At 57.6% G+C, this 46,189-nt stretch carries 39 protein-coding genes and 2 pseudogenes; 25 read left to right on the top strand and 16 right to left on the bottom strand.

Features of this window, described 5'->3' with window-relative positions:
- Window positions 1-98: 98 nt before the first annotated feature.
- The 7 genes and pseudogenes from ACUTJJ_RS11400 (at window position 99) to ACUTJJ_RS11370 (ending at window position 8,300) form a co-directional block, all read left to right on the top strand.
- Window positions 99-2,314 (top strand): annotated as a pseudogene (locus tag ACUTJJ_RS11400) (Tn3 family transposase).
- Window positions 2,315-2,605: 291 nt separating this feature from the next.
- Window positions 2,606-3,244 carry an aldehyde dehydrogenase iron-sulfur subunit PaoA gene (gene paoA / locus ACUTJJ_RS11395; protein WP_445542222.1) on the top strand — a complete coding sequence of 213 codons (639 nt, stop codon included), beginning with the start codon at window positions 2,606-2,608 and terminating at the stop codon, window positions 3,242-3,244.
- On the top strand, window positions 3,241-4,191 hold the full coding sequence (locus tag ACUTJJ_RS11390; RefSeq protein WP_445542221.1) for an FAD binding domain-containing protein: 951 nt from the start codon (window positions 3,241-3,243) through the stop codon (window positions 4,189-4,191). Before paoA ends, ACUTJJ_RS11390 begins: the two co-directional genes overlap by 4 nt.
- A gap of 3 nt (window positions 4,192-4,194) precedes the next feature.
- The gene (paoC, locus tag ACUTJJ_RS11385; RefSeq protein WP_445542220.1) at window positions 4,195-6,393 is read left to right on the top strand and encodes an aldehyde oxidoreductase molybdenum-binding subunit PaoC; all 2,199 of its coding nucleotides are present in this window, start codon (window positions 4,195-4,197) and stop codon (window positions 6,391-6,393) included.
- Window positions 6,394-6,442: 49 nt separating this feature from the next.
- Window positions 6,443-7,366 carry an XdhC family protein gene (locus ACUTJJ_RS11380; RefSeq protein WP_445542219.1) on the top strand — a complete coding sequence of 308 codons (924 nt, stop codon included), beginning with the start codon at window positions 6,443-6,445 and terminating at the stop codon, window positions 7,364-7,366.
- 50 nt (window positions 7,367-7,416) lie between these two features.
- Window positions 7,417-7,746: pseudogene (locus tag ACUTJJ_RS11375) on the top strand (radical SAM protein); the annotation flags it as partial.
- A 56-nt stretch (window positions 7,747-7,802) separates the two neighbouring features.
- A complete protein-coding gene (locus ACUTJJ_RS11370) occupies window positions 7,803-8,300 on the top strand; it encodes a nucleotidyltransferase family protein (RefSeq protein ID WP_445542218.1) in 498 nt (165 codons plus the stop codon).
- 187 nt (window positions 8,301-8,487) lie between these two features.
- On the opposite strand, the gene ACUTJJ_RS11365 is transcribed toward ACUTJJ_RS11370, so the two are convergent.
- The 3 genes from ACUTJJ_RS11365 to ACUTJJ_RS11355 form a co-directional block, all read right to left on the bottom strand.
- Window positions 8,488-8,913: a copper resistance protein gene (locus tag ACUTJJ_RS11365; protein WP_445542217.1), complete on the bottom strand. Its 426-nt coding sequence runs from the start codon at window positions 8,911-8,913 to the stop codon at window positions 8,488-8,490.
- 317 nt (window positions 8,914-9,230) lie between these two features.
- The gene (locus ACUTJJ_RS11360; protein ID WP_445542224.1) at window positions 9,231-9,722 is read right to left on the bottom strand and encodes a cytochrome b; all 492 of its coding nucleotides are present in this window, start codon (window positions 9,720-9,722) and stop codon (window positions 9,231-9,233) included.
- Window positions 9,723-9,841: 119 nt separating this feature from the next.
- Complete coding sequence (locus ACUTJJ_RS11355) at window positions 9,842-10,366, bottom strand: NUDIX hydrolase (protein WP_445542216.1); 525 nt, start codon at window positions 10,364-10,366, stop codon at window positions 9,842-9,844.
- Between the two features lie 470 nt (window positions 10,367-10,836).
- Here ACUTJJ_RS11355 and ACUTJJ_RS11350 point away from each other — a divergent pair, with 470 nt between their 5' ends.
- Together ACUTJJ_RS11350 and ACUTJJ_RS11345 are read left to right on the top strand one after the other, a co-directional pair.
- A complete protein-coding gene (locus tag ACUTJJ_RS11350; RefSeq protein WP_445542215.1) occupies window positions 10,837-11,250 on the top strand; it encodes a hypothetical protein in 414 nt (137 codons plus the stop codon).
- A complete protein-coding gene (locus tag ACUTJJ_RS11345) occupies window positions 11,193-11,687 on the top strand; it encodes a molybdopterin dinucleotide binding domain-containing protein (protein WP_445542214.1) in 495 nt (164 codons plus the stop codon). Before ACUTJJ_RS11350 ends, ACUTJJ_RS11345 begins: the two co-directional genes overlap by 58 nt.
- Before the next feature lie 222 nt (window positions 11,688-11,909).
- Here ACUTJJ_RS11345 and ACUTJJ_RS11340 read toward each other — a convergent pair whose 3' ends face one another.
- From ACUTJJ_RS11340 to ACUTJJ_RS11315, 6 genes are all read right to left on the bottom strand, one after another.
- The gene (locus ACUTJJ_RS11340; protein WP_445542213.1) at window positions 11,910-13,247 is read right to left on the bottom strand and encodes an LLM class flavin-dependent oxidoreductase; all 1,338 of its coding nucleotides are present in this window, start codon (window positions 13,245-13,247) and stop codon (window positions 11,910-11,912) included.
- 10 nt (window positions 13,248-13,257) lie between these two features.
- The gene (locus tag ACUTJJ_RS11335; protein ID WP_445542212.1) at window positions 13,258-13,980 is read right to left on the bottom strand and encodes an ABC transporter ATP-binding protein; all 723 of its coding nucleotides are present in this window, start codon (window positions 13,978-13,980) and stop codon (window positions 13,258-13,260) included.
- Window positions 13,977-14,828, bottom strand: coding sequence for an ABC transporter permease (locus ACUTJJ_RS11330; RefSeq protein WP_445542211.1), 852 nt, complete (start codon window positions 14,826-14,828; stop codon window positions 13,977-13,979). The genes ACUTJJ_RS11335 and ACUTJJ_RS11330 overlap by 4 nt, the downstream gene beginning before the upstream one ends.
- Window positions 14,829-14,841: 13 nt before the next feature.
- A complete protein-coding gene (locus ACUTJJ_RS11325; RefSeq protein ID WP_445542210.1) occupies window positions 14,842-15,822 on the bottom strand; it encodes an ABC transporter substrate-binding protein in 981 nt (326 codons plus the stop codon).
- A gap of 360 nt (window positions 15,823-16,182) precedes the next feature.
- Complete coding sequence (locus ACUTJJ_RS11320; RefSeq protein ID WP_445542209.1) at window positions 16,183-17,637, bottom strand: ATP-binding protein; 1,455 nt, start codon at window positions 17,635-17,637, stop codon at window positions 16,183-16,185.
- Window positions 17,638-18,174: 537 nt separating this feature from the next.
- Complete coding sequence (locus tag ACUTJJ_RS11315) at window positions 18,175-20,457, bottom strand: KAP family P-loop NTPase fold protein (RefSeq protein WP_445542208.1); 2,283 nt, start codon at window positions 20,455-20,457, stop codon at window positions 18,175-18,177.
- Between the two features lie 493 nt (window positions 20,458-20,950).
- Between ACUTJJ_RS11315 and ACUTJJ_RS11310 the strand changes: the two genes are divergently transcribed.
- On the top strand, window positions 20,951-22,204 hold the full coding sequence (locus ACUTJJ_RS11310; RefSeq protein WP_445542207.1) for an ATP-binding protein: 1,254 nt from the start codon (window positions 20,951-20,953) through the stop codon (window positions 22,202-22,204).
- A gap of 288 nt (window positions 22,205-22,492) precedes the next feature.
- Here the strand turns inward: ACUTJJ_RS11310 and ACUTJJ_RS11305 are convergent, their stop codons facing one another.
- Entirely contained in the window at window positions 22,493-23,593 is a 1,101-nt protein-coding gene (locus ACUTJJ_RS11305) for a citrate synthase/methylcitrate synthase (protein ID WP_445542206.1), read from the bottom strand.
- A gap of 94 nt (window positions 23,594-23,687) precedes the next feature.
- Between ACUTJJ_RS11305 and ACUTJJ_RS11300 the strand changes: the two genes are divergently transcribed.
- On the top strand, window positions 23,688-24,869 hold the full coding sequence (locus ACUTJJ_RS11300) for a citrate synthase family protein (protein WP_445542205.1): 1,182 nt from the start codon (window positions 23,688-23,690) through the stop codon (window positions 24,867-24,869).
- Window positions 24,870-25,764: 895 nt separating this feature from the next.
- On the opposite strand, the gene ACUTJJ_RS11295 is transcribed toward ACUTJJ_RS11300, so the two are convergent.
- The 4 genes from ACUTJJ_RS11295 to ACUTJJ_RS11280 form a co-directional block, all read right to left on the bottom strand.
- Complete coding sequence (locus ACUTJJ_RS11295) at window positions 25,765-26,025, bottom strand: hypothetical protein (protein ID WP_445542223.1); 261 nt, start codon at window positions 26,023-26,025, stop codon at window positions 25,765-25,767.
- Between the two features lie 172 nt (window positions 26,026-26,197).
- Window positions 26,198-26,950, bottom strand: coding sequence for an HpcH/HpaI aldolase family protein (locus tag ACUTJJ_RS11290; protein WP_445542204.1), 753 nt, complete (start codon window positions 26,948-26,950; stop codon window positions 26,198-26,200).
- Window positions 26,947-28,647 (bottom strand): aldehyde dehydrogenase family protein, encoded by a 1,701-nt coding sequence (locus ACUTJJ_RS11285; RefSeq protein WP_445542203.1) that lies wholly within the window; start codon window positions 28,645-28,647, stop codon window positions 26,947-26,949. The genes ACUTJJ_RS11290 and ACUTJJ_RS11285 overlap by 4 nt, the downstream gene beginning before the upstream one ends.
- Before the next feature lie 112 nt (window positions 28,648-28,759).
- The gene (locus ACUTJJ_RS11280) at window positions 28,760-29,221 is read right to left on the bottom strand and encodes an Lrp/AsnC family transcriptional regulator (RefSeq protein WP_445542202.1); all 462 of its coding nucleotides are present in this window, start codon (window positions 29,219-29,221) and stop codon (window positions 28,760-28,762) included.
- A gap of 140 nt (window positions 29,222-29,361) precedes the next feature.
- Here ACUTJJ_RS11280 and ACUTJJ_RS11275 point away from each other — a divergent pair, with 140 nt between their 5' ends.
- Genes ACUTJJ_RS11275 through ACUTJJ_RS11235 form a run of 9 tightly spaced genes read left to right on the top strand, consistent with a single transcriptional unit; the run spans window position 29,362 to window position 39,202 of the window.
- Window positions 29,362-30,912 (top strand): ABC transporter substrate-binding protein, encoded by a 1,551-nt coding sequence (locus tag ACUTJJ_RS11275; protein WP_445542201.1) that lies wholly within the window; start codon window positions 29,362-29,364, stop codon window positions 30,910-30,912.
- A gap of 21 nt (window positions 30,913-30,933) precedes the next feature.
- Window positions 30,934-31,878, top strand: coding sequence for an ABC transporter permease (locus ACUTJJ_RS11270; RefSeq protein WP_445542200.1), 945 nt, complete (start codon window positions 30,934-30,936; stop codon window positions 31,876-31,878).
- A complete protein-coding gene (locus tag ACUTJJ_RS11265; protein ID WP_445542199.1) occupies window positions 31,875-32,690 on the top strand; it encodes an ABC transporter permease in 816 nt (271 codons plus the stop codon). The genes ACUTJJ_RS11270 and ACUTJJ_RS11265 overlap by 4 nt, the downstream gene beginning before the upstream one ends.
- Window positions 32,691-32,693: 3 nt before the next feature.
- Entirely contained in the window at window positions 32,694-34,373 is a 1,680-nt protein-coding gene (locus tag ACUTJJ_RS11260) for an ABC transporter ATP-binding protein (RefSeq protein ID WP_445542198.1), read from the top strand.
- Window positions 34,370-35,926: a serine hydrolase domain-containing protein gene (locus ACUTJJ_RS11255; protein ID WP_445542197.1), complete on the top strand. Its 1,557-nt coding sequence runs from the start codon at window positions 34,370-34,372 to the stop codon at window positions 35,924-35,926. Before ACUTJJ_RS11260 ends, ACUTJJ_RS11255 begins: the two co-directional genes overlap by 4 nt.
- Window positions 35,919-36,776 (top strand): creatininase family protein, encoded by an 858-nt coding sequence (locus tag ACUTJJ_RS11250; RefSeq protein WP_445542196.1) that lies wholly within the window; start codon window positions 35,919-35,921, stop codon window positions 36,774-36,776. Before ACUTJJ_RS11255 ends, ACUTJJ_RS11250 begins: the two co-directional genes overlap by 8 nt.
- Window positions 36,769-37,464, top strand: a complete 696-nt coding sequence (locus ACUTJJ_RS11245) for an RraA family protein (protein ID WP_445542195.1) — start codon at window positions 36,769-36,771, stop codon at window positions 37,462-37,464. Before ACUTJJ_RS11250 ends, ACUTJJ_RS11245 begins: the two co-directional genes overlap by 8 nt.
- Window positions 37,464-38,357, top strand: a complete 894-nt coding sequence (locus tag ACUTJJ_RS11240) for an N-formylglutamate amidohydrolase (protein ID WP_445542194.1) — start codon at window positions 37,464-37,466, stop codon at window positions 38,355-38,357. Before ACUTJJ_RS11245 ends, ACUTJJ_RS11240 begins: the two co-directional genes overlap by 1 nt.
- Before the next feature lie 11 nt (window positions 38,358-38,368).
- Window positions 38,369-39,202 carry an alpha/beta hydrolase gene (locus tag ACUTJJ_RS11235; RefSeq protein ID WP_445542193.1) on the top strand — a complete coding sequence of 278 codons (834 nt, stop codon included), beginning with the start codon at window positions 38,369-38,371 and terminating at the stop codon, window positions 39,200-39,202.
- Window positions 39,203-39,232: 30 nt separating this feature from the next.
- On the opposite strand, the gene ACUTJJ_RS11230 is transcribed toward ACUTJJ_RS11235, so the two are convergent.
- Both ACUTJJ_RS11230 and ACUTJJ_RS11225 read right to left on the bottom strand, forming a co-directional pair.
- Window positions 39,233-40,111 carry a sucrase ferredoxin gene (locus ACUTJJ_RS11230; protein WP_445542192.1) on the bottom strand — a complete coding sequence of 293 codons (879 nt, stop codon included), beginning with the start codon at window positions 40,109-40,111 and terminating at the stop codon, window positions 39,233-39,235.
- A gap of 6 nt (window positions 40,112-40,117) precedes the next feature.
- Window positions 40,118-41,062 (bottom strand): GntR family transcriptional regulator, encoded by a 945-nt coding sequence (locus tag ACUTJJ_RS11225; protein WP_445542191.1) that lies wholly within the window; start codon window positions 41,060-41,062, stop codon window positions 40,118-40,120.
- A gap of 873 nt (window positions 41,063-41,935) precedes the next feature.
- On the opposite strand from ACUTJJ_RS11225, the gene ACUTJJ_RS11220 reads away from it, so the two are divergent.
- From ACUTJJ_RS11220 to ACUTJJ_RS11200, 5 genes are all read left to right on the top strand, one after another.
- Window positions 41,936-42,868: a LysR family transcriptional regulator gene (locus ACUTJJ_RS11220; RefSeq protein WP_445542190.1), complete on the top strand. Its 933-nt coding sequence runs from the start codon at window positions 41,936-41,938 to the stop codon at window positions 42,866-42,868.
- A gap of 126 nt (window positions 42,869-42,994) precedes the next feature.
- On the top strand, window positions 42,995-43,798 hold the full coding sequence (locus tag ACUTJJ_RS11215) for a carbon-nitrogen hydrolase family protein (RefSeq protein WP_445542189.1): 804 nt from the start codon (window positions 42,995-42,997) through the stop codon (window positions 43,796-43,798).
- A gap of 15 nt (window positions 43,799-43,813) precedes the next feature.
- Complete coding sequence (locus ACUTJJ_RS11210; protein WP_174010606.1) at window positions 43,814-44,479, top strand: RraA family protein; 666 nt, start codon at window positions 43,814-43,816, stop codon at window positions 44,477-44,479.
- A 61-nt stretch (window positions 44,480-44,540) separates the two neighbouring features.
- Window positions 44,541-45,581, top strand: coding sequence for an ABC transporter substrate-binding protein (locus ACUTJJ_RS11205; protein ID WP_445542188.1), 1,041 nt, complete (start codon window positions 44,541-44,543; stop codon window positions 45,579-45,581).
- A 238-nt stretch (window positions 45,582-45,819) separates the two neighbouring features.
- The coding region (locus ACUTJJ_RS11200; RefSeq protein ID WP_445542187.1) for an ABC transporter ATP-binding protein at window positions 45,820-46,189 on the top strand (370 nt) is incomplete at its 3' end.

The raw sequence follows: 46,189 nt of genomic DNA, 5'->3' as shown, positions 1-46,189 counted from the left end.
GGAATCTGGTCGGGCTGACAGAGCGGATAGCCTTTCTGCGGCAGCTGGAGATCGATCCGACGTTACAGGCGCGCATATCAGCAGGACGGTGGGGCCAGATGATCCGGGAGGGTAACGCAACCCCGGCCTGGCTTGCCAACGACTTCAATGCCAGCCGTCACCACGCTCTGATTGTGGCTCAAGTCATCAAGCTTTGTCAGAAGCTCACGGACGATGCGGTGACGATGTTCATCAAGCTGATGGGTAAGTTGTTCTCGCAAGCCAACAACCGAAAGAAGCAGCGGCAGATGGACTGCAGAGCGAACACCGCCAAAGCGCTGCGCATGTTTCTCGATACGATCACCGCGCTGCAGTCCGCCAACAACAATGGTCGGAATGCAATGGATGTTCTCGACCAAAGAGTCGGCTGGGATCGACTGCTTCGGATGAAGCCTGAGCTCGAGTCGATGGTCGACGACAACGAGGCGCCGTCGTTGATCGTAGCAGCCGAGCAATATGCGACCGTCCACAAATACACTGGTGCATTCCTTCAGGCATTCACGTTCCGCTCGGCGCTTCGCCACGATCCACTTCTAGCGGCAATTGCGCTGCTTAAACGGCTTCATGCCGAGAAGCGACGGACGCTCCCTGATCGCGTCCCGCTCACCCACCTAAGCCAAACTGACCGGCGGCTCATCTTCGAACGAGAAAACCCTGATCTCCGACTCTACGAGATCGCAACGCTCGCTGCTTTGCGAGACCGGCTTCGATCTGCGGAGATATGGGTCGACGGCAGCCGATCTTTCCGGCCCATTGACGAGCATTTGATGCCGCGAACAACATTCATCACGTTGAAGGAGGAGGATCGTCTCGGATTAGGTGTCCAAGCTGATGGCGCGCAGTGGCTTGCCGAAGCGCGTCAGATGCTCGACTTCAACCTGCAGCGTCTGGCGCACAGGGCACGATCCGGAAAGCTCGAAGGAGTTCGTCTTGAGGCCGGAACGTTGATCATCACACCAACCGCCAGCGAAATCCCTGCGGCCGCCGAGGCACTGAATGCCGAGATCAGCGATATGTATCCGTTGGTCGAGGTTCCCGATCTGTTAAGGGAAGTGCATGAATGGACCGGCTTTGCGGATCAGTTCACGCATGTTCGGACCGGCGACGTACCAAAAAATGTCTCTGCAATGCTCGCTGGTGTACTGGCCGATGCTACGAACCTTGGCCCCAAACGAATGGCGGGCGCTTCCAAAGGGATTAGCGCTCACCAGATTGGGTGGATGCGCACATTCCACGCGCGATCGGAGACATACCGCACGGCTCAAGCGTGCATCACCGATGCCCAACCCAGCATCCGCATTCGCGTCTTTGGGGCAATGGCACAACATCTTCGTCAGACGGCCAATTCTTCCGTGCGAGCGACCGAGCCGCAAAGCGCGGCGATGTCAATTTGCATTACGGTAGCGAACCCGGATCGAAATTCTATAGCCATCTGTCAGATCAATACGGCTACTTCAGCATTTTGCCCATCAGTCCCACCGAGAGCGAGGCGGCCTATGTGCTGGACGGGCTCTTCGATCAGGACACGGTACTCGATATCCAGGTGCACTTTACCGACACTGGCGGTGCCAGTGATCATATATTCGGGCTGTTCGCCTTGATCGGAAAGCGGTTCTCACCAAGACTGCGTAATCTCAAAGATCGGAAGTTCCATACGTTCGAGAAGGGTGATGCATATCCGGCTCTGTCGAACCACATCGGGGCGCCGATCAATGCCAATCTGATCCTCGACCATTGGGACGATCTGCTCCATCTTGCGGCGTCGATCACGACGCGGTCCGTGGTGCCATCTACCATCCTCAAGAAATTGTCCGGAACGCCAAAGCAAAGCCATCTCGCGAGGGCGCTCCGCGAATTCGGCCGTATCGAAAGGTCGCTCTTCATGATCGAATGGTACTCAAGTCCGGCACTACGGCGGAGATGCCAAGCTGGTCTCAACAAGGGCGAGGCCGCTCATAAGCTGAAACGCGCTGTGTTCTTCCACGAGCGGGGCGAAATCCGCGACCGGTCGTTCGAGAGCCAAGCATTCCGCGCCTCTGGTCTCAACCTCGTTGTCAGTGCAATCGTCCACTGGAATACAGTCTATCTCGACCGCGCAATCACGCAGTTGAAGCGAGAGGGTCGAAATATTCCCGATACTTTGTTGAAGCATATTTCGCCGCTCAGTTGGGAGCACATCAACCTTACCGGCATCTACACCTGGGATGCCGAACACCAGATGCCCGACGGATTTCGATCGCTTCGACTGCCAGCAGGGGTACGGCTAATCGCATAAGTTCCCCTTCCGTTCGCTCTTAGCGTACGATTTCGGACTGCTCTTGTTCCCGCCCCTATTATTCGGGTCCGGGATAACCCAATTGTGCGCCAAATGCGCTGATCACCGGGAACAAGTTTGCGGCCTGCAACTTCCGTTAAATGGGCCGCGCGATCATATTGCATTTATGAACCTAGCTAATAGGTGCATGCGAGCGAAAAGGGGTAATCCTCCTCAATTGCGGCTCTAGATTCGGAGTGGACGTGGGGCTCTTTCCCTGCACGTTCCGTAATCGGAAGCCAGGAGATCGAAATGCCGACATCAATCCAACTGGAACTTTCCCGACGAGAACTACTTGTATCGTCGGCCGCGACGGTAGCGGTCGCAGCGGCCGCTACGGATGTCCGGGCGGCAGATACGAGGGGAAAAGCCTTGCAGAACACTACGGAAGTCGCCCTTGATGTCAATGGGCAGGCACAGCGCTTGACGCTGGACAATCGCACCACGCTGCTGGATGCCCTTCGCGAGCATCTGCATCTGACCGGTACCAAGAAGGGCTGCGATCACGGCCAATGCGGCGCCTGCACGGTGATCGTCGATGGACGCCGCATCAATTCCTGCCTGTCGCTGGCCGTGATGCATGAAGGCGACAAGATCACCACGATTGAAGGACTTGGGGAGCCCGGCAATCTGCATCCGATGCAGGCGGCCTTCGTCAAGCACGATGGCTTCCAGTGCGGCTATTGTACGCCCGGACAGATCTGTTCCTCCGTGGCGATGCTCGAGGAGATCAAGGCGAACATCCCGAGCCACGTCACCGAAAATCTCACCGAACAGGCGGCCCTCACGTCCGAGGAAATCCGCGAGCGCATGAGCGGCAATATCTGTCGGTGCGGGGCCTATTCCAACATTCTCGATGCGATCAACGAGGTAGCGGGAGTGCCGGCATGAGAGCGTTTACCTATGAACGGGCATCGACGGTAGAAGCTGCGGCAAACGCGGCAGCCGGCAACCCGGAAGCAAAATTCATCGCCGGCGGCACCAATCTTCTCGACCTGATGAAGCTCGAGATCGAAAAGCCGTCGCATCTGATCGATGTCAACGGCCTTGGCCTCGACACGATCGAAAAGACGCCGGAAGGCGGCGTGCGCATCGGCGCGCTGGTGCGCAATACCGATCTCGCGGCCGATGAGACGGTACGCCGCGACTACGGACTTCTGTCGCGCGCGCTTGTGGCCGGCGCATCCGGTCAGCTGCGCAACAAGGCGACAACCGCCGGCAATCTGCTTCAGCGCACGCGCTGTCCCTATTTTTACGATCCCAACCAGCCCTGCAACAAGCGCCACCCGGGCAGCGGCTGTTCCGCCATCGGCGGCGTCACCCGCCAGCTCGGCGTCGTCGGTGTGAGCGATGCCTGTATCGCCACCCACCCGAGCGACATGGCGGTGGCTATGCGGGCGCTGGATGCGACCGTTGAAACCGTGAAGCCGGATGGTGCCAAGCGCGCGATCCCGATCGCCGATTTCCATCGCCTGCCGGGCGATACGCCACATATCGAAACGGTGCTGGAGCAGGGCGAGTTCATCACCGGCGTCACTCTGCCGGCGCCGATCGGCGGCAAGCAGATTTACCGCAAGGTCCGTGACCGTGCCTCCTATGCGTTCGCGCTGGTCTCGGTCGCAGCCGTCATCCAGCCCGATGGCAACGGGAAGGTCGCCGTCGGCGGCGTGGCCCATAGGCCTTGGCGTGTCGAAGCCGCCGAGGCCGAACTTCCGAAGGGCGCGCGGGCCATGGCATCAGCGCTTCTGGCGGATGCGCGGCCAACCGAGCAGAACAAGTTCAAGATCAGCCTGACCGAGCGCACGATAGGCGCCGTCCTGTCAGAGGCGAGGGGATAAGTCATGCAGTTCGACAAACCAGCAACGACCAATCCGATCGATCAGCTCAAGGTCGTCGGCAAACCGATCCACCGCATCGACGGCGAGCTGAAAGCCACCGGTCGCGCCATGTATGCCTATGAGTGGCACGATCCTGATCTGCGTTATGCCTATGGATATCCGGTCGGCTCGGCCATCGCCAAGGGACAGATCACCGCGATCGACAGCGCCGCGGCAAAGAAGGCGCCGGGCGTTCTCGGCGTCGTTACCACCCTCGACGTCGGCGATCTGCAGAAGGGCAAGCTCAATACCGCCAAACTTTTCGGCGGCAGCGCTATCCAACACTACCACCAGGCCGTCGCGGTCGTGGTGGCGGAAACCTTTGAGCAGGCTCGCGCAGCAGCGGCTCTGATCCGCGTCGATTATGCGGCGGAAAAGGGTGCGTTCGACCTCAAGGCCGAAATGGCCAATGCCGAGACGCCGGATCCTTCCACGGAACCGGAAAGTGCGGCTGGCGATTTCCAGGCAGCCTTTGCGGCAGCCCCGGTGACGCTCGATGCCGAATACACAACGCCCGACCAGTCGCATGCGATGATGGAGCCGCATGCCTCTATTGCCGCGTGGAACGGCGATGAGGTGACGGTCTGGACCTCCAGCCAGATGATCGACTGGTGGCGTTCGGATTTTGCCATCACGCTCGGCATGGACAAGGAAAAGGTGCATCTGATGTCGCCGTTCATCGGCGGCGGCTTCGGCGGCAAACTGTTTCTGCGCGTCGATGCGGTTCTGGCGGCATTCGCGGCCAAAGCTGTCGGGCGTCCCGTCAAGGTCGCGCTGCCGCGCCCGATGATCTCCAACAACACCACCCACCGTCCGGCAACGATCCAGCGCATCCGCATCGGTGCGGAGCGTGATGGCAAGATCACCGCGATCGGGCATGAAAGCTGGTCGGGCGATCTTCCGGGCGGCGGACCGGAGACGGCTGTGATGCAGACACGTCTGCTTTATGCCGGCGAAAATCGCATGACCGCGATGAAGCTGGCGACGCTCGATCTGCCGGAAGGCAATGCCATGCGCGCCCCCGGCGAAGCGCCGGGCCTGATGGCATTGGAGATCGCTGTCGATGAGATGGCGGAAAAGCTCGGCGTGGATCCGATAGAGTTCCGCATCAAGAACGACACCCAGGTCGATCCCGAAAACCCGGAACGGCCGTTCTCGCATCGCGATCTCATCGGTTGTCTCAGGCTCGGGGCCGAAAAATTCGGCTGGAACCAGCGCGCCCGTGCTGGCGCACGGCGAGAGGGCAACTGGATGATCGGCATGGGCGTTGCGGCGGCCTTCCGCAACAATCTCGTGATGCCGTCCGGCGCACGGGTGAAACTCGGCCAGGATGGCGTGGTCATCGTCGAGACCGACATGACCGATATCGGCACCGGCAGCTACACGATCATCGCCCAGACGGCCGCCGAAATGATGGGCGTCGGTGTGGACAAGGTCGCGGTGCAGCTGGGTGACTCTCGCTTTCCCGTCTCGGCGGGATCGGGTGGTCAGTTCGGCGCGAACTCCGCGACATCAGGAGTCTACGCGGCCTGCGTCAAGCTGCGCGAAGCAGTCGCCAGCAAGCTCGGCTTCAACTCGGCGGATGTGGTGTTCGAGAACGGCGAAGTCCGCTCAGGCAACCGCGCTGTGGCGCTGGCGGAAGCGGCCGGACCTGATGGGCTTGTTGGCGAGGATACGATAGAGTGGGGCGATCTCACTAAGACGCACCAGCAATCGACGTTCGGTGGCCACTTCGTCGAGGTCGGTGTCGATATCGCAACGGGCGAAACGCGTATCCGTCGTATGCTTGCCGTTTGTGCGGCCGGCCGCATTCTCAATCCGATCACGGCGCGCAGTCAGGTTATTGGTGCGATGACGATGGGTGCCGGCGGTGCTTTGTCGGAAGAGCTTGCGGTCGACACCCGCCATGGCTTCTTCGTCAACCACGATCTCGCCGGCTACGAGGTGCCTGTGCATGCGGACATTCCGCATCAGGAGGTGATCTTCATGGACGAAACGGACCCGTACTCGTCGCCGATGAAGGCGAAGGGCGTGGGCGAGCTCGGGCTGTGCGGCGTATCGGCGGCGATCGCCAACGCTATCTACAACGCGACCGGCGTGCGTGTGCGGCATTACCCGATCACGCTTGACAAGCTGATTGGCGATTTGCCGGACGTTGCCTGATCATAGGCGGTGGCCGACCATGGCCACCGCACTTTCCCGAGGACTTAAGTTGAGCGACACTGTGATCACGACGACGCCGAACCCCGTCCGGGCAGACTCGGTCGACAACCCTGCCGATATTCTTGGTTTTGCCGTTGAGGCAGCGCAGCACGGTGGCGCCGCCCTCGCGACCCTCGTCGAGATAGGAGGTGGTGCCGCCCGAGCTCTTGGTGCGCATGTCGCCGTTGCATCCGACGGGCGGTTTTGCGGCTATGTTTCAGGCGGGTGCGTTGAGGCGGCCGTCGCGGCCGAGGCCCTGGAGGCGATCGCTGAAGGCCGGGACCGGATCGTCAAATTCGGCGACGGCTCACCGTTCTTCGATATCATTCTACCCTGTGGCGGGGGCATTACCATCGCCATTCATGTAATTCGCGACGCTGACGTGGTGAGACAGGCTTTGCGCGATCTGGCCGAGCGCAAATCAGTGGCACTGGCTTATATGACGGACACCCAAAGTCTTGTGCGCCTAGAAAAAGTGCCCCCGCGTTCGGGTTGGCGCGACACGGAGTTCGTGTCCGTCTATCGTCCAGCCACCCGTGTCGTGATCTCAGGCCAGACGGGTGAGGCGGAGGCTGTGCAGCGTTTGGCGGAAGCCTCTGGTTATGAGGTAAAGATTGTCGACTCGGGTACGGCATCGCAGGCGACTGCTTTTGATGCATTCACTGCAGTGGTGTTACTGCACCACGAGCTGGATCTCGAGGAAGACGTCCTCGGGAAAGCTCTCGCATCCCCGTCTTTTTACGTCGGCGCTCTCGGAAGCACACGCACGCATCACCGACGCATTGAACGGCTGAAATCAAACGGCATTCCTTCAGAAGCTTTCGATCGTATCAAAGCGCCCATCGGCTTGTTCGGCCCGACACGGGACTCGACGGCTCTTGCCCTTTCCGTTCTGGCCGATATCGCTGCTGCGAGACTGGAGACGTTTGGATGAGTACGACGCTTTTAGGAAGGGCGGAGGCTCGTTCAGACTCCAAGGCAGGCATGCCGCATCTGGCGCCTATGATTGACCCGTTCGGTCGCGCGGTCACCTATCTGCGCGTCTCCGTCACCGACCGTTGCGATTTCCGCTGCACCTATTGCATGGCGGAAAACATGACCTTTCTGCCGAAGAAGGATCTTCTCACGCTCGAAGAGCTGGACCGCCTGTGTTCCGCCTTCATCGCCAAGGGCGTGCGCAAGCTGAGACTGACCGGCGGCGAGCCGCTGGTGCGCAAGAATATCATGCATCTTGTGCGCTCGGTCGGCCGCCATATCGAAACCGGCCATCTGGATGAACTGACGCTCACCACCAACGGATCGCAGCTCGCCCGCACAAACTGTTAGCCGAGTTCGATGGTGTTCCGCTAGTGAGAAGATCTGCGGAAACGATGCTCCGTTCAAAATTGGATTGTGTGACTGTCGTGACTGGACATCGATCTTTTGAAATCGAAGCGGCACTGTGGGGGCTGCCGCTCTTTTCAGCTTTCAACAAGGAGTTCGTCCAAGGGATGGGCACTTCGCTCGCTTGTGGTTTTCGGAACATATCACACGCAAACTTGGATGGCGTGCTTGTCATGCTTGCTGACATGCCAGACATCACCGCCGCTCACATCAATGAACTCCTGATGGCATTCCAATCCAGCGAAGCCATGGTGGTGCGAGGCTCGGATAGGGGAAAGCCTGGGAATCCGGTCATCATGCCATCCGCATTGTTTTCTAACATGTGCAAACTAGATGGTGACCAAGGTGCCAGGGACGTGCGTCGACGACGATTAGTTCCCATTCGGTTGGTCGATATTGGGTTCGCTGCCTTAAAGGACGTTGATACTACTGACGAGGTTTTAGCGGCAGGCGGCAGGATAGAGGCGAGCGAGCTACCTCAATAGGATAGTCTGCTGAAAAAAGAATCCAAACTGAGACAACCGCGGGGCGCGGGTCCATATCCCCTCAAGACCTTAACTCAACCCATTTGGTCTACTCGTGCTGATACCATTGAGAAAGGCGCGCGGTAAGCGGACGCCGCTTTAAATTCAGCGTGAGGGATCGGCGACATAAAGGCCGCCGATCCTGTGCTCACTTGACTGCTGTCAATAGTGCATGCATTCCAGCCTCGTAGTGACCTTTGATGTTGCATAGCAGGAGGTACGAACCAGGTGTGAGTTTGGTCTTCAGCGACCCGTCGGAACCCGGCTTGAGCTCAGATACCTCACCCAGGCTTTTGAGCTGGTGTTCGTCGACACGGTGCTTGCTTTGCAGAACCGCTACTTTCTGGTCAGCAGATTTGAGTTTGACAAGAACCATTTCGTGTTCCTCAGTCATCGCATCGTTGTGGACCTGGAATATCACATCGCCAGCCTTCACGGTCGGCTGATCGACGGTCAATGACATCGTGCCACCACCTTCACCTTCTTCCATGACCTTGACAATCGTTGCGGCAAAAGACGGCGTTGCAACGCAAAGTAAAGCGCCTACCGCCAAGATATTTTTGTAGTTCAGCATGCGGCCATTTCTCCTCAGTGTTAGCCCAGCGCCTCGGGAGGTACGAGCGCAAACTGATGCCCACCTGAAACTATAAACATCATGGAAATCGGCGGACGTGCGCGTGGCCTGTTCAGCTGAGAGAGCTAACCGGTTCCGTAGCTCGGTTTTAGATCGCTTGCGCTTTACGATGCGGGGCAGGCTTCAGGTGCCGCGCACAACCTGTCCTTCAGCCATTTACTCCCGCCTGCGTTCATCGGCTTTGAGCGTGGGTATCGCATTTTCCAATGCCAATCGCGTCCGTTGCTCTGAAACCGTTTGCAGCCGACGATACAAGTTCAGCCGACTGTCATTCGGCGCAGAACATTTGTCCGGAAATAGAAGTGCTGGACAAGCGCTCCAAGGGCATGTGCCGCAATAACGGCCCAGAGCATGGCCTTCAAAATATCTGCGTGAATCGAGCCAGCTACATCGATCCCGAAGTAGTACGCTGCAATCCTCGAAACTGGCATGAGGTACATCAGTGCGTAAAGCAGAAGGTGAACGATCTTGGCTATCAGGTGAAGTGCCAGCGGTTGACCTGCAGGCTCAGCCGGAACACCAGTCCGCCACCGCAGGACAAGGCGAATAATGGCAAGCAATATGATGGCAATTCCGAAATATGCATGAAAGTTCGCGCTCGAGACATCCGCAGCCGTTGGCGTCTGGCCGTGTCGGATCATGCGGTGCCAGGCGTTCATGGCGTCTGGAAACAAAAGGTTGAAGATCACTAGAAGAGCGACCGCCCAGTGAAGGAAACATTGAAAGATGGAATAGGAGTGCGGCTTCATGCAGATGCTCCGTCGAGTTTCTGGATTAGTCGCCGCATCAGCTGACGGATACCTGAAACCCAGCATTGCCGATGCAATATCCTTGCTAAGCGGTACCGGCGGCTGAGCCATTTCCCTGGTCAGGTGCCTTTACGTTTTCCTCTTGGCTTAAAATCGACGAGCAACGACTTCAGCTCCAACTCGCGTACGCGCCGGGCCGCTTCATCCGGCTCCACCCATGCGATACGGCGCTGGCCCTTCTCTTTGAACTCTTCTTGTTGAACGGTCACCTCGATTTGGAAGAGGTCGACGATCTTTGGAGCAACGTCGCCATCATCGAGGACTTTAAGGTAGGTGTACCGGCCGACGGCTGTCTTTCGCACAATGCCTCTGACCCCAGCTTCTTCCCAAGCCTCAACCGCGGCGGCCTCGTGGGGCTTTTTCTTTTTCATCGGCCAGCCCTTGGGTACGATCCATCGACCGGTGTCTCGCGATGAGATGACAAGTACCTCGACCTTCGAGGTCTCCCCCACATAGCGAAAACAGACTGCACCGTATTGCTGCCGGAACGCATCGGAGAACAGCTTCTCTCTTTCCCCGGCGAGCTGTGCTAACAGAGACGGACGCTTCTTTGGAATATCGGCGGTCTGCTTCTTACCCACCATATGGATCATCCGTGAACCACCACATGGTAGCTGCCGACGACGGTGGCACATAGGGCAGACACTCGCTTTGACTCTCGCAGAGAACCGCATCCACAGGATTGATGATAATCATGACTCGATAGCGTGGAAGATTTCGCGCCGCCTAAGCTGCGATAGTCCTGTTCTCGGCCTTTATGCTCTGAGACACACGGTGACCGCTTCTGGCGCGAAGCGGAAGGCGGCAGGAGACCCGAGGTGACCACTTGCTAACCACGAGGAGCCTTTGCAGCGGCCGTTCAAATCTCAGAACCCTCAGTCGTATCAATCCGACGGGCTAGCTTGGCAAGATCAAGGAACACGACTCCGATTCCCATCAAGATCGGATAATGTTCCAGCTATTCCCAGAGCAAAATAGCATATTTGATTTCAACTGCTTAGATGAGAAAAGAAGCGGGTCGGCGATCTGCCGCCAACCCGCTTACGAAAGGGTCTTGAGAACCCTGCCTGACGGGATGACGGATTACGACGTCTTTGCCCGGTTGGCCAGGCGGCTGGATGTCGAAGAGGCGTTTACCGAGGGAAGTTCAACCGAGGACTGGTTGCGACATCTGTACGGTCAGGCGACCGAAAGCGCCGGAGCGGCGGGGTTTCCGCTTCCCGAGTTCGACGAATTCTGGCAGGGGGGTCCGATTGTCTTGCCTGAGCCCAACAGCCAGCCGAGCCTGCTGGAAGATTTCCGTGCCGATCCCCTCGCCAACAGGCTGAAGACGCCATCCGGGCGGATCGAAATTCTTTCTTCGACAGTCGAAAGCTTTGGTTACGACGACTGCCCCGGTCACCCCCGTGGATGGAACCGCACGAATGGCTGGGCGCGGCAAAGGCTGCGCATTTCCCTTTTCATCTGATCTCAAACCAGCCAGCCGGCAAGTTGCATAGCCAGTACGACAATGGCAGCGCATCGCGTCAGCTGAAATCGCAGGGCCGGGAACAGGTCAGGATGCATCGTCAGGACGCTGAAGCAGTTGACCTTGTCGAAGGTGATGTCGTCAAGCTGTTCAACGAGCGAGGTGCCTGTCTCGCAATTGTTTCGATTGCTGCAGACATTGTGACCGGAGTGATCCAGATGTCGACCGGTGCCTGGTTCGATCCGCAGACAAGCGCCGAAGGGCATTCACTGGAAGTGCATGGAAACCCGAACGTCCTGACGCAGGACGTTGGCACGTCCAAGCTTGCGCAAGGGACCTCTGCTCATTCCTGTCTGGTGGGGATCGAAAAATACCCCGGTGTCGTCCCGGAGATCACCGTCTTCGACCAGCCGGAGTTCAGCGTGCGCCTACTTTGAAAGGGTGACTTGCGCCGACGCTATGGCGTGCGCGCGGGTTCCATAACAGTGACTTATGCCGCAAACGACGCGCCCGCGTGAACCGGCTTGAATTTCAATTATCTATAGAATTTGATTCAGCAGGTCGGAGGTTCCTATCCACTCAAGAGCTGATGAAAAAAGCCTGAGCGGCTCCACCTCTGTCTGGATCAGCTTGGATCCGAGTGATCAAGAAGTTTAATATTAAGCCGATCGCGCCAGTGCACTTGGCCACGCCACAGCGTTCAGCCCGAAATGCGAGCGCAGCGTGCTGCCTTCATAGTCATGCCGGAACAGGCCGCGCTTTTGCAGAATTGGAACGACCTCGTCAGCAAAGAGTGCAAGCTGACTGTTGATGATCGGCGGCATCACGTTGAAGCCGTCAGCAGCACCAGTCTTGAACCAGTCTTCGACAATGTCGGCGACCTGTTCCGGCGTACCCGTTGCCACGAAGTGCCCGCGGGCACCCGCGAGCTTGCGAAGCAATTGCCTCAGGGTCAGGTTTTCCTTGAGCGTCATATCGATATAGCCGACCACCCGGCTTCTCGAGGCCTCGACGGCGTTCGGGTCCGGGAAGTCGTCCGCGGTCAGCGGGCGGTCCAGCGGCAGGCTGCTGAAGTCGTGGCCACCGAAACGTGCCGAGAGACGCGTCAAGCCGACATCCGTGCTGGTGAGATCGTCGAGCTCCTCCCAGACCTGCTCAGCTTCCCTGGTGGTAGACCCGATCGCCGCGCTGATGCCCGGCAGGACAACGATGTCGTCCGGGCTGCGCCCGTAACCGACAGCCCGGCTCTTCACGTCCGTGTAGAATGCCTTGGCGGAGTCCTTCGTCATGTGAGCGGTGAAGATGGCCTCGGCCCATCTTGCGGCAAAGCCGCGGCCCGCATCGGATTGTCCGGCCTGGATGTAGACCGGGCGGGACTGAGGGCTTTCCGGAACGTTGAGTGGGCCTTTCGTACGGTAGTGCTGGCCGGCATAGTCCGCCGGCGTCATCCGATCTCGATCGAGATATCGTCCGCCTTCGCGATCGTCGAGGACCGCGTCGGCCGGGAAGCTCTTCCAGAGGGCATCGACCGCCTCCACGAACTCCTCCGCCAGCTTGTAGCGGTCGCCGTGATCGACATTCTGCTGGAGCCCGTAATTCGCCCCTGCCTCAGGAGCCCAGGACGTGACGATGTTCCAGCCTGCGCGGCCGTTTGAGAGATGATCAAGCGTCGCGAACTGGCGCGCCAGCGTATAGGGCAGACTGTAGGTGGTGGAGGCCGTTCCGATGAGGCCGATTTTCTGTGTATGGGCTGCAAGCAGGGAGAGAAGGACGATCGGCTCGAGCGATCCCGAGGATGCAAGGCCGCTGCTGTTGCCGGCCGCCAGCGTGTCGGCAAGGAACACGGCATCGAACTTCGCCCTTTCGGCAATCGACGTGGCCTCGACATAAAGAGCAAGATCGGTGAGAGCCTTGTGGTTAGACTTCGGGTGCCGCCACGCGCCTTCGTGGTGACCGCGGGACATCAGGAACAGGTTCAGGTGCAGATGGCGCGACATCGGGTGCCTTTCAAATGCTGTCGGCTTCGACGCCGAGGCTCTTAAGCAATTTGGTTCGGAGGGAGGAGACTTCGGCTTGGTGTTCGTGGCGAGGATGGGGAAGCGAGATCGCGTGATCTTCGGCGATGCTTCCATCTTTCAGGACAAGGATACGGTCGGCCAGAAGCAGGGCTTCGTCCACATCATGAGTGACCAGAATGATTGTCGGTCTCTTGCGCTCCACGAGGCGCATCAGCAGAACCTGCATCTTCAGGCGGGTAAGCGCATCAAGTGCACCGAAGGGCTCGTCGGCAAGTAAGAGGTCCGGCGTGCGCAGCAGGGATCTCGCCAGCGAAGCACGCTGCTTCTGCCCTCCAGACAGCGTGGAAGGCCATACGTCTGCCTTGTCGGCAAGCCCGACATCCTCGAGCATGGTGGCCGCGGCAGCTTTAGCGTCCGTGCGGCGCAGACCGAGCGTCAGGTTGTCGATAACCGTTTTCCACGGAAGAAGGCGGGAGTCCTGAAAGAGGACCGAGATGCTCTCCGGCGTGCTGAAATGCCCCCTGGTTTCGGCGTCGTCGTCGAGCCCCGCAAGAGCCCGCAGCAGTGTCGTCTTTCCCGAACCGGATTCGCCGAGCAGGGCGACGAACTGTCCGGCGGGGATATCCAGCGAGATCCGGTCGAGGACAGTCTTGCCCTTGAAGCTGCGGGATAGGTCGCGAAGGACCACAGCGTGGGTGACATGTGCGTTCATGAGCCGAGAGCCCGTCTGTAGGAAAGCGCTCTGGTTTCGATGAACCGTACGACCGCGTCGGAGAGGAGGCCGAGCAGGGCATAGATGATGATGCCGACAACGATGATGTCCGTCTGGCCCCAGTCCCGAGCCCGGTTCATCAGGTAGCCGATGCCCGTCTGGGTGTTGACGAGCTCGAGCACGACCAGGGCCGTCCAGCAGAGGGCGACGGCGAGCCGCAACGAGACGAAGAAGCCGGGCAGGGCACCGGGCAGCGCGACATGCCGGATGAACTCAGCGCGGGTCAGCCCAAGAGTGCGGGCGAGCTCGACAAGACCGATATCAATGCCACGCAGCGCCGCATGGGTGTTGATATAGACCGGAATGAGGACGGCGGTGAAAATCAGGAAGACCTTCATCGCCTCGCCGATGCCAAGCCAGATGATGACGAGCGGAATGAGGGCGAGTGTCGGCACCGCCCGCTTGATCTGCACGAGGCCATCGATGAGCGCTTCCCCGGTGCGCGTCAATCCGGAGAGAAGAGCGAGGATCACGCCGGTGATGACGCCCAGAAAAAGCCCTGAATAGGCGCGGGCTGCCGAGGCTGCGAGATGCGGCAGCAGGCTGCCGTCCAGCAGCATGTCGTAGCCCGTCGCGATTGCTGTCGAAGGTGCCGCGAGCGTGCTCGGAGACAGCAGGCCCAGACGGGAAGCGGCTTCCCAGACGATCAGGACGATGGCAGGACCCAGCAGCCGCAATCCAGGTGGCAGTTTGGCAGGCACGAGCCGCGTCGACCTCTTGCGGACAGCAAGATATAAGTGCCGATCCGTCTGCCCTTTCACAATCCTGTCGGTTGAAATGTCCGTCATGCGACCTCCGATATCAGCGAGACTGCTCGATGACCGCGTCGAACGTGTCTACGAAAGATCCCTTGGCGTCAAACTGCTCCTTTAGGGACCCGGCCTGGTAGAGGATGTCGATCAGTTTCTGATGGTGGGGGATCGCCTCGACCGACGTCTGGAAGACGAGCGGCGACTGACCGGCGAGGATTGCCGCGGCGTCATCCGGGGAGACGCGCTGGAAGTCAGTATAATAGAACTTCGCCCAGTCCTTGTCGTGTTCGTTGCTCCATTTTCCGGCCTTCACGAAAGCGGCCAGAAACTGCTTGATGGCCTCAACCTTCGCGGGATCAGCGAGCGCTTCGGGACGGGCATAGAAGTAGGACGTGCTCGGCAGCAGCCATCGCTCCTCAGGGTCGAGTACAGGGCTTGCCCCTGCTTGTTTGGTGAGCCGCGTGACGAAGGGTTCCTGCAAGACGGCGACGTCGACGGCTCCGGAGCGCAGTGCATCGGGAAGATCTGCCACGCGGAGATTGACGAGCGTGACGTCCTCAAGTTTCAGGCCCGCCCTGTTCAATGCCTCGATCAGGAATACCTGGCGGCCCGATCCTTCGACATAGCTGAGTTTCTTCCCCTTAAGCTCGGACAGCTTCTCGATCTTGAGACCCGGGCGGCTCGTCAGTCGATACTGAGCGACCTCACGCGTGAACGTCCCGACAATCGGCAGAAGCGTTCCCGATGCGCGCGCCTGAATAGGTGGAGTATCGCCGACATAGGCGATGTCCAGAGCGCCTGCCCTGATCGCCTCGAGAATGGCCGGTCCGCCGGCAAAGTTGGGATATTCTACATCAAACCCAAGGGACTCCTGCTCGCCGCTCGCCTCCAGCAGGTTGCGCACCAACTCCGATTGATCGGCCACGATGAGCTTGGTTGTCGGTTCCGCGGCGTCGGCAACGGGAGCAACCAGGGTAAAGGCGAAAAGAAGTGCGGCGGCAGAGGTGCGCAAGAAAATTCTACGATACAAGGAATTCGCTCCGATTTCAGCCTGCAAGGTTGCGCACGGCCGGTTAGGTTGGAAATTCCTTTCACTTTATCAATACTCGACTAAGTCGATAGGGTTACCTGATGCGAGTTATCGCGGGATCCGGCATTTCCGTTCTCTTGTCGGAGGTATTTGATAGATGAAAATTCCAGATAGCCTTCTGGGAAGGCGCGAGGTTTCGCGATATAGCCGGAGTTAGGCCCGTCATTGATGACCTGCAGGGCGCCCGTTGACCGGGCGAAGTGCCATCCAATGATAAGCACTACGCTCCCAAGGCCAGAAGACTGCGGGTCGTAAGTTCGTATCTGCTCAAGGCGTTAGGCAATGACGTGCCGGAAATGCTTAAGCTGCCCAGTAGGGCACGTATCGTGCATTGCGCTTGCCTTGGTCAGGATCGGCAGGAGCGATGCGGCCGAGTTTGATTGACTCGGCGATTACGGCGGAGACAGCCTGATACTCCTCCGGAGCCAGCGAGAAGCGCTCCCGGAGCGTCGCGTTGCTCATATAGTCATGGGTGAGCCAGCGCAGGACGCTGTGGAAGAAACATGCCCGCAACTTCTCAGCCTTCGACATCTGGCCGAAGAGCTTCGGCGCAAACAACACGACGCGCATCGAATTTTCAGACGAGATAAAGTCCGGAGCGGGCAGGTGCTGCGCCTCGATTTCGATCAAAGTCTTGTCAAGGCCGCCCCCGCGCTCCTCGCAAAGCCCGAACGAACGCATGGTGGCAGCCAGCTTCTCGTTTCTGGAGCGGCGCTCGTCGAGAATGCGGTCGGTGCTGATCAAGGAATTGCCCGGATTGGTGACTTCGAGGCGGTTCTCATAAATTTCGACGACAGGGCCGACCCCGGTTGCCATGAAATCCTGGTGGATGAGGGCATTGGCGATCACTTCGCGAACAGCCGTTTCAGGAAAATGTGGCGCCATGCGCCGTACGCCATCAACGTATCGCTCTTCTTTTGGCAATCGCTCCATCAGAAACCGCATCATTCCCGTAAAGCCAACGGCGTATCCCTTCTTACCCTCCTGCTCAAAGTCTGAGCGAGATTTATCGCGGCCGGCGTACTTGACGATGCGAACAGTCTTTCCCGCGATGGACGGAAATACAGTGACATCACGCGCCAACATGATTGCGCCCAGATTGGTGATGTCGAACCTTCCCTCGAGATTGTCGAGCAGGAAGCCTGCATCGACCATCTTTCGAATGATCTCCTGGGGATTCTTCGGCTTGGGTTCGCCCGTCAGATCATAAATCGGGTCGGCGTCGAGCATCGCGAAGACATCGTCCGCGGTGACGTTCGATGAGGCGACTGCGGTTTCGAAACGCCGGCGGCCGGTCGCTATCCAGAGAGCTCGCTCGTGCTCGGGAAATTCGGCGAGTTTTTTCTTGTTTTCGCCGATCCGGACAAATTCCGTGCCGGCGAATTTTACAGGCCGTTCATAGGACGGCTCAATGGCGATGACGGAATAGGCCAAACCATCACAGACAAAGTCGAGAACCTCAGTGAGTACGCGCGGCTCGACCATTCGGGCCAGCCAGTTGGTGAAATCCTCATTGCCTTGTTTGAGTTGCTGCAGGCGAAGCTCTGTGCCAACCCTGTTCCTCGAACGGTCTTCGATTCCGAATACAAGGAAGGCGCGATCTCGCCCCGCTAGCATTGCCGAATTTGCAAGCGCGGACACATATTCCCCGATTTCGCGCGGGTCCTTGTTGTTGACCTTGAATTCCAGCCATGCGCTTTCGGTGGGTTCTTGCAGCAATCGGTTGAGAAGCGCGCAGGGGTCGTGAATCGGCATGGTGAGTCCTCTTTTATCCCCATTATATCAGATTCGGCCGGTTCAGAACCTATTTCCAATTGAAGTCCGCGAAGAATTGCAAACAAAAACAAAGTGATGCCGTAAAGCCCTCGACGTGGATTTTTATCCGCGTTTTGATGGAAGGGCTTATGACGATCGCTTTGCAGAGAGAGGGGTCAGCCGTTCCTTTTTATCCTGATTTTGTCAGAATCTGAGCCTCTTGGCCATCCGATATGAGTAAAAACAACTAGATAGGAGGTCAAACGAAGGACGGCTTATATCACCGTCGTTGGTAGAGGATCAGCGCTTTATAGAGCTTGATACTACGCTTAGAGCATCTGGAATTTAGATTTGAAGTGCCACATTTGGTCAGCTGTGACTGGCGTCATGCCGGAGGACTGCGGTACCACTTCCATGGACACGATCCCAAATTATAATCTTCTGGCAGCTGGTATCGGACGCGCAAGGTTCGCGGAGCAGTGTGTGTGTCCCAAGAAATAGATTCTATCGACCGGAAAAACCGAATCAGCGGTCAAATTAGACTCCAGATCGCGCGCCGGGATCATCCTCCGGCGCCTTTTGAAACCGCTCCAGGATCTGCCGTTCCGAAGGGGCGAGATCGGATTTTCCAAGTAGATCCGACACCCGCGTCCGGAAGCGTGCGATGTCGAGCAGGGCCCCTAGCGATTTGAGGTTGACATACTCGTAGGTTCGCGAAACTCGGTCACCGAGCGAGCCAAATCCTCCCAAGTCATAAGAAAAGGACTGGCTAATGACGGCATCGGCCATCTTCAACACGAAAGCGTCGTTGTCGAGTTGGACATCAGTCCAGGCGCGAACTTCATCGGGCGTCGCGCGGTCACGCCAGCGATATAGAATGAACTCGATATCCGGCACCTGCAAAAGCGTTCCGTCCTCCGCAGCCACGCGGATACGATTGGCCGAGAGTTCGACAAGCCAATCGACCGTCTCGTCATCGACAAAATTCTCGGATCCGCGGTCTTCGTCCGTACCACGCTTGAGCTTCAGATCCTGGCATCGCCCTGTTAGATCGATGAGCCAGCTGACGCTCGATGTAGGCGCGGCCTCACGGATCATCGCCGTTCTGGTCTGAAGATCGAACCGGTCGAGGAGCAGCCCGTTGAGCAGCCAGTGAATACGAAGGTGGTTCGACCCGTAGTCACCGAAGCCGCGGGAGACATCGGAATTTAAATTGATTTCGTCAGCGACGATAAACAGGTCCGTCAAAAACGGGCGAACATCTCCCTCGGCAATGTCGGCTGCGCGTATCCGCAGCTCCTGCAGCGCCAGTGCGACTCGAGTTCCCTTCTTCCGCCGGCGGGGCGTCCTGGCGTATTGCCTAAGTGCGGCGGCAGTCATCCCCAGCTTGCCTGCATTGGCGACAAGCGCATCGCTCTCACTTGCTGTAATAGCATCATCGAGTACGGCAAATGCGAAATAGGTCGAGAAATGGGGAGGGGAGCAGATCAACCTGTCGCGCGTCCACCGGCTATCGTCCGAATACCACATGTTTCCCCAGATCGAGTCGAGGCGAGGAAACAGGCGACGGAGCGCGATCTTTATTTCCTCTCGCCGCCGCGGTGGCAGGCCATCAAGGAAAATCGCATCATATTCCTTTTTGAGTTCTTGCTGATTGTGGTTTCGCTCTGATTGACGACCGACAAGCATGCTTGCGTGGTTCCGGATCGCTTGATGGAGTTCTGGTAGGAAAACGCGCAACGCTTCGATCGCGAGAAAGTCGGCTCTGTCGACATTTTCCTGTACAGCAGGCCATGAAACCTTGATCGAATTCGATAGGCGAACGGCATCGCGCGGCGTTTTTATAAGCGGTGCAACGACGTCATAGAACACATTCCAGAACCGTTGGATTTTCGCTTCCGGCGGGGCGGCCATCACCGACTCGACGGTGGATAGCAATTGTTTGCACAGGTCATCGGGATCAGGGTTTGGCAGGTCGAATGCACCTTGGATGACCTTTTCGAGATAGCTTGCCCCTTCGGCCGGGAAACGTTCAGCAACCATCTTTTCGGCAAGGTGCCGGTCGAACGCCAGCAAGTATATGACATTGGGCAACCGTCCGACGGACTTTATCAGCTTGAAGACCTGCAAGGCATCATCGGTGCCGAGCCGGTCTATGTCATCGAGAATTATCAGGAACCTCTTGTCTTGGTTGGCAAGTGCCTCGGCAAGCTTCCGATGTTCCTTTTCCACGGTGCTGTCTAACCGCGAGAATTTTTCGATCAAGGATGCGCCGCCGGCGACGGCGGCACCTGCGGCGGGAGTTGCCGCTAGCGAAGCGAGACCACCAAGCAGCGGCCCTGCCGAAGACAGGCGACTGCCCAAGGTCGCCATGGCCTCTCGTGCCTTTTCATCGAGGGATTTTCCGACGGTCGCCCTCAGTTCCTGGAAGAACGAGATCGTTAAAGCTTCCGCGCCAGAAAACCACCATGGGTTAAAAACGGTCGGGACGACCTCCTCTTTTGCCACACTGTCGGAAAGATGATGAAGAATGAGATTGACGGCGCTACTCTTGCCCGCACCCCAGGCTCCATTGATGGCATAGACCAGACCGTCCTTCGCGTCAGCTGCCACTATGCTCTTAGCGATCGCCTGGGCGAAGGGATCAATACCAAAGGCATCGTGCTCAGGGAGTTTAATAGGGGAGTCGCCGGACAAGCTGACTGCGGGGACGTCGGCGGCGTTAAATAGCGTCTCCGAAATAGTTTCGGACTGCTTCTCCGTTTTTGACACCTCAACATCAACCTTTGCGTTGAAGAAACGATCTATCCAGCCCCGCATTGCCCACCCCAGCCTCAGACACCTCTCCGAAATAAGGGACAGCGAACGGCTTCACAATATGTGTGCCGCGAGAGCTGCGAGTAAGTCGGAAAAGTTGTTAGGGGGTGTGTTCGCAACGCAAAACGGGAGGACGTGACCTGAACGACGGCGCGATGAGATTGTTTGCGAGGATTTGCTCTCGATCAACGCCGCGAATGCAGCCTGATCTGAGATTTTGTGCTGCGAGATGCTGGAGGCCAATGCGTGGAATTTTCGATAGATTTCATCTGGTCAAATGTCCAGGTCGCCGGTTCGTATCCTTTCAAGGCGAACACCGCCGCAAATTGTTTCCATTTTCAAGTTGCGGACGTAGCTTGCCGGGAAGTCTCTCCGTCACTGATTTCGAAAAATGAACCGGAAACCTCAGTCTTGAGTTTGAATTGGACGAACGGATTATTTAAATCAGACGGGAAATCGCTTTAAATTAGACGACAATTGGTTTATGAATTGCCGTATGAAAACTGATGGCGTCACCCGCTTGTATATTGAACGTAAAGCGAAGCCAATCGTTGATGCGGCTCTTGCAGACACGCGTGTTGTTTTGATCTCTGGGCCGCGACAAGCAGGTAAAACAACGCTTGCGCGGCAATTTTCAGACCCAGATCGCCCCTACCTGACGCTAGATGATGCAGGCACATTAAGCGCTGCGCGAGCCGATCCAACAGGGTTCATTCGAGGCATCGACAAGGCTGTCATCGACGAGATACAGCGCGCACCTGAGCTGATGCTCGCCATCAAAGAAAGTGTGGATCGGGATGAACGGCCTGGCCGATTCCTTTTGACTGGGTCCGCGAATCTAGCGACGGTTCCAGCTATAGCTGACTCACTTGCCGGCCGGATGGCGGTCGTACCACTATTGCCATTTGCTCAAGCCGAGATCCAATCAACCTCTGGGCAGTTACTCGATAAAATTTTCAATGGCGACGAACCGGCGATCGGAGAGAGAGCCGTGTTCGGCGACGATCTTATGGAGATTGTTCTGAAGGGAGGATATCCGGAGGCATTGCGTCGTCCGACGGCTGCCCGCCGGGCGGCATGGCTTGAAGACTATGTCGCTCTCATTCTTGATCGAGATGTCCGTGATATCGCAAATATCGACCAACTCGATCGGTTGCCAAAGTTGCTGAATATGCTTGGTGAGCATGCAGGCCAGCTCGTGAACCATAGCAGCTATGGATCGGCATTGGGATTGTCGAGCGTCACCGCAGGCAAATACGTAGCTATACTGGAGCGCCTTTTCTTGGTGCGCACACTTCCGCCTTGGTCGAACAATCGATTGAGCCGGCTCGTAAAAACCCCAAAGCTGCATTTTGTCGACACCGGTCTTCTCGCGAGCTTGCGAGAGGACGGCCTGGATAGTCTTCGACGCGACAAGACCCGGTTCGGCGCGCTACTGGAGAGTTTCGTTGTATCTGAACTGTTGAAGCTTGCCTCCTGGTCAGAGCGCCGTTTGACGTTTTCACATTATCGAACAAAAGATCAGGATGAGGTCGATATCGTGATCGAAGACCGCCGTGGTCGCGTGGTTGGAATTGAAGTCAAAGCATCCGCTACGGTCAAATCAGATGATTTTAGAGGTCTTCGCCAACTCGAGCAGGCGGTGGGTGATCGTTTTGTGCGGGGACTGGTTTTACATGACCATGATCGTGTAACGCCGTTTGGGGAGAAGCTGCGCGCTGCACCGCTTTCTATCCTTTGGACAATGTAGCTGCACTGCAGAACCACCATTGAGCCATTATTCGAACCGCTAACTGCGGTGGGTCTCCCGATGGAGCACCTCGAACTTTCATAAACCGTTGATGCCAGGTCTTTGGATTCGGGGATATGCGCGCGAATCCTTTCAACTGCAAATGTGGTCTTTAGGCCGGCAGTTGGGCCAAAGTGGCCGCCGACCAACGCAACAAGCGAGACTGCTTATTATTGGGGGCTTGAGAGATGTAACCTCTTTCCCGATGAAGCCAGGTGGTATTTATGTTCCCCAATGCTACGCAAAATCTCACCTTGGATGCGGACCGATATAGCGGGATTGTGGGCGAATGAGGCGTCCTGTGCGCTCCTGTTCCAATACATGGGCGGTCCAGCCCGCCATACGCCCGGCCGCAAAGACATTGGTGAAGCTATCGCGCGGAAAACCCACGGCTTCCAGCACGAGTGCGGTATAGAATTCGACATTGGTCTGCAGAGGGCGCAGAGGCTTCTTTTTCTTGAGAAGTGCTAGTGCTGCTCGCTCCACTTTACTGGCAAAGGCAATGCGGTCAGAGCCCTCCTTCAGGGTGGAAACAGCGTGTTTCAGCACGTCGGCGCGCGGGTCACGCACGCGGTAGATCCGGTGGCCGAATCCCATAAGACGTTCTCCGCGCCCTAGCGCATCCAGCAGCCAGGGTTCGATTTCTGCCTCGGTGCCAATGGCGTCAAGCATATCCAGCACCGGGCCCGGTGCACCACCGTGAAGTGGACCCTTCAAGCCGCAAAGCGCACCGACAACCGATGAAAACAACCCGGCCTCGGTCGATGCGATTACCCGGGCAGTGAAGGTGGAAGCGTTCAGCCCGTGATCGGCAACGGTGGTCAGATATGTATCAAGGGCGCGTACTTTCTCGGTCGAAGGCAATGTGCCGGACAGCATTCGCAGGAAATCCGCAGAATGGGTAAGTGACGCGTCGGGTGCCATCGGTGCAAGCCCCTGCCTGTTGCGGATGATGGCCGTGGCAAAGACCGGCACGGCTGCGACAGCCACTAAATGATGCGGGGTGGTTTCATCATCCGGCAACGATGACAGCAGAAGTCGCAAGGCCTCGACGGAGGTGAGGGCGGACAGGCCCGGAAGGTGAAGCTGCATCAGTTCGAATGTGCGCAGCCGCGCCTTACCCAGTTGCGAACGAATGTCTTCGGCTGTGATTTTCATCGCCGTCTGCCCGGACCAAAGAAGTTCCAGCACCTGTTCGAAAGTCCAATCGGCCAGTTCCGCCAGATGATAGCCCCGAACGACAAGCTCGCCCGCCTGGCCGTCTACATGACTGAGCATAGTTTCGGCGGCAACGACATCATCAAGGCCGGGAGCGGGGTTTTTGGCGGCAACAGCGGGGGTGGCAGGCATGGTCAATCTCCTCATTCAACGTGAAACATGCTTGAGGATGCTGCGGTGCACATATATGGTCAATCTTGATTCATATAATCAATACGAGATCATCATGGTGCATTCCGACAAGTTCATGACCGCCGATCGCGCTGCGGCCGAATTGGGCATCAGCCGAGCAACGCTCTACGCCTATGTAAGCCGTGGGTTTATCCACGCGAGCGACGCAGCCGACGATCCGCGCCGTAGGCTCTACAGCGCACACGACATCGAAGCGCTGAAGAAGAGAAAAAGCGTTGGGAGGCGTCCCCGGCAGGTGGCTGCGGCTGCGCTTGACTGGGGGTTGCCCGTGCTCGAGTCCGGCATTACTGAAATTGCGGAGGGCCAGTTACGTTATCGCGGTCAGGACGCTCTTGCTCTTTCGCAGACGGCGAGCCTTGAGGATGTTGCCCGGCTGCTATGGGACTGCGGCGAAGCTGATCCATTCGATGATATCAAAGCTGTTCCAACGCCGTGGCCACAACCGATACTAGGCTTTGCCAGAAACCTGCCACTGACAGAGCGGTGCCAGGCTCTTCTCCCTCTTTTAGAAGCGGGCCGGGTGACCGCCTGGCAGCGTGACAACCGGCGTCTTTGGCCTGGGGCCGCAGCCATGTTGCGGGGTATCGCCGGTGCCTGCATCTCAAGCCAACCGAAGACGCAGGCGGTTCACCTGTTCTTAGCGGACGCATGGCAGACGGACGCGGCGGGTGCTGATCTCATTCGCCGGGCCCTGGTGCTGCAGGCCGATCACGAACTCAATGCCTCGGCATTTGCGGTTCGCGTCGTCGCTTCGACGGGGGCATCGCTGGGCGCCTGCCTGAATGCGGGGCTTTCCGCGCTGAGCGGCCCCCTGCATGGCGGCATGACAAGCCTTGTCGAACTTTTATTCGACGAGCTGGAGAGATATGGGGATGTCGAGCGGGTCATCGACGAGCGCCTGCGCCGGGGTGAAGCCATTCCCGGCTTTCATCATCCGCTCTATCCGGACGGTGACCCACGAGCGACTGGCCTGCTGCCCTATCTCCCGCCGGATGCGCAACGCGACGAGCTTCTGCAGATGATGAGCGACACTGCCGGGCAACTGCCGACCTGCGATGTGGCGCTCGTCAGCCTCCGGCGAAGCCTGAAGCTGCCGCGCGGTGCGGCACTCGCACTTTTTGCCGTCGCACGAACCGTCGGCTGGGTCGCCCATGCGCTGGAGCAGAAGCTGGATGACAAGCTGATCCGACCCCGGGCCCGCTATGTCGGACGATAGGCGCTCACAATGCCGCTGGAGCGAGTTCAAAACTTGGAAAGGTCAGCATCGGCGGCTATTTGAACCGTGAGGTCGTGACCGTGATGGTTGACGTGCACACCCACTACGGCAGTTCATGCCGGCGACCGGCTCGTCGAACCGCGCCAAACCTAATGAAATTCGCAAAGCTGACGAAGTACCTGCAGAGGGGGATGCCGCTACAGATCGACATCCGCGCCGGCGGCGAAGTCCATTATCTCAGATTTGGAATATGATTGAACCAAGCGCAAAGAGGGTTTTCTTTTAACTGGGGCGCCAGCGCTATGGCGACAGCGCCTTGAGAGCTTGAGTGGCAGCGGCTCAGAGATACGGCTCAACGCGTATCCTGGAGCTGCTCATGATTTCGACGTCCCAACCGCGAACGCGAGCACGTCTATTTCGGCCATAAGCTCAAATGCGATGCCGCAGTAACTGACCAATCCGAACGGGACGTCTCTGCTTTCTTTCGTACGATTTGAATCCACACTCCAACACGCCTCCGCTCGCTCTTCTCGACAGCTGGCCCGTACCCATCAATTTCCGAAACGGACGGTTGTAAGTTCCGGATTGGACGAAGTCGTAATCCGAATTGGACGCATGTAAACTCCGACCTGGACGCATCGGCAACCCTAGGATTTGGTAGAGCGCAGGAGGAAAAATAGATTGAAAGGGGAAAATCCCTCTGACCTCGTCTATCCGAGAGGCGCAGCCGAGCGAATTAGGGTCGCGCTCGAAGATACGCCGGTCGTACTTGTGAACGGACCGCGGCAGTGTGGCGACAACGTTGGCGCGAACCCTGCGTCAGACAGATCGTCCGTATTTCAACGGATATTGTAGCAAATGCCGCAGCCGACTGTGACATCTCCGACCTTGTAGGTCACGACATCCTCACCGCGACGAACGGAGTCATACTCGCGGTAGACAATGCCTTCAGGCGTTTCGACATCAAAAAGTTGAATCTTGCGGTACGGGCGATCTGTTCTCCCTCCGGTCCCAACACCAATGACGTATTGTAGAAGCCCTCTCCATCCTTCTCGACGATGGATCCCGCGTGCAGGGTGACACCGTGTCGCGCTGCAGCCTTTGACAGGAAGGACCAAGTCTCGCCACCGGGAAATCTTTCGGCACTGGAGGGCATGGCATTTCTGTCATCATCGAAAAAAGCAAAATATTCTGGCAAGACGATGAGCTAAGGTTTTTCATCGCGGATGGCGGTCTCGATAAGCGTAGCAGGGGTTTGCAGGTTCGCCGCTTTGTCGTTTTGCAAATTCATCTGGATCAGTGAGATTTTCATGTCGCTTTTTCCTTTGTCAGTGCGCTAGCGAGAGAAGTTGCGCGGTGGTGTTCCAGGCGTCACGAAAACCATGCGCGATGGCACCATGCTCCATGGTCAACACAAGTGTGTGAGCATTATTTTCTAGGGCGAACTGCTTTTCGGAGACGCTCCAAGCCGGTAAAAGCCAGTGTTTGCCGGCGGCATGCGCCGTATCAGCCACGGTTTTCAGGTCGGCAAAGTCAGCCTCACTGCGTTTATAGGCACCACGGCCGCGGCGCAGTGACAGATCGCTGGGGCCAACGAAAACGCCATCGACACTGGCAAGGGCGAGGATCTTGTCGATGTCTCTGAGCGCGCCAGCATGTTCGATCATCGGGTAACAACGGGTGTTGCGATCCTGATCAACAAACCATTGATCGTCCGGGCTACCATATGAGACGGTACGTCCACCGGCGAAACTGCGCTCGCCATGCGGCGGGAACTTTGCATAGGAGCATGTCTTTTCCGCATGCGCAGCATCGAGAATATGCGGAATGACCACGGCATCGGCACCGAAATCCAGTGCCTGCTGTATGGGGCCGCGTTTCGGGGCCAGAACCTTTGCCAGCACGTCGACGCCCAGACCTTTGAGAACCGGAATGAAACGCTCAAGCGTTTCGAGGTCGAAACTGCCGTGCTCGATATCGAGAACGGCTGACGTGTAACCAATGGATGCCGCAATTTCCGCTGCGGCAACGTTGGGTCCTGAAAGCCAAACGGCTGATTTGTGTCGTGAAATAGGTGTCATGACTGATATCTCATACCGGAAGGGAAAGGGCCGCTGTTATCCAAGGACATGGCGGACGGCATCTGCTGTGACAGAGACAATGTGCTCTGCCTCTTCCTTCGCCAGGCACAAGGGCGGCGCAAAACCGTGATGTCGCTCTGCGGCATGGCACGGACAATGAGGCCACGCTCCAGCATGGCCGCGACGATGGAGGCACCAACCTTCTTTGATGGATCAAAGAAACGACGATCACCGCGATCTTCCACCAGTTCAACGGCCGCCATCAGACCGTCACCACGCACGTCACCGACATTGGCATGGGAACCAACCGTCCGTGCGAGCGCGTCACGGAACCAGGCACCGGTCACTTTGGCGTTTTCGACAAGACCGAGCCGCCATTGGCGGGCGCCATTTTCCGTCACCACATAGGCAATAAGACCATAGCCGATGTTGTCGGCGCGTCGGACAACCTCGTCTGCACTGTCGAAGGCGCTGACGGCGGCGACCGGTCCAAAAGTTTCCTCGCGCATGATAAGAGCATCATCGCCCACACAGGCGAGGAGTATCGGTGCGTAAAAAAGCGCACCTTCCGGATGCGGTTTTCCGCCGACAATGCAGTGCGCCCCGCGGGCAAGCGCATCGCGCACTTGAGCCTCGACACCACTGACCGCCTTTAGATGCATCAGCGGGCCAATGTCGGTGTCCGGCTCCAGACCATTGCCGACACGAAGTTCAGCAATGCGTTCTGCAAACTGTTTGAGAAGGGCATCGTATATGGAACGGTGCACAAAGATGCGGTTGGCTGCGACGTAATCCTGCCCGGATGTTGCGAATTTTGCATCCATGGCAATATCAACCGCACGGCTGACATCTGCATCTTCAAAAACGATCAAGGGCGCATAGCCGCCCAGCTCCATGACAAGCCTTTTCATGGTCGGCGCGCAGCGGCCAGCAATCAGTTTTGCGACATCGGTCGAACCGGTGAAGCTGAGCGCGCCGACACGGGTATCGTCACACAATGCGCCGACGATCTCGATGGAACCTCCCGTCAAGACATTAAAGACACCGGCCGGAAATCCGGCACGTTCTGCGAGTTCCTCCAGCGCCAATGCAGACAAAGGCGTTTCACTCGACGGATGAGCAACGACGGTGCAGCCAGCGGCAAGGGCGGCCGCGGCCTTGCGTGTCAGCATGGCAGAGGGGAAACTCCATGGGGTAACCAGAGCCGCAACACCAATCGCTTCGCGGCGGATGATCATCTCCGCATCGGGCAGGTGAGGTGTCACGCCTTCGGTGTTCAGGCGACGACCTTCTTCGGCATACCACTCGGAAAACGAGGCGGCGTAGTCGATCTCGCCCAAGGCCTCGGCAAGCGGTTTTCCCTGCTCAAGCACCATGATGAGTACTAAATCCTGCCGGTGCTTGCGGATCAGTTCTGCCCAGTTGCGCAGAAGGGCAGCACGTTTCTCAGGCAACAATGCCTGCCAGCCGGGAAATGCCTGGGAGGCCGCAGCGATGGCAGTGTGAACTTCATCCACACCGGCCATTGTCACCCGCGCGATGGGCTGGCCGGTTGCCGGATCCGTCACCGCAAAACCCTTCGCTCCGGCGACCCATCGCCCATCACAACAGGAAAGCTCACGCAACAGGCTGGGGTCTTCAAGACTATCGAGTGCGACATGCCGCCGCTCGCGGCGCCTCATCAAGGCCTCGCTCATATGTTCTGTCCTCAGGTGTTATTGACGTGAGGCGAGTATTACAGAACCGGGATGAGTGGGTGGTCCAAAGAAGGATGTGTCACAGCCCGGCCGGACTGTTTATCAGCCGGTTTCAGTCCGGACGGTCTTTCACCGTTCGTGTGACGATGTAGGTAAAATAACGCTGGATACCGATTTCCATGGTCAGCAAACGGTCAACGAGACGTTGATAACTATCGATGTCGGCGGTCTCGACCGTCAGAAAATAATCGACGCCGCCGCCCACTGACCAGCAGGAGGCGATTTCGGTTATTTCGTATATCGCCGCTTCGAAGCGTTTGAAGTCCGCGTGGCGGTGGCTAGCAAGGGTGACCTCTACCAGCACTCTGACAGCTGCCGCCTGCTCGGTGCACGAAACACGGGCGTGGTAACCGGTAATGATGCCTTCCGCTTCCAGTCGTTTCAGCCGCGCCCAGGCCGGCGTTGCCGATAGGCCAACCGCCCCGGCTAGCGCCTGCTTGGTCAGGCATCCATTGCGTTTGACCGCCTCAATGATGCGTTGATCGATGGGATCGACTTTCAGTTTTTCCTCCATTGCCGCTTGACAGGGGTGTTAAATCAGGCCGGATCGATATGGTTTGAACATGTTTTTATAATGCACATTGAAACATGCTTGACTATGTTTTTTACATATGAAATGTTTTTTGCATAAACATAAAACAAGAGGGCAAACTTATGTCACTGTCGAAAACGGCCATGCGCGCATTCCTCGCATCTGCCGCTCTGGCGCTTCCCGGATTGGCTTTCGCCAATACGCTCAATGTGCAGATCACCGCAGATATCCGCAGTTCCCAGCCAGGCATCAATCGCGATGCAGGCACGGACTCAGTCATGCTGAATGTGGTGGAGGGCCTCGTTGCAGCCGGTGAAAAGGGTGAAATTCGCCCGATGCTTGCCAAGGAATGGACCGTTTCCGACGACGGAAAAGTGTATACATTTACCCTGCGTGACGGCGTGAAGTTTCACAATGGTGAACCGCTGAATGCCGCCGACGTGCAATGGAGCCTTGAAAAGCTGATCCGTGACCCGGAATTCAACTGCAAGGCCTTCTTCGACGGCAGCCGTGACGCCAAGCTCGAAACGATCGAGGCAAAAGATGACAAGACGGTTGTCCTAACGCTGGATCGCCCCGACGCGATGTTTCTGAACTATATGGCACAGGCACAATGTGGCTCCACCGGCATCGTGCATCGCTCGTCCTTTGGCGATGATGGCAAGTGGAAAACACCAATTGCCACGGGTCCCTTCGTGTTTGGCGAGTGGAAGCGTGGGCAGGGGCTGACGCTGAAGAAATTTGCCGATTACGCCCCAAACGGCGACATGCCGGATGGTTATGGCGGACGCAAGGACGTGCTGGTCGACGAGGTGAAATATGTCGTCGTGCCGGATACGGCAACCGCGGTGGCGGGTCTTCGCAGTGGTGCACTGGATGTTCTTCCCTACCTGCCTCCGGCGGAAGCCGCAAAGCTGAAGGATGAAAAGGACTTCACGATTGTTGCAGCCCCGCATGGCGGCCTGATCACCATGCTGTTCCAGACCGCCGATCCGCTGATGTCCAAGGTGGAAATGCGCCAGGCGGTGATTGCAGCACTTGATACACCGCAGATCGTCAATTCTGTCACCTACGGTCTCGGCGTGACCAACAATTCGCTGGTGGCATCCGGCTCGCTGTATCACACTGCCGCGCAGGACAAGGGATATACCTACGATCCCACCGCCGTGCAGGCATTGCTGACCAATGCCGGTTACAAGGGCGAGAAGATCGCCATTCTCACCAACCGCCGCTCTGCCATCAACTACGACACGGCAATCATTGCGCAGGCGATGTTGCAGTCGGCCGGCATCAATGCCGAAATCGAAGTTCTGGAATGGGCAAGCCAGCTTGACCGCTTCAACAGCGGTAAATTCCAGATCATGGCGTTCAATTACTCAAACAGAACCGATCCGGCGCTCGCCTACCAGACGGTTGTCGGCTCGAAGGCCAAAAAGGCCAATGCCATCTGGGACGATGCCGAGGTGAGTGAACTTGTCAGTCGCGCGCTGCAGGAGGCCGACGCGGCCAAACGCCAGCCCATCTTTGATGACCTGCACAGCCGTTTTCTGCAGCAGGTACCTTTCGTGATGTTGGCCAACGGCCTCGATGTCGGCGTCTCCGGCCCCAAAGTCAAGGGCTACCGCACCTGGCAGGGCTTTGCCCGCTTCTGGGGCGTTGAAAAAAACCAGTAAGAGTGACTGTCGGATAGCGTGATGCTTAAATTTGCTCTGAGCCGATTATTATCGGCAATCCCCACCCTGTTCATCGTCTCGGTGGCGGTGTTCGGTCTTGTCCGCCTGATACCCGGCGACCCGGCCAGTCTGATGCTCGGTGATCTCGCCGATCCCGATACACTGGCCGCCGCTCGCAAATCGATGGGACTGGACCAACCCGTGCCGCTTCAGTTCGTTATCTGGCTCGGCAACGTCATACAGGGCGATCTCGGCCACTCTGTCCTCAATGGTCAGCCTGTCCTAGAACTGGTGCTACAACGGTTTTCGACCAGTGCCTGGATGGTGCTGATTGCAGTTGCACTTTCGGTGCTGATCGCTGTGCCACTCGGCATGGCGGCAGCCTGGAAGCAGAATGGCAGCCTTGATCTGGTCATCGTTGCCATGTCGACCTTGCTTCTGTCAGTCCCGACCTTCTGGTTGGGATTGATGATCCTGCTCGGTTTCGGCCTCAAGCTCGGCTGGTTGCCGGTGCTCGGTTATGTCTCCGTGACAGAAGATGCAGCCGCGGGACTGATCTACCTGATCATGCCGGTGGCGACACTGGTTCTGCATGAGGTGGGCATCATCGTGCGCATGGCACGCGCCTCGACGCTGGATGTATTGCGGCTGGATTACATTATCCATGCCCGTGCCAAGGGTCTCAGCGAATGGGCAGTGTTGATGCGCCATGCGGCCCGCAATGCCTTTGGCCCGACCTGGACACTGATCGGCCTTATTCTTGGCAACCTGCTTGGTGGTGTTGCCGTGGTGGAAACTGTCTTCACCATTCCGGGCCTTGGTCGATTGATCGTCGATTCCATCTATGCCCGCGATTACGCCGTTGTGCAGGGCTGCCTGCTGTTCGTGGCCGTCACCTATCTTCTCGTCAATCTGCTGGTTGACCTGCTTTATCCGCTGTTCGATCCGAGAGTGACTGCAGAATGAAACGCCATCACAGAAATCGTATCTTCGGCGGCGCGCTTCTGGCCTGTTTTTTCGGGGCAGCCCTTGCCGGACGGATCTGGACACCCTTTGACCCGATGCGCATTGACCTGCGCGCGAAATTGCAAGCGCCGGATGCCGTCCACTGGCTGGGCACCGATGAGTTTGGCCGCGATGTGCTGTCGCGGCTGATGACAGCGGCGGGAACCAGCGTGTCAATCAGCCTGGTCACAGTGTCGATTGCCGTTCTCTCCGGCATCATCCTTGGTGTTCTGGCAGGTTATGCCCGTGGCTGGACCGACCGGGTGATCATGGCCTTCAACGACGCGTTGCTCGCCTTTCCTAGCATGCTGCTCGCACTGGCCCTGCTGTCGATCACTGGTGCCAACATGTACGGCATCATCCTGGCGCTCGGCATTGCCTACACGCCTTCCATGGTGCGCGTGGTGCGCGGTTCGGTGCTGTCACTGCGTGAGCGTGAATTTATCGAATCATCGCGCATCATGGGCAATTCCGCTGCTTACACGATGTTTCGCCATATCGTGCCGAACTGCCTTGGTCCGGTGATCGTTCTGGCAACCTCGATGTTCGGCTCGGTGCTGCTGACCGAAAGTGCACTCAGTTTCCTTGGTCTCGGTGTTCCACCACCAGCGCCAACCTGGGGTAACATGCTGGCCAGCGGCCGCCCGCACATCGCCGAAGCCATGTGGCTCGGCATCTTCCCGGGTTTGTGTATTTCTCTGTCGCTACTCGGCATCAACCTGTTCGGGGATGCAATCCGCGACCGTTTCGACCCACGCATGAGGGGATTGTAAGCCATGAACCAACCTCTCATTCAGGTTGAGCATCTCAGCCTCTCCGTCAACAGCATGACCGAACACCGCATCGTGCAGGACGTGTCTTTCGAGGTCGGCGCGGGCGAAATCGTCGGCATTGTCGGAGAAAGTGGCTCCGGCAAAACCATGGTGGCCCGCAGCCTGATGGGCCTTCAGCCACCGGCCATTGCCATTTCCGGCGGGGACATCCGTTTCGAAGGACGCTCGGTGCCTTCTATGACGGCGAAGGACATCCGTGCGCTGCGCGGCTCCAGACTTGGCATGGTGTTTCAGGAACCTATGACCTCGCTCAATCCGTCGATGACCATCGGCAAACAGCTTGAGGAACCGCTGAAACTGCACACAAGGCTGGATATGGCCGCGCGGCGTCAGCGTATTCTCGATATCTTATGGCGGGTCGGCATTCAGGATCCAGATGATGCATTGCTGGCCTTCCCACACCAGTTTTCCGGCGGCATGCGCCAGCGCATGATGCTAGCCTCCGCCATGCTGCTCAAACCATCGCTACTGATCGCCGACGAGCCGACCACGGCTCTTGATGCGCTGGTCCAGCGCGAAGTGCTGGGACTGATGCTGGAAATGGTACGCAGTGAAAACACGGCGCTGCTGATGATCAGCCACGACCTGCCCATGGTGGCACGCTACTGCAACCGGATCATCGTCATGCGACAGGGCGAGATCGTCGAACAGGGACCGGTTGAGCAAATCATCTCCCGTCCGACCCATGACTATACCCGCGAATTGCTACAATCCATGCCAGTACGCGGACCGGCGCGGCAGATTGATGCTGCCACAAAGCCTGTGATGGAAGCGCGCGGCATCGAGGTGACCTACAGTGCAAGCGGCGGTTTTCTTGCGCCACGCAAAACCAAAAAAGCACTGCATGGTGTCGATCTGGTGGTGCGTCCCGGTGAAATCGTGGCGCTGGTTGGTGCTTCCGGTTCAGGCAAAACAACGCTTGGCCGTTGTATTGCCGGTTTGGTGCCAGCCTCATCAGGACAGATTTCCTTTGCCGGTGAAGAGGTCAAGCCGGGGTCTGAGGCCTGGCGTCACTACCGCCTGAATTGCCAGATGATCTTTCAGGACCCGTTCGGTTCGCTTGATCCACGCATGAAGATCCGCGACATCGTCGCAGAGGCGCTGCGTCATGACACAGAGATCAGCCGAGATGAGAAAAAGCAACGTACCGTCGCCATTCTCAAGGAGGTGGGACTGGACGAACGTTACCTTGACCGTTTCCCGCACGAACTTTCCGGCGGCCAGCGGCAACGTGTGGCAATTGCCCGTGCCGTGGTCGGGCGGCCACAATTTGTCATCGCCGATGAAGCGGTCGCGGCACTGGACGTGACGGTCAGGGCGAAGGTTCTGGAACTGCTGGCAGACTTGCAAGAACGTTATGGTTTTTCCTGCCTGTTCATCAGCCACGATCTGGGCGTCGTGGAGCAACTGGCCGACCGCGTGGTGGTGATGCGCGACGGCGCGATCGTCGAACAAGGCAGCCGCGACGTGATTTTTGACAGTCCGCAGTCGGACTACACACGGGCATTGCTCTCAGCCATTCCAACCCTGACCCGCACGGAAACCGGTGTCTCGCTCAACTGGCGTTTTGCGCCGGACGAAACAGCACAGATGCAAGGCAAGCAGGCGGACGCATATCAATGACACATACCGCAATACCCACAGGCCTGCCGCGTGCGACGCCTTGTGCGCACCAAACCGACCCAGCAGTCGTGCTTGCCATGCTTGACGAGATTAAACGTCAGGATCTGGAGCTACACAGCCTGCTGATCTGGCAAAATGGTGCATTGATCACTGACGCTTATTGGGCACCCTATACGGCGGCGCGCCCGCATATGATGCACTCGGTTACCAAGAGTTTCACCTCGATGGCGGTTGGGTTGGCGGTCGCTGACGGCCTGCTTTCGGTTGATGACAGGGTGCTGTCTTTCTTCCCCGATTACATCGGTCCTGTTGACGACAATCTCCGCGCCATGAGGTTACGGCACCTTCTGACCATGACCAGCGGTCACGGCCGCGGTATTTCCGGCGGCTCCTGGCGACGGCTGACATCGAGCTGGATCGAGGACTTTCTGTGCAAGCAGACCCCACACCGGCCCGGCGACGTCTTTGTTTACGACAGCGCGGCAAGTTACATGCTGTCTGCCATCGTACAGCAGGTCAGCGGACGCATGATCGCAGACTATCTTTCCGAGCGTATTTTCAAACCGATGAACATGTCGTCCGGCATGAGTTGGGATACCGGCACCGACGGCGTAAACACCGGCGGAAATGGCCTCAGTTGCACCAGCGAAGACATGCTGAAACTTGGCATCCTGCATCTTCAGGGAGGGAAGTGGCAGGGTCGCCAACTTCTGCCCCGGTCATGGGTGCAGGCCGCAACGGGAACGCAGGTGCGTGACGTGGTGCTCGGCGTCTTTACTGGCGACCACTATCTCGGCCCCGACGAGGTGGCGGATGGCGGCAAGGTCAGCCGCCGTGAGGGCTATGGCTATCAATGGTGGCGTGGACCGCATGACAGCTTCTCCGCCAACGGACTGTTCGGGCAATATTGCATCGTCTTGCCGCAAAAAAAGGCTGTTGTCGCCTTTACCGGTGGGCTCGAAGACAGCGACCGGCGTGTCCACCGCCTGATCTACGACCTGTTGCGACCAGCACTTGGCAGCGGGGCTGCCCCTTCGCAAGCCGACCAAATGCTTGAGGAAAGACTGGTGGGATTGCGGCTGAAGGATTTTACTGATGTGGCTTTCAATCCGGAAGGACTGCCGTGCGGCACATGGCATATGGCGGCAAACGACCAAGGCGTGAAAACCATATCCATAACCAATGAAAAGGACGCTGTTGTCTTCACGCTAAGCGATGCCGACGGAACCCATGACGTGCGCGCCGGCTGCGGCCACTACCTCGAAACAGTGACTACAATGCCGGGTGCGCGGCTGCATCATTCCTATCAACCCGATGGCGGGCTGAAGGTGGTCGCCAGCGCCCGAATGATGACGGTCGAACAGGATGGTCCGGTTCTGCAGATGGACTGGATATTCGTTGAAACCGCATTCCGCGACACCGTTCGGCTACGTTTTGCCGGTGAAACCGTCATGCTTTCAAGGTCCGTTAACGTCAATTCCTCCGAGTTGGCACTGCCGGAATTGGTTGGACACTTGACGCACCAAGCGACAAGGGAGCGGCAACATGGGTGAAAGCGGACAGGTTGCCATCTCTCACATGACGCATAAGGAATTTGCCGAGCGTATGAAACGCCCGGCGGTGATCCTCATTCCGCTTGCATCGCAAGAGGAACAGGGGCCGCATGCGCCGATGGGCGATTTCATGCTGACGCAACGGCTTTCGGAAATGTGTGCTGCCGCTGGCGATGGCCTGACGGCACCGGTTCTACCATTTGGTTATGCCGAATTTTTCCGAGCGATTGCCGGTGGAGTTCAATTGCGTGCCACGACATTTTCCGCCGTGCTGGAGGACATTTTGACCTCCTTCCTCGACCACAGTCACAACAGGCTGCTGATCTTCAACGGACACACCACCAATGCATCTCTGATCGATCAGGTGTGCCGCAAAGTGCGGCGGGAAACAGGAGTGCTGATCCCCTCCCTCAATATCTGGCAAAGCCTGCCTGACAACCTGTGGACCAACCTTTATGGCGAAAACGCCGGACGTGTACGCGGCCATGGCGGCGAGCCGATGACATCAGTCTACATGCATCTGTTTCCGGAACTGATGGATGGTGAGGCGGTACGCGTAGCTGCGCCGCGCGGCAGCGTGTTCGGCTTGCCGATTGGCGGTGTCTCGGCCAGCCGGTTCAATGGATTGCCGCTACATATCCCGCTTGACTGCACGGAAGTTGATCCGGCCGGCATGCTGGGTGGCCTTGCCTCCCTGGCAAGCGCTGAAAAAGGCAAGGCGATTTGCGATCATATTGTTGATCACACCGCACAATTGATGTGTCATCTCACCAATTTTGATCCAAGAGATGCTGTAAAACCCTTTAGCGAACAACCAGATGGTTCACCGCAAGGAGATGCTGATGACTGAATTGCGAATTGGCCCGATGCCAGCCGTGGCGCCGCAGGGGGTTATCGACGCGCTACAGCAGATCGAGACGGCAACTGTCGGGCATTTGCGCCATACCGGTTTCATGCGGGGTGACATTCAGGCCGTGAGACCGGATCAGAAAGCCCGCGCCGGTGTTGCGGTAACGCTGGCCATTCCAGCCATGTGTTCGACCCTTCTACACTATACGTTAAGCCATGTGCGACCCGGCGACATGCTGGTGATCGACAGGCTGGGAGATAATCGTCACGCCTGCCTTGGCGGCGCGGTGGCGCGTGCTGCGCGCATGGCCGGTGTGGCGGGAGTGATCATTGATGGACCGTGCACCGATGCCGCCGAAATTCTCGCGGAAGGACTGCCCGTCTGGTGCCGTGGCATCTCACCTGTGACCACCCGCCAGCTTGATCTTGGCGGCACGTTCAATCGCCCTATTTCCTGTGGTGGCGTACCCGTTCTGCCGGGAGATATCATTCTGGGAGATTCATCCGGTGTCGTGGTCCTGCCAGCCGATGAGGCGGCTGACATTGCCACTGTCTGCCTTGCCCGCGAGGGCCGTGTCGCCCGCACCATGGAGCGACTGCTTGCTGGCGAAAAGCTCGGCGACATTACCCGTGCGGTGAACAAGATCAATGCGCGGCTCAATCCGACTGACAATGAAGGTAAAAATTGATGATCCCGACATTCGGCAATCTTGAAGATGTCACGCTGGAGGGTGTCCTGTCGGTGATCGCACCGCGCACGCCGCTGGTTCCGATGGTGTTTGACAGCCCCCATAGCGGACTTGAAATGCCTGCTGACTTTACCCCTGTCGTCTCAGCCGAACGTGTCCGCGTGGCTGCCGACACGCATATCGATGATCTGTTCATGTCGGCAACCGTGATCGGTGCGCCGTTGCTGCTGGCGCATTTCCCGCGCAGTTTTCTCGACGTTAATCGCTCACTGCTGGATATGGACACACAGATTGTCGAAGGCGACTGGCCCCATCCGGTGCGTGACAGTGGCACGGCAAAACGTGGCATGGGGCTGATGTGGCGTTACGCCTGGGGCGATGAACCAATGTATGCCAGCGGGATGAGTGTGGCAGAGGCAGAGGTGCGGATTGCCACTTACTGGCAGCCTTACCACCACTATCTTGCAGCACTTTTGAACGCTGTTTATGCGCGGTTTGGCCGGGTCTATCACATCAATTGCCACTCGATGACCGCAGTCGGTCACGCCATTTCGTCCGATCCCGCTGGAACGGTGCGCGCCGATATTTGCCTTGGTGACCTGCATGGCGGATCGGCCTCGGCAGAATTCGTGTCGTTGATTGCCGGAACACTGAAAGGCGAAGGTTTGACCGTTGCCTTGAACAAGCCGTTCCGTGGCGCGGAGCTGGTTGCGGCCTATTCCAACCCAGCGCTTGAACGCCACAGCGTGCAGTTTGAAATCAACCGCAAGCTCTACATGGATGAGACAACGCGCGAACGCAACGGCGGTTACGAGGCGCTGAAATCAGTGCTGGCACGCATGAACCGCGTGCTGGCCGATTACGCCAGCCAGCAACAACCCAAGAAGCTCTGAGAGGATCTATCATGTCTGCCCAGCAAACGGCTGCGCCGCTTAACTTCTACCGCTGCGGTCGCACACCGATCTTCGCTTCGCGTATGGATCAGCGCTTTTCGTGGTGCTGCTATATCCCCGAAGAATATGATCCTGCCGGTGAAACCATACATCCGCTTGCCGTTCTCGTTCACGGCAGCCTGCGCGACGCTGATATCCTGCGCGACGAATTCATCGACTTCGCCGAACAACATCAATGCGTCCTGCTGGCACCGCTTTTCCCGGCTGGCATCGATGATCCTGATGATCTGCACAATTACAAACACATGATTTATCACGATATTCGTTATGATCTTGTTTTGCTGGATATGATCGATGAATTGGCGACACGCTACCGCGTCCAAAAGGACAAGGTGCTTATGCATGGCTTTTCCGGCGGCGCGCAATTTGCCCATCGTTTTCTCTATCTTCACCCGCGGAGGCTTCGAGCCGTTTCGGTCGGTGCGCCGGGCACTGTCACGCTCCCCGATGATCGGGCCAATTGGTGGATCGGTTTGAACGGCATGGAAGAGATATTCGGCCAGCCTATTGATATCGACGCGATGCGCCAGGTGGCTGTGCAATTGGTTATAGGTGATGCGGACATCGAAACCTGGGATGTTAACGTGGGACCAAAATCACCCTTCTGGATGGAAGGTATCAATGATAGCGGCGAAACCCGCGTAGAGCGCTTGCGCAGCTTGGAGAAGGGCCTGAAGGCGGTTGGTGTCGAGCCACGTTTCGATACGGTTGCGGGCATCAGCCATGATGGCACCGGCATTCAGCCACCCGTCAAGTCATTCTTTTCGGCAGTTCTCGAAGGCTGAGTAAATTGGTCTGGCCGAGGACTGCAGTGTTCAGTCTTCGGCCAGAACAGATGCGGCGACCCACCGCACCACGTTTTTAGTGCCCTCAGGTTCACCAATTGTCACGCAGCGTGTGTTGACCGTAAACTCGGCCCTCTCAACGGTCACAGTGGCGTGTTGCGTGGCAATCGTCGCGTGGAAATGAAGTTGGTCGGGGTTGCAGATGTCGCTCTGCGTCTTATGAAGTGTCGCCGCTCCTATTATACCGCGCTGTCCTGCCCATTCCAGCAGCGCGATTTCTGCAGTCTGCGCAGGCGCGTCATAAGAGGGGTTGCCGCGATAGGCGGGCAGATAGGGGAAGCCCTTTCCAAGGCAATTGAGAAAGTCTCCAACCTGCGATGGCTCAAGTCGGCTGTAGCGCGCTCGTTGCGGTAAAACGACGAGCGAAGCAGCAAAACGGCATCCGCCGAGATGGGTGGATTGCAAGATGCGAAAACGACTTGGATCGGCGACCTGCCGCAGCGCCTTCCACGTCGCGAAGCCATATCGGGCGCAACAAGGGTCCTGTTTGCCATCAGTGCAGCACACGATGGTCACGCGTGGGTCAAATGTGCCTTCAAGCACGCCACCCCCCGCAATATGCAGCAACAGCCTTTCAGCTTCCTCAGGCGTCACATGGTCTCTGAAAACATCCTGATGCGTAAAACCGATATCGTCGCCATCCACCAGTGCGACGTGAATGCCCGCGGCATTGGCGGCCAGAATTGCCGAGCCGAGCCCTTCCGGCATATTATTCGATTTGATGCGTGGCACCCGCCAGTCACTGCGCGGCCAATGCAGCAGCACATAGCTCTTCGACGATCGACCAAGTCCCGGTGCCGGTTCGCCGCGCTCAGCACACAGGTCACGGCAAAAGATGCGCGCTACCATCTGCGATCAATCATCCAGCCGTGCAGGGCGCACCTCGCCACTGGCGGAAGAACGGCTGAGATGACGGAAGAGGATGGCGGAAGCCAGCTTGCGGTCGTCGCTTTTGATGGCTTCGAGAATTGCCAGGTGGTCCCGCGCCGCTTTGCGTACCCCAGCTTCGCTTAGTTCAGCAAATTCGGCATATTCCGTCATGCGCCGCAGGCTGTTCTGGCGGCGGATCGCCTGCTCGAGAAACCGGTTGTTGGCCCAGGAAACGACGGTTTCGTGGAAGCGAGCATTTGCCTCAAACCATGCCGACCCTTCAATTGATGCCAAGGGTGCGTTAACCAGTGCCGTCTGTTCATTTTCCAGCTCCAACAGCATGTCCATTTCGACGCGGAACGTATCTTCCATGACGGCGCCGCATTCGATGATGGCGCGGAAGGCATAACTTTCGTTGACCGCCTGCCGGTTGTCGAGGCATTCGGCAAAACGCCAGCCGTGCCCCTCGCGCCGTTCGGCCAGTCCTTCGGCCGACAGGCGCATCAGCGTGCGACGCACGACACCGCGTGACGTCCCGAAATGTTCGAGCAATTCGGTTTCGGACGCTTCGCTGCCGATCAGGCCGTTGGCTCTCGCGTGCATAATTTGCCGGTACAGCACATCCATCTCTGATGGCGGCACAACCTCCTCAAAGCGGTCATCTGCAGAAGGTACACGTACGAGGATGAAGCCGCGATTTTCGTTTTGCGTTACAACTCCCTTCTCAGCAAGGAATTGCAGTACCTGCCGAACAGGCGTACGCGAAATGCCGAATTCGCGGGCTAGAGCGGCGTCAGAGATCTTCCCTCCGATTGGCCACTTGCCTGCACGGACAATTGGTATCAATTTGCGAACGACTTCAATCTGGAGAGGACTAAGAATGCCGTCCGCGGTACTCGCTAGATTTGGGACACCATTTACAATAGCCACTTCTCTGAATCCAATCTGTGAAATGATTTATGCATGACTATAATACAATTTTCCGGTCATTCCGAAGCGATATTTTATTGGATCTCGCTTTTTGTCCTTTCAAAGCTTTTGAAAGCAGGTAGTCGCGTTGGGTGGCGACGCTAATGCGCTGTGCAGGGCGGTTAGGTTATGATGTGGACCGTAGTGCTCAACCATCGAGTGGTATTTCGTTGGGTGAACACCACGGAGTGCTTGCAAATGCGTCGCCGGTGGAAGGGCTTAAATTTCCGTCCACCGATTACAAGCGTAACCAAATTTTTTCAATGATCCCCCTGAAAGCCGAATTAGACAGTCTGTCCAAATCCGGGATTGAGATTAAGTGATTGGGCAAATTGGAAAAACCTCCGAGTGAAGACGAAGAAACATGAGATCGCAGGTTCGATCCCGTTCACGAGCAAGTAAATTGTTAGAAGTAGCAGCGTCGCGTTACGCCGCTGCGTAGATAGCGTTGGTTCCTTGAACGTTCTGCCAAGCCCGAAAGACTCAACACCTCGTGATCCCGTTTTGGATGATCACGGAAAGTTGTTTCTCATACGGGCGTATTGGAGAAGGCTCCGCAGGCACCCTAATCGGCCTCAAAAGACATCAATCAAAGTTAGATCTCGCTGTTTCAACGAAAGACGGTTGGTAGTTCAGCAAATCAGATCTGATCGTAAGCGGTTGACGCAGTGATGATCCGTCAATCGAAGTAACGATTCATGAGAATCAGCGCAATCACGGCGCCGACTTGCGATTGCGAGGCTCCCCAAAAAGAAGATTGGATCTGCGCAGGCGGTGTTACCAGGGCCATTGGAACGAGACCGAGCTTGCACTAACATTTCAGATATTCAGTCAATGGAGGTAAGGGAATTCCGTCCCATGAACACACGATTTCTCGAAACCTTCCTTTGGGCTGCAAGACTGAGCAGTTTCTCGGCCGCCGCGGAACGCCTGCACACTACGCAAGCTTCTGTGTCTAATCGCATTGCCGCCCTTGAGCGTGAACTCGGAGTTCTGCTGTTCACGCGAGACGTGCGCTGCGTCAACCTGACGCCTGCAGGTCGGATGGCGCTGCAACATGCAGAAAAGATCATCAACCTCACCGGCGAATTCCGACAGATCGTCAGCAGTAGGGAGGCGTTGAGGGGCACGGTGCGCATCGGTGCCGCTGATACGATCGTCTATGCTTGGCTGCCTCTTTTAATCCGTCGCATGCACGAGCAATACCCCGGCGTCAGTCTCGATCTCACCATCGATACCAGCCTGAAGCTCTCCCAGCGCATTCAAAACGGGGAGGTGGATGTCGGTTTTATCATGGGCCCAATCATGTCTGCCGACATCTATAACGCGCCCCTTTGTACCTTCGAGTCGTGCTGGGTCGGCGCGGTCGAGTTGCCGCTACCTGAAACGGGTGTTACACTTGAAGATATTGCACATTTTCCGTTACTTACCTTTTCCACGGGTTCGCAGCCGCATCAGGCGTTGCGCGCTTTGCTCGATTCTCACGGGCTGTCCGACAGCCGCATCTACAATTCCAATTCGCTGTCGATCATGACCCGCCTTGTGGCGGCCGCCGTCGGTGTTGGTGCCTTGCCGCGCGTGCTGGTGGACGGCATCATCAAGTCAGGCGAGGCGCGAATTCTGGATATCAGTCCCTCTGTTCCGCCGCTCACTTTCCACACCGTTTATCAGGAGCGTGGCGACAACGCGATCGCCAGGGCCATTGCCGATATGGCGACCGAAATCGTCAGCGAGACTACCACGCAATGGATGACATCCGTCGCCTAAAATTTGCGCTGCAGCGCAAAATGATTAATCTATAAGCTTACCTAATGGGTTTCGATAGAGTTTTTCCGTTTGTAATGGAAACAGTTCCCGTTCTTAATTCTCCTCGCAACATGAGAGGAGAGCAACGTGAAAGTCTCACTTGTTCAAATGAATACCCAGAATGACAAGGCAGAAAACCTGAAGGTTGCTGCCGATCTTGTAGAGAAGGCAGTCAAGTCGGATAATCCGGACCTTGTTGTTCTTCCTGAATACTTCGCATTTCTTGGAGATAATCCTCAGGAAATGCATGAGAGCGGGGAAGAGTTTCCCGGCGGCGAGATTTACACGCTGCTCTCTGGGCTGGCCAAGAAGCACGCGATCACGCTGCATGCCGGATCCATCGTCGAGAAGGAAGGCAACCGCTTTTACAATTCGACGCTCGTTTTCGGTCCTGATGGCAGCCAGATCGCCCGTTACCGCAAAATCCACCTGTTCGACGTGGATACGCCGAACGGCATCAGCTACCGCGAATCCGACTCGGTCGCCCGTGGCGAAGATGTCGTGACCTACAAGGTGGGCGACAAAACGGTGGGCTGCGGCATCTGCTACGATATTCGTTTTCCGGAACTCTTCCGCGCCCTGCGCGACAAGGGTGCGGACGTCATCGTTCTGCCGGCTGCCTTTACACTAATGACCGGCAAGGACCATTGGGAAGTTCTAGCCCGTGCCCGCGCGGTTGAAACCCAGACCTACTTCCTGGCCGTTGGCCAGATTGGCACCCATGCCGGCGGGAAGAAGGCCTGCTGGGGGCATTCCATGGTCATCGACCCATGGGGCCACATCGTCGCCCAATGCTCCGACAGTGTCGGAACGGCCGGCGCCGCCCTCGATTTCGACTATTCGGCCAAGGTGCGCGCCAACGTACCGGTGGCGAACCACCACGTTCTCTGATCGGAGAAAGACCTAATGTTTATCGCCAACCCCATGCCTGAACAAATCGGCGCAGACATCATCGAGCTTCTTGAGAAGGTCGAGGTGGCAACGATCGGTCACGTGCTTCATTCCGGCTTCGTCGATCCTGAAATCCGCGCCGTCCTTCCGGGTAAGCGTGTGGCCGGTACCGCCGTCACGCTGCGCATCCCGAATGCGGATTCGACCATGCTCCACTATCTCTCGCAATTCGTGCGCCCCGGGGATATCGTCCTCATCGACCGTTGCGGCGATACCCGCCACGCCTGCTGGGGCGGTGTCATCACCAACACCATGAAGATGGCAGGCGTCAAAGCCGGCGTCGTTGATGGCCCGGCGACCGATTTCTCGGAATTCGCCAAGGTCGACATGCCCATGTGGTGCCGTGGCCCTTCGCCGATCACCACCAAGATCCTTGGTCTCGAAGGCGCGATCAACATTCCGATCAGCGTCGGCGGGCAGACGATCAATCCGGGCGATGCGATCCTGTGCGATGAAAGCGGCGTTGTCGCGCTTCATCCAAGCCAGGCCCGCGCCATGGCCGAGCGCGCCATCGGCATGCAGGAAGCAGAAATCGTGCTTCTGGAACGCCTGCGCAACGGTGAGAAATTGCCCGATATCTCCGGCGCCAACAAGCTCGTTCAGGCCAAGCTCAGCGCCTGATGCCGTCTCACGGGTGGCGGACCAGTCCGCCACCGCCAATAATAATAGAGGGAACAGGACAATGAAGAAAACGATACTTCTCAGTGGAATTTTCATGCTCGGTGCGGCCGCCATGCCGGCGCATGCGCAGCAGAGCGTGACGTTCCTCGGCTATAGCGGCCTTTTTCAGGAGCGCTACACCAAGGCCGTGATCGAACCTTTCATGGCGGCCAACCCGGACATCAAGATCGAATATTTCCCGCAGCAGGGTTCTGCCGCAATGCTCGGCTCGCTGCGCGCCCAGAAGGCTGCTCCGCAGTCCGATGTCGCCCTGATGGACGTTTCCGTCGCCAAGACAGGCACGGACGAAGGTCTGTTCGACAAGGTCGATGAAAGCGTGTCGAAGAACGTCGCCGATCTCTACCCCAACGCCCGTTTCGAAGGCGTGGCCGGCGTTGGCGTAACGTTCGACAATCTCGTGCTCATTTACAATACCGATGCCATCAAGACGCCGCCCGACAGCTGGAACGCCCTGAAGGACAGCGCATTCAAGGGCAAGGTCGCCATGCTCAGCGCCCCCGATATCGTCGGCATCGGCACCACGATCATCATGGATCACATGAATGGCGGCACTGATTTCATCAAGAACATCGATGCCGGCACCAAGGCCATGGCGGAAGTTGCGCCGAATGTTCAGACCTGGGAGCCGAAGCCGGAAGTCTATCCGAATGTCGTCAACGGTCAGGTTTCACTGGGCGTGGGCTGGAACGCCCGCAGCCAAGTGAATGCTGACGGTTCCAACGGCAAGATGAAGGTGGTTCTGCCGAAGGAAGGCACGATCCTCCAGATCAACACGCTCAACATCGTCAAAGGCGGCCCGTCGTCCGAAGCTGCGCGCAAGTTCGTTGATTATGCGTTGAGCCCGGAAGCGCAGGCGGCCTTTACCGCCGCCATGTATTATGCGCCGACCAACGCCAAGGCCACGGTTGCAGCCGATGTGAGTGACCGCACGGTCGTCAAGGCGATGGACAAGGTCATCCCGGTGGACTGGATCGGCCTCTCCAAGGTCCGCGACCAGATCACGCAGGACTGGCGTCGCAAGGTCATCCCGCTCAGCCGGTAAGACTTTTGCGCCTGGTGTCGGCTCATTTCCTCCCGGTGCTGGGGCCGGGGGAGGGGTGGGTCGAACCGGCCAGGCATTCCGAGGAACCTCAAGGTCCTTACTGCGCAAGCAACCGCCAACAGCGCACGCGAATTTCGCTGCGGTTGCTTAGATCAAAAACAGCACGTGTCCACTCTTCCTCAAGGGTCGGACGTGGTCTGGAGAAAGGCAAGAAGCCAGAATGGGAACGTCAGATATCATGCAGCCAGGATTCCTCTCGATCCGTTCACTGACCAAGCGCTACGAGACAGTCGTCGCGGTCGATAATCTCAATCTGGAGATCCCCAAGGGCGAACTGGTTGCCTTTCTCGGCCCTTCCGGCTGCGGCAAATCGACGTCGCTGCGCATGATTGCGGGCCTGTCTGCCGTTTCTTCGGGCTCGATCCTGATCGACGGCAAGGACGTCACTGCGCTTGCACCCTACAAGCGTGACATTGGTCTTGTTTTCCAAAGCTACGCGCTCTTCCCGCACATGACGGTTCTCAAGAACGTGATGTTTGGTCTTGAAATGCGCAAGGTGCCGGCGGCCGAGGCGGAGCGCCGCGCCCGTGAAGCCATTGCCATGGTGC

It is taken from the genome of Agrobacterium sp. DKPNP3 (assembly GCF_052686535.1).
The sequence above is the reverse complement of the archived record's forward strand: the minus strand, read 5'-3'. Positions and strand labels throughout refer to the sequence as shown.

Excerpts from the sequence above, each read along its gene's own strand:
- paoA (WP_445542222.1), top strand. The coding sequence starts at position 2,606 with ATGCCGACATCAATCCAACTGGAACTTTCCCGACGAGAACTACTTGTA.
- ACUTJJ_RS11390 (WP_445542221.1), top strand. The coding sequence starts at position 3,241 with ATGAGAGCGTTTACCTATGAACGGGCATCGACGGTAGAAGCTGCGGCA.
- paoC (WP_445542220.1), top strand. The coding sequence starts at position 4,195 with ATGCAGTTCGACAAACCAGCAACGACCAATCCGATCGATCAGCTCAAG.
- ACUTJJ_RS11370 (WP_445542218.1), top strand. The coding sequence starts at position 7,803 with ATGCTCCGTTCAAAATTGGATTGTGTGACTGTCGTGACTGGACATCGA.
- ACUTJJ_RS11365 (WP_445542217.1), bottom strand. The coding sequence starts at position 8,913 with ATGCTGAACTACAAAAATATCTTGGCGGTAGGCGCTTTACTTTGCGTT.
- ACUTJJ_RS11360 (WP_445542224.1), bottom strand. The coding sequence starts at position 9,722 with ATGAAGCCGCACTCCTATTCCATCTTTCAATGTTTCCTTCACTGGGCG.
- ACUTJJ_RS11355 (WP_445542216.1), bottom strand. The coding sequence starts at position 10,366 with ATGGTGGGTAAGAAGCAGACCGCCGATATTCCAAAGAAGCGTCCGTCT.
- ACUTJJ_RS11345 (WP_445542214.1), top strand. The coding sequence starts at position 11,193 with ATGGAACCGCACGAATGGCTGGGCGCGGCAAAGGCTGCGCATTTCCCT.
- ACUTJJ_RS11340 (WP_445542213.1), bottom strand. The coding sequence starts at position 13,247 with ATGTCGCGCCATCTGCACCTGAACCTGTTCCTGATGTCCCGCGGTCAC.
- ACUTJJ_RS11335 (WP_445542212.1), bottom strand. The coding sequence starts at position 13,980 with ATGAACGCACATGTCACCCACGCTGTGGTCCTTCGCGACCTATCCCGC.
- ACUTJJ_RS11330 (WP_445542211.1), bottom strand. The coding sequence starts at position 14,828 with ATGACGGACATTTCAACCGACAGGATTGTGAAAGGGCAGACGGATCGG.
- ACUTJJ_RS11320 (WP_445542209.1), bottom strand. The coding sequence starts at position 17,637 with ATGCCGATTCACGACCCCTGCGCGCTTCTCAACCGATTGCTGCAAGAA.
- ACUTJJ_RS11315 (WP_445542208.1), bottom strand. The coding sequence starts at position 20,457 with ATGCGGGGCTGGATAGATCGTTTCTTCAACGCAAAGGTTGATGTTGAG.
- ACUTJJ_RS11310 (WP_445542207.1), top strand. The coding sequence starts at position 20,951 with ATGAAAACTGATGGCGTCACCCGCTTGTATATTGAACGTAAAGCGAAG.
- ACUTJJ_RS11305 (WP_445542206.1), bottom strand. The coding sequence starts at position 23,593 with ATGCCTGCCACCCCCGCTGTTGCCGCCAAAAACCCCGCTCCCGGCCTT.
- ACUTJJ_RS11300 (WP_445542205.1), top strand. The coding sequence starts at position 23,688 with ATGGTGCATTCCGACAAGTTCATGACCGCCGATCGCGCTGCGGCCGAA.
- ACUTJJ_RS11295 (WP_445542223.1), bottom strand. The coding sequence starts at position 26,025 with ATGCCCTCCAGTGCCGAAAGATTTCCCGGTGGCGAGACTTGGTCCTTC.
- ACUTJJ_RS11290 (WP_445542204.1), bottom strand. The coding sequence starts at position 26,950 with ATGACACCTATTTCACGACACAAATCAGCCGTTTGGCTTTCAGGACCC.
- ACUTJJ_RS11285 (WP_445542203.1), bottom strand. The coding sequence starts at position 28,647 with ATGAGCGAGGCCTTGATGAGGCGCCGCGAGCGGCGGCATGTCGCACTC.
- ACUTJJ_RS11280 (WP_445542202.1), bottom strand. The coding sequence starts at position 29,221 with ATGGAGGAAAAACTGAAAGTCGATCCCATCGATCAACGCATCATTGAG.
- ACUTJJ_RS11275 (WP_445542201.1), top strand. The coding sequence starts at position 29,362 with ATGTCACTGTCGAAAACGGCCATGCGCGCATTCCTCGCATCTGCCGCT.
- ACUTJJ_RS11270 (WP_445542200.1), top strand. The coding sequence starts at position 30,934 with ATGCTTAAATTTGCTCTGAGCCGATTATTATCGGCAATCCCCACCCTG.
- ACUTJJ_RS11265 (WP_445542199.1), top strand. The coding sequence starts at position 31,875 with ATGAAACGCCATCACAGAAATCGTATCTTCGGCGGCGCGCTTCTGGCC.
- ACUTJJ_RS11260 (WP_445542198.1), top strand. The coding sequence starts at position 32,694 with ATGAACCAACCTCTCATTCAGGTTGAGCATCTCAGCCTCTCCGTCAAC.
- ACUTJJ_RS11255 (WP_445542197.1), top strand. The coding sequence starts at position 34,370 with ATGACACATACCGCAATACCCACAGGCCTGCCGCGTGCGACGCCTTGT.
- ACUTJJ_RS11250 (WP_445542196.1), top strand. The coding sequence starts at position 35,919 with ATGGGTGAAAGCGGACAGGTTGCCATCTCTCACATGACGCATAAGGAA.
- ACUTJJ_RS11245 (WP_445542195.1), top strand. The coding sequence starts at position 36,769 with ATGACTGAATTGCGAATTGGCCCGATGCCAGCCGTGGCGCCGCAGGGG.
- ACUTJJ_RS11240 (WP_445542194.1), top strand. The coding sequence starts at position 37,464 with ATGATCCCGACATTCGGCAATCTTGAAGATGTCACGCTGGAGGGTGTC.
- ACUTJJ_RS11235 (WP_445542193.1), top strand. The coding sequence starts at position 38,369 with ATGTCTGCCCAGCAAACGGCTGCGCCGCTTAACTTCTACCGCTGCGGT.
- ACUTJJ_RS11230 (WP_445542192.1), bottom strand. The coding sequence starts at position 40,111 with ATGGTAGCGCGCATCTTTTGCCGTGACCTGTGTGCTGAGCGCGGCGAA.
- ACUTJJ_RS11220 (WP_445542190.1), top strand. The coding sequence starts at position 41,936 with ATGGAGGTAAGGGAATTCCGTCCCATGAACACACGATTTCTCGAAACC.
- ACUTJJ_RS11210 (WP_174010606.1), top strand. The coding sequence starts at position 43,814 with ATGTTTATCGCCAACCCCATGCCTGAACAAATCGGCGCAGACATCATC.
- ACUTJJ_RS11205 (WP_445542188.1), top strand. The coding sequence starts at position 44,541 with ATGAAGAAAACGATACTTCTCAGTGGAATTTTCATGCTCGGTGCGGCC.